The sequence below is a fragment of the Motilimonas cestriensis genome (assembly GCF_021295315.1).
Classification (GTDB): Bacteria; Pseudomonadota; Gammaproteobacteria; order Enterobacterales; family CBDFNC01; genus Motilimonas; species Motilimonas cestriensis.
This window is the reverse complement of record NZ_JAIMJA010000009.1, coordinates 1-57671: the sequence shown is the minus strand read 5'-3', so window position 1 is coordinate 57671 and position 57671 is coordinate 1. Positions and strand designations below refer to the sequence as shown.

31 protein-coding genes and 3 tRNA genes (1 of these 34 running past the window's edge) are annotated in these 57671 nt (G+C 42.9%); 26 read left to right on the top strand and 8 right to left on the bottom strand.

Features of this window, described 5'->3' with window-relative positions:
- The 5 genes from K6Y31_RS10385 to K6Y31_RS10365 form a co-directional block, all read left to right on the top strand.
- A protein-coding gene (locus tag K6Y31_RS10385) for a non-ribosomal peptide synthetase (protein WP_233052712.1) crosses the window boundary here: on the top strand, positions 1–6238 show its 3' portion. Its footprint begins 371 nt before the window's first position; only the last 6238 of its 6609 coding nucleotides appear in the window; its start codon lies off the left edge, out of view; it ends in the stop codon at positions 6236–6238.
- On the top strand, positions 6235–12567 hold the full coding sequence (locus K6Y31_RS10380) for an aminotransferase class V-fold PLP-dependent enzyme (protein ID WP_233052711.1): 6333 nt from the start codon (positions 6235–6237) through the stop codon (positions 12565–12567). Before K6Y31_RS10385 ends, K6Y31_RS10380 begins: the two co-directional genes overlap by 4 nt.
- A 98-nt stretch (positions 12568–12665) precedes the next feature.
- Positions 12666–14348 carry a carbohydrate-binding protein gene (locus tag K6Y31_RS10375; RefSeq protein WP_345790256.1) on the top strand — a complete coding sequence of 561 codons (1683 nt, stop codon included), beginning with the start codon at positions 12666–12668 and terminating at the stop codon, positions 14346–14348.
- 66 nt (positions 14349–14414) lie between these two features.
- Complete coding sequence (locus K6Y31_RS10370) at positions 14415–15749, top strand: MFS transporter (protein WP_233052709.1); 1335 nt, start codon at positions 14415–14417, stop codon at positions 15747–15749.
- 51 nt (positions 15750–15800) lie between these two features.
- Positions 15801–16568 carry a thioesterase II family protein gene (locus K6Y31_RS10365; protein WP_233052708.1) on the top strand — a complete coding sequence of 256 codons (768 nt, stop codon included), beginning with the start codon at positions 15801–15803 and terminating at the stop codon, positions 16566–16568.
- A 133-nt stretch (positions 16569–16701) separates the two neighbouring features.
- On the opposite strand, the gene K6Y31_RS10360 is transcribed toward K6Y31_RS10365, so the two are convergent.
- The gene (locus K6Y31_RS10360; protein ID WP_233052707.1) at positions 16702–19818 is read right to left on the bottom strand and encodes an ATP-binding protein; all 3117 of its coding nucleotides are present in this window, start codon (positions 19816–19818) and stop codon (positions 16702–16704) included.
- Between the two features lie 8 nt (positions 19819–19826).
- A complete protein-coding gene (locus K6Y31_RS10355) occupies positions 19827–22289 on the bottom strand; it encodes an EAL domain-containing protein (RefSeq protein ID WP_233052706.1) in 2463 nt (820 codons plus the stop codon).
- 208 nt (positions 22290–22497) lie between these two features.
- Between K6Y31_RS10355 and K6Y31_RS10350 the strand changes: the two genes are divergently transcribed.
- From K6Y31_RS10350 to K6Y31_RS10340, 3 genes are all read left to right on the top strand, one after another.
- Positions 22498–26946 carry a PAS domain-containing hybrid sensor histidine kinase/response regulator gene (locus K6Y31_RS10350; protein ID WP_233052705.1) on the top strand — a complete coding sequence of 1483 codons (4449 nt, stop codon included), beginning with the start codon at positions 22498–22500 and terminating at the stop codon, positions 26944–26946.
- Positions 26936–27925 carry a diguanylate cyclase gene (locus K6Y31_RS10345; RefSeq protein ID WP_233052704.1) on the top strand — a complete coding sequence of 330 codons (990 nt, stop codon included), beginning with the start codon at positions 26936–26938 and terminating at the stop codon, positions 27923–27925. The genes K6Y31_RS10350 and K6Y31_RS10345 overlap by 11 nt, the downstream gene beginning before the upstream one ends.
- A 334-nt stretch (positions 27926–28259) precedes the next feature.
- A complete protein-coding gene (locus K6Y31_RS10340; RefSeq protein ID WP_233052703.1) occupies positions 28260–29249 on the top strand; it encodes a multidrug resistance efflux transporter family protein in 990 nt (329 codons plus the stop codon).
- 306 nt (positions 29250–29555) lie between these two features.
- On the opposite strand, the gene K6Y31_RS10335 is transcribed toward K6Y31_RS10340, so the two are convergent.
- From K6Y31_RS10335 to K6Y31_RS10325, 3 genes are all read right to left on the bottom strand, one after another.
- Positions 29556–29632: transfer RNA gene (locus K6Y31_RS10335), tRNA-Met, on the bottom strand.
- A gap of 39 nt (positions 29633–29671) precedes the next feature.
- A tRNA-Met gene (locus tag K6Y31_RS10330) sits at positions 29672–29748 on the bottom strand.
- A 117-nt stretch (positions 29749–29865) separates the two neighbouring features.
- Positions 29866–29942: transfer RNA gene (locus K6Y31_RS10325), tRNA-Met, on the bottom strand.
- Between the two features lie 317 nt (positions 29943–30259).
- On the opposite strand from K6Y31_RS10325, the gene rlmKL reads away from it, so the two are divergent.
- The 5 genes from rlmKL to rmf all read left to right on the top strand — a co-directional run bounded on the left by rlmKL (position 30260) and on the right by rmf (position 36699).
- Entirely contained in the window at positions 30260–32380 is a 2121-nt protein-coding gene (gene rlmKL, locus K6Y31_RS10320; protein WP_251080816.1) for a bifunctional 23S rRNA (guanine(2069)-N(7))-methyltransferase RlmK/23S rRNA (guanine(2445)-N(2))-methyltransferase RlmL, read from the top strand.
- Positions 32374–32598, top strand: a complete 225-nt coding sequence (locus tag K6Y31_RS10315; RefSeq protein WP_233052702.1) for a glutaredoxin family protein — start codon at positions 32374–32376, stop codon at positions 32596–32598. Before rlmKL ends, K6Y31_RS10315 begins: the two co-directional genes overlap by 7 nt.
- A 3-nt stretch (positions 32599–32601) precedes the next feature.
- The gene (gene uup, locus K6Y31_RS10310) at positions 32602–34518 is read left to right on the top strand and encodes an ATP-binding cassette ATPase Uup (RefSeq protein ID WP_233052701.1); all 1917 of its coding nucleotides are present in this window, start codon (positions 32602–32604) and stop codon (positions 34516–34518) included.
- Positions 34519–34525: 7 nt separating this feature from the next.
- On the top strand, positions 34526–36358 hold the full coding sequence (locus tag K6Y31_RS10305) for a DUF3466 family protein (RefSeq protein WP_233052700.1): 1833 nt from the start codon (positions 34526–34528) through the stop codon (positions 36356–36358).
- A gap of 164 nt (positions 36359–36522) precedes the next feature.
- On the top strand, positions 36523–36699 hold the full coding sequence (gene rmf / locus K6Y31_RS10300; protein ID WP_233052699.1) for a ribosome modulation factor: 177 nt from the start codon (positions 36523–36525) through the stop codon (positions 36697–36699).
- A 50-nt stretch (positions 36700–36749) separates the two neighbouring features.
- On the opposite strand, the gene fabA is transcribed toward rmf, so the two are convergent.
- The 3 genes from fabA to K6Y31_RS10285 all read right to left on the bottom strand — a co-directional run bounded on the left by fabA (position 36750) and on the right by K6Y31_RS10285 (position 41409).
- Complete coding sequence (fabA, locus tag K6Y31_RS10295) at positions 36750–37280, bottom strand: bifunctional 3-hydroxydecanoyl-ACP dehydratase/trans-2-decenoyl-ACP isomerase (protein WP_233052698.1); 531 nt, start codon at positions 37278–37280, stop codon at positions 36750–36752.
- Positions 37281–37384: 104 nt separating this feature from the next.
- Positions 37385–39181, bottom strand: a complete 1797-nt coding sequence (locus K6Y31_RS10290; RefSeq protein WP_233052697.1) for a S16 family serine protease — start codon at positions 39179–39181, stop codon at positions 37385–37387.
- Positions 39182–39456: 275 nt separating this feature from the next.
- On the bottom strand, positions 39457–41409 hold the full coding sequence (locus tag K6Y31_RS10285; RefSeq protein WP_233052696.1) for an exoribonuclease II: 1953 nt from the start codon (positions 41407–41409) through the stop codon (positions 39457–39459).
- A gap of 149 nt (positions 41410–41558) precedes the next feature.
- On the opposite strand from K6Y31_RS10285, the gene K6Y31_RS10280 reads away from it, so the two are divergent.
- The 13 genes from K6Y31_RS10280 (at position 41559) to K6Y31_RS10220 (ending at position 57522) form a co-directional block, all read left to right on the top strand.
- The gene (locus K6Y31_RS10280) at positions 41559–42872 is read left to right on the top strand and encodes a DEAD/DEAH box helicase (RefSeq protein ID WP_233052695.1); all 1314 of its coding nucleotides are present in this window, start codon (positions 41559–41561) and stop codon (positions 42870–42872) included.
- 221 nt (positions 42873–43093) lie between these two features.
- Positions 43094–44755, top strand: coding sequence for a flagellar assembly protein A (locus K6Y31_RS10275; RefSeq protein WP_233052694.1), 1662 nt, complete (start codon positions 43094–43096; stop codon positions 44753–44755).
- 164 nt (positions 44756–44919) lie between these two features.
- A complete protein-coding gene (gene thrS, locus K6Y31_RS10270) occupies positions 44920–46845 on the top strand; it encodes a threonine--tRNA ligase (RefSeq protein WP_233052693.1) in 1926 nt (641 codons plus the stop codon).
- A gap of 3 nt (positions 46846–46848) precedes the next feature.
- Entirely contained in the window at positions 46849–47391 is a 543-nt protein-coding gene (infC, locus tag K6Y31_RS10265) for a translation initiation factor IF-3 (protein ID WP_233052799.1), read from the top strand.
- Between the two features lie 94 nt (positions 47392–47485).
- Entirely contained in the window at positions 47486–47683 is a 198-nt protein-coding gene (gene rpmI, locus K6Y31_RS10260; protein ID WP_232801215.1) for a 50S ribosomal protein L35, read from the top strand.
- A 14-nt stretch (positions 47684–47697) separates the two neighbouring features.
- Positions 47698–48057, top strand: a complete 360-nt coding sequence (rplT, locus tag K6Y31_RS10255; protein WP_232801214.1) for a 50S ribosomal protein L20 — start codon at positions 47698–47700, stop codon at positions 48055–48057.
- Positions 48058–48231: 174 nt separating this feature from the next.
- On the top strand, positions 48232–51132 hold the full coding sequence (locus K6Y31_RS10250) for an EAL domain-containing protein (protein WP_233052692.1): 2901 nt from the start codon (positions 48232–48234) through the stop codon (positions 51130–51132).
- A 178-nt stretch (positions 51133–51310) separates the two neighbouring features.
- Entirely contained in the window at positions 51311–52291 is a 981-nt protein-coding gene (gene pheS / locus K6Y31_RS10245; RefSeq protein WP_233052691.1) for a phenylalanine--tRNA ligase subunit alpha, read from the top strand.
- 17 nt (positions 52292–52308) lie between these two features.
- Positions 52309–54696 carry a phenylalanine--tRNA ligase subunit beta gene (gene pheT, locus K6Y31_RS10240; protein ID WP_233052690.1) on the top strand — a complete coding sequence of 796 codons (2388 nt, stop codon included), beginning with the start codon at positions 52309–52311 and terminating at the stop codon, positions 54694–54696.
- 3 nt (positions 54697–54699) lie between these two features.
- Positions 54700–54996, top strand: coding sequence for an integration host factor subunit alpha (gene ihfA, locus K6Y31_RS10235; protein ID WP_233052689.1), 297 nt, complete (start codon positions 54700–54702; stop codon positions 54994–54996).
- 190 nt (positions 54997–55186) lie between these two features.
- Positions 55187–55924 (top strand): Sir2 family NAD+-dependent deacetylase, encoded by a 738-nt coding sequence (cobB, locus tag K6Y31_RS10230; RefSeq protein WP_233052688.1) that lies wholly within the window; start codon positions 55187–55189, stop codon positions 55922–55924.
- 172 nt (positions 55925–56096) lie between these two features.
- Positions 56097–56882, top strand: coding sequence for a DUF2189 domain-containing protein (locus tag K6Y31_RS10225; protein ID WP_233052687.1), 786 nt, complete (start codon positions 56097–56099; stop codon positions 56880–56882).
- Positions 56875–57522: a DUF2987 domain-containing protein gene (locus tag K6Y31_RS10220; protein WP_233052686.1), complete on the top strand. Its 648-nt coding sequence runs from the start codon at positions 56875–56877 to the stop codon at positions 57520–57522. The genes K6Y31_RS10225 and K6Y31_RS10220 overlap by 8 nt, the downstream gene beginning before the upstream one ends.
- The last annotated feature ends 149 nt before the right edge of the window (positions 57523–57671 follow it).

Here is a 57671-nt window from a genome sequence, read left to right as displayed (position 1 = left end):
GCACCAGATCTTACGCACTGTTTATCGTGTTCATGAAGATGAAACGGTGCAGCAAGTGGTCAGTGATGACTGGGCATTTAAGCTAACACAAATTGACTTGACCGAGCTTGATCTGGCGACACGCAAGGAAGAAATAGCGACCCTTATTGAACAAGACGCCCAGCGCTCGTTTGATTTAAGCACTGAGCTGATGCTTAGGGCCACTTTAGTAAAGGAGCAAGAGCAGCAATTTGTGTTACTGCTTACCATGCATCATATCGCGTCTGATGGTTGGTCGCGTCACATTTTGTGTGACGAAATGTTTAGCCTGTATAACGATTTTAGTGCTGGCCGCGCGCCAGCACTGCCAGAGTTGCCGATTCAATACAGTGATTATGCAAGGTGGCAGCGTACCGAGTTATCGGGCGAAACACTTGAAAAATTAACTGGCTATTGGCGTGAAAAGTTAGCCGGACATTCCGGTCAGCATAGTCTGCCACTTGATAAAGCGCGGCCTAAGGCATCCTCGTTTAAAGGGCAGACCATTGTCAGGAAGCTTGATGTTAGCACCACGGCGCAGTGGAATCGCTTCGCACAACAATCGGGCGTCACCCTATTTATGTTGCTCCATGCAGGACTAGTATCATTATTGTCGCGCTACAGTAATGACACCGATATCGTGATTGGCACGCCGACGGCGAATCGAGATAATGATCAACTGGCGCCTTTAGTCGGCTTCTTCGTTAATAGCTTAGCGTTAAGAACAGAGCTAAAACAACAATGTAGCTTTAATGAACTGTTGCAACAATGTCGTGACTGTTTGTTAGATGCGTTTGAACATCAACAAGCGCCATTTGAATACTTAGTTGAGCAAATGCAGGTTGAGCGCCATCTAAACCTTAGCCCAATTTTTCAAGTGATGTTGGCATTGCAAAACAACGCGGCGGGGATCCCTCGCTTGGCGGGCATGGAAATAACCCCTGTTGAGCAACAAAGCCAAACTGCGAAATTTGATTTAAGTTTAGATGTGATTGAAACTGAGACTGGTCTTGAGCTTTCGTGGGAGTACGCCACTGATATATTTAATCATGACACCATTGCCAGCATGGCGGCGCATTTTGAGCACTTGTTACAGCAATGTATGGCTGCACCGACGCAGGATATTTTTACCCTCGCCATATTAACACCGCCAGAGCAAACCGCCCAATTAGCGCAATTGTTGGCTCCAAGTATGCCAGACAACTTACCCTGCATTCACCAATTGGTTGAACAACAGGCTGTTTCTGAACCTCATACCAAGGCCTTGGTTTGGCAGAATCGTTCATTGACTTACCTTGAATTGAACCAGCAAGCGAACCAATTAGCGCACTTACTAAATAAAGAGCATGGGGTTTGCCAAGGCCATCGTGTTGCTTTAATGGTTGAACGTTCAATAGAAAGTATTATTGGTCTGCTGGCAATCTTAAAACTAGGCGCGGCTTATTTACCCCTTGACCCAGCCACACCTGCGGCGCGATTGAGTCATATTTTGCAAGACAGTGGCGTTCAGCTTGCGCTGACGCAGCAATGCTTCAGTCAGGTTATAGCGCAATTGAAGCCAGATCTCGCTCGCGTAGAGCTTGATCTTGAAGCAACGTTACAGCAATGCTCAGAGCAGCCAAATGCAAACCTGCCGCAAACGGTGTCGGCGCAAGATGTGGCTTATGTTATTTATACCTCTGGCTCTACTGGGTTGCCAAAGGCGGTGTTACAAACTCATCAAACCATCACTAACCTAGTGGCTTCTACTGCCAAACATGACGGCTTATCAACGCCTTTACGTACGTTACAGTTCACGCCACTGACGTTTGATGTGTCGATACAAGAACTAGCCACCACTTGGTACACTGCCAGTGAATTAGTCTTAATCACTGAGGCTGAAAAAGCACAATTAGACAAATTAAGTGAACGGGTTGAGGCTTTGCAGATCCAGCGCTTATTTGTGCCGCCAGCAGTCATGCAATTGGTTGCTGAACAAGCCTTGTTACAGCACAAAAAACTACCTGAATTGCAGCAAGTGATCGTGGCTGGTGAAGCCTTATACATGAGCGTTGAGCTACGCCAGTTTTTTGATGGTCATCCATCCTGTGAGCTCTGGAACCATTACGGGCCAACGGAAACCCATGTTGCAACTACCTTCAATGCCACTCATTCGGCGACAGATTCTTGGCCCGCTATCGGCGTTGCAATAGAGGGGATTGACAGCTTGATCCTTGGCCCCAACCAACAATTGTTGCCTGCAGGTTGTGTTGGTGAGCTTTATATTGGTGGCGTTGGATTGGCGCAGGGCTATTTAAACCAAGACGAGCTGACGGCAGAAAAATTCATTCCGCATCCATATCGCCAACAAGATGATGCGCGTTTGTACAAAACAGGCGACCTCGTGAAACGTAGTCCAGACGGGCAATTGTTGTATATAGGCCGACGTGATAACCAAGTTAAATTGCGTGGATTCAGGATTGAACTGGGTGAAATAGAAGCAAAATTATCTAGTTGTGATGGAGTCGTTGCTGCGGCGGTGTTACTCAAACAAGATCCTCAGCTGCAAAAGCAACTGGTAGCCTACGTTAAACTGCTCAATCAGCAAGTAAAGCTTGAACAGATCAAAGTGCAACTCAGTGCTAACTTGCCAGACTACATGCAGCCCAGTCAATATATCGCGTTAGACGCTTTACCGTTAAATCGAAACGGTAAAATTGACCGCCACGCTTTACCAGAGCCTGATTGGCAAGCCAAGAGCCGTGATTATCAGGCGCCGAGCAGCGCAACAGAATTAGCCTTAAGTCAGATTTGGCAAGATGTGCTTGGCCATCGCCAAATCGGTTGTAGTGATAACTTTTTCCAACTAGGGGGCCACTCGTTATCGGCAACCCGTGTTATTGCGCGTGTCAATCACCAGTTTGGCATCAATTTAGCGGTGAAACAGTTATTTGAGCATCAAACGTTGGCACAACTGGCGCAAGCGATCAGCTTAGCCAATGTCAGTGATACAGAAAAATTCACTCCAGTCTCTCGTGATGAGCCTATATTGGCATCGTTTGCCCAGCAGCGCTTGTGGCTGCTGGACAACATACAAGGGGGCAGTGCGCAGTATAACATGCATGAAACATTGCAACTTGATGGCCACTTAGATTTGGATGCCCTTAACCGTGCATTTAGCTATATTTTAGCGCGCCATGAAAGTTTACGAACTTGCTTTCAAACCGATGAGCAAGGTGCGGTTTATCAGCTGATCCAACCCGCCAGTGCAATGACCATAGCAGTTACGGACCTCTCGTCACAGCCTATGGCACAACAAGGAGTTAACAGCCAACAGATCATTGAGCAAGAGGCCAGTCGTCTGTTTGATTTATCTCAAGATATGATGCTGCGCGCGCAACTGATCCGCTTGTCAGCGCAAAAACACCAGCTACTCGTGACCATGCACCACATTGCTGCTGATGGCTGGTCTATCTCCATTTTAATGAATGAGCTAAGTCAAGCTTACCGTGACTATGTGGCGGGAACGGAGGTTGCTCTTGCGCCATTAGCATTCCAGTATGCCGATTATGCGCACTGGCAACGGCGCTTACTCAGTGGCGAACGTTTAGAGCAGGACCTCAATTATTGGCAAGCTAAATTACAAAATTTACCCTTGGTTCACAGCTTACCACTTGATTATGCAAGACCTGATCAACAAAGCTATCGCGGCGCACAATTAGAGCAAAACCTAAATCTAAGGGCCAGTAATGCTTTTAAAGCACTTTGCCAAAATAATGATGCCACATTATTTATGGGGCTACACGGTGCGCTCGCGAGCTTGATTTCGGGTTACAGCAATGAAACTGATATTGTGATTGGCACCCCGATTGCCAATCGCGAACAAGCCGAAGTTGCGCCGATGATTGGATTTTTTATCAATAACTTAGTGTTACGCTCAGATTTAACTGGCAAACCCACATTTAAGCAGTTGCTGGGCCAAAGTAAAATCACCTTGCTGGATGCTTATGATCATCAACAAACGCCGTTTGAGCAAGTGATAGAGCGACTACAGCCTGAGCGCAGTACCAGCCATGCACCGTTATTTCAAATTTTATTGGTGCTACAAAACAATGAAACGGCCAACATTGATTTACCTGGCATTAGGGTTAACCCAATTGCCTTAAACGCGCAAATAGCGAAATACGATCTCAGTATTAATGTCAAAGATACCGCGCAAGGCTTGTCGTTTAGCTGGGAATACAACACCGATATATTTAAGCCAAGTTCGATTGCCGCGATGGCTGAGCACTTGACACAATTAATGGATGTTATTTGCTCGTCTCCCGACAGCCCTATAGCCAATTTAAATTGGATCTCAAAGTCTCAGCTACAGCAGCTCGTGGCCTGGAATGATACGCAGACACACTATCCGGATAATGTTTGCTTACAACAGGTGTTTGAACAAAAAGCAGTTGAATTTGCCGATCAGTTAGCTGTTGCCGATACCACTACACAATTAACTTACGCGCAATTAAATGCTAAAGCGAATCAGCTAGCGCATTATTTACGTGAGCAGTACCAAGTAGCGCCAGAGCAGTTAATTGGTGTGTCTTTAGCGCGCTCTGTCGACACCGTTGTCACGCTTTTGGCTATCTTAAAAGCGGGTGGCGCGTATCTGCCCCTTGATCCGCTTTATCCGCCAGAGCGCTTAGCCTTTATGCTTGACGACAGTCAGGCCAATTTGGTGATCACGCAGCAAGACATCGCCGACAAGATAGTTAACTTAGGCCGTCACGTTGACACCTTGGTGTTAGAGCAAGCCAATGATGCAATATCAAGTCAAAAGACGTCAGATCTTGAGATGAATGACCAGCACTGTCGTCAGTTGGCGTATGTGATTTACACCTCGGGCACCACGGGTAAGCCAAAAGGGACATTGCTTGAGCATCGCGGCGCGGTGAACTTGGCCTTTGGCCAGAAATCGGCATTTTCAGTCACAGCGCAAAGCAGAGTGCTGCAATTTGCCTCGTTTAGTTTTGATGCGGCCACGTTTGAGTGGCTGATGGCGTTAATGCATGGCGCATCGCTGCATATTTGCAGTGATGACAGCCGCACCAACCCTGCATTGCTGCAACAGATGCTGGTTGAGCAAAAAATCACTCATGCCACGTTACCGCCCTCCTTATTGCCCCACTTAGACATTGAGGCCAATTATGCCCTGCAATCACTCATTGTGGCAGGTGAGGCGTGCGACCCACTGCAAGCTCAGCGCTGGTCACAGCGTTACCGTTTAATCAATGCTTATGGTCCGAGTGAAACCACTGTTTGTGCCAGTGCGCAAGTGATTGAGCCCGGCGCGCTGCTAACCATTGGCCGCGGTATCGCCAATACTCAGTTGTATGTTCTAGGGGCCAATCTAAACTTGTTGCCTGTTGGCGCAGTAGGGGAGCTTTATATTGCGGGGGATGGTGTTGGCCGCGGCTACTTAAATCGTGATGATTTAACGGCACAGCGCTTTATTGAACACACATTAATCGCGGGCGAGCCGGCCACTCGATTATACAAAACCGGTGACTTAGTACGCTGGCAGTCAGATGGTCAGCTGGTCTTTTTAGGCCGAGCGGATGATCAGGTGAAAATACGTGGTTATCGCATTGAATTAGCCGAAGTAGAGCAACAAATACTTAACACCGACGGCGTTAAGCAGTGTGTGGCATTAGTGCGCGAAGATAAACCGGGCCAACCCTATTTAGCGGCCTATCTTGTTGCGAGCAAAACCTTGGTTGAGACTGAGCAAAAAGTGCTAATAGAGACGGTGCGCGCTCAGCTAGCTGCGCAATTGCCAGATTACATGATCCCAAGTGTCATCATGTGTCTTGAGCAGCTGCCACTCAATAGTAATGGCAAGATAGATCGTAAAGCCTTACCACAACCAGACTTAAACCAAGGGAAAATTTATGTTGCGCCAACGACGGACACAGAGTTGTGCTTAGCCCAGATTTGGCAGCAGGTGTTGGATCTTGAACAAGTTGGCACACAGGATAATTTTTTCCAACTAGGTGGGCATTCATTAACCGCCACTAAAGTGGTCACTAGAGTCAATCATGCATTCAAAATTAATCTCCCTTTAAGGGATTTTTTCAGAATTGAATCCTTAGCTCAACTGGCTGAAGAAGTGACAAGGCTAGAAACGCTAGCGAGCGTACAAATGGATCAGGACGATAATTTACTATTAGATGAAGTGGAATTGACTATATGAATACGGTAATGGATTTACTAAGCCAACTAAAGAAAAGTGGGATCAGGGTTGCGTTAGATAGTAAACAGGATTTAGTTATCCGCGGAAATAAATCTGCTTTGACTCCAGAATTAGTGACAGCTATTAAGGCATCTAAAAAAGACCTCGTGAATTATTTAGCAGCTAGTTCAGCTACGATATCGATACCGACCATCCCACCGCTTGAACATAGAGATGACCTTCCTCTGTCATTTACGCAGCAGCGACTTTGGTTACTTGACCAAATCGAAGGGCCCGGTGCGCATTACAATATGATGCAAGCACTAAAAATGACGGGTCAACTAGATGTAGCTTTGCTCAAACAAACCTTTTCTTTATTGGTAGAGCGCCACCACAGTCTACGAACCGGTTTTTATGCAGCAGAAAGTGGTGAGCCAACGTTATACCTTAAGCCGGCGGATGAGTTTTCCCTTGCGCTATATGACTTGTCTAATACTGAAGATCAACAAACATCATTGAATCACATAGAGCAAGAACAAGCTTACGAGAAGTTTGATTTAAGCCGTGATTTTATGCTGCGAGGTGCGCTGGTTACCCTATCTGATCAACAGTATATCTTGTACGTCACCTTGCATCACATTGCCAGTGATGGCTGGTCAATGACCGTATTAGTGAAAGAGTTTATCAGCTTATATACAGCGCTCTCAAAAGGACTTGATAACGCTTTACCTGAATTACCCATTCAATATGCAGATTATGCAGCATGGCAAAGGCAATGGTTGCAAGGTGAACGGTTAGAGCAGCAGTTAGATTACTGGCAGCAGCAACTGGCTGGGTTACCACTGGTTCACAATTTACCTTTGGATAGACCTCGCGGCTCCACCCAAACATTTTCAGGCAGTGTTTATGATCAACAGCTTAGCCTTGCGATAAAAGACAAGCTTAGCCGCGCTTGTCAGCAAAATGAAGCAACGCTCTTTATGGGGTTACACGCGACATTTTCAACGCTCATTGCTAGGTACAGTAATGAGACTGATATTGTTATTGGGACCCCCATTGCCAATAGAGAGCAAGCAGAAGTTGCTAATATTATTGGCTTTTTCGCAAATACTTTGGTGCTGAGAGCGGACTTGTCTGAACGTCCCAGTTTTAATCAACTGTTGCAACAAAGTAGGGATAACTTGCATCAGGCTTATGTACACCAGCAAGCGCCTTTTGAGCAAGTAGTTGAACGTTTAAACCCTGAACGTAGCGCGAACTACAGTCCGTTATTTCAAGTGATGTTGGTACTGCAAAACAACGAACAGGCAACCTTTGCATTAGAAGGCATGGTGTTAGAGCCCGTAGTCTTGGAGACTAAAGCTGCCAAGTATGATCTCACTTTATATGTCACTGAAAACCAGCAAGGGCTTTCATTACGCTGGGAATACAACTCGGATTTATTTAACGCTCAAACAATCGAGCGAATGGGAACTCACTTTGAGTTGTTGCTAAAACAGTTGACGACGCAACCAGAGGTTAGTGTGTTTCAGGCGGACTTCTTAAGTGATCGAGAGCGCTATCAGCAATTAGTCGAGTGGAACCAAACGGCGGCGCCTTATCAACGTGAATTATTGCTACACCAAATGGTGGAGCACCATGCTGCGGAATCGCCAGAAAGCGTCGCGGTGATTTTTGCTGAGCAGAGCATTAACTATGGACAGTTGAATGCCAGTGCTAACCAATTGGCGCAGTATTTATGCCAACATCGCCAAGTAACAGCGGGAGATTTAGTCGGAATTTGTTTGCCCCGCGGCGTTGATTCATTAGTAAGCATGCTGGCCATTTTGAAATTGGGTGCCGCTTACGTGCCGTTAGCGGCTAATTATCCTGCTAATCGCCTTGCTTATATGCTTGAAGATGCGCAGTTAAAAACCGTAGTAACATACACCGCAATCATGGCTGCGACACCGATTTCGCCAGCACAGGCAGTGTGTCTTGATGAGAATGGTGTGGTCGACGCATTAGGTCTTTGTGCAGACCAGTTTCAGTGCACAGCAGTGGTTGACTCAGAAAGTGTGGCTTATGTGATTTATACCTCTGGCTCCACTGGTAAGCCAAAAGGGGTGCGCGGCAGTCACCGCGCGATGGTTAATCGCATCGAGTGGATGAACCAATATATCCCTGTGGTTGCTCAAGATGTTTTTTGCCATAAAACATCGCTGGCTTTTGTCGATCATGTTGCGGAAATTTTCCAACCATTCTCGCAGGGTAAGCAGCTTGTCGTGCTGAGTGATGATCAAGTTCAAGACATACCGAGTTTGATACAAGAAATTAACCAGCATCGTATTTCTCGGATCACCTTAGTCCCTTCATTATTGCGAGTATTATTGGATAGTTTAACTAAGCCAAATGCACTTCCTTCATTGCGCGGTGTGGTTTCCAGTGGTGAAGCGTTAACCATGGATGTGGCTAAGATGTTTCAGCAGAAACTCCCTGATGTGAGCTTATACAATATTTATGGCTCAACCGAGGTAGGAGCAGATGTACTGGCTTATGAGCTTCGCCATGCTGATTTCGATTTAAGTTTACTGCAGCACTTTATTGACCAAGAGGTCGCGTTCAACACTGCGCCGAATGCGACGCAACCAGCTGCACCTGAACCCCGATTAGGCGCTGATGTTGCCGGCATAAGCCAACAATTTAGTGGTACCGATATGCCCTTAGTGGCGACGTCATTAGATCAATATCTTGCTGAGCTAAAAACCAATGTGCTACCGGGCATAGTGGATGTGACCGCGGATACTTTTGTTGGACATATGACATCAAAATTGCCCAATTTTATGCCTGAAATAAGCAAGCTTATTGCGCAGTTAAACCAAAATTTAGTGAAGATTGAAACATCGGGTAGCATGAGTTTAATTGAGCGCCAAGTGATTTCGACCTTACATAAGTTATTCTATAACTTTGATAATCGCTATTATGATCAGCATAGCCAAGACCCGCGGCATGTGTTCGGTTTAGTCACCAGTGGTGGCAGTTTATCTAACGTGACCGCGCTACTTTACGCCAGAAACAATGGTTTAATCAAAGCGGGTATAGAGAAAGATGCCCTTGATAGACATGGCTTAAATTGGGCCCTTGAGCAAAAAGGTTACCAGCGCATGGTGATCTTGGGCAGTCGTTTACTGCACTATTCAATGAAGAAAACGGTTTCATTGTTTGGTATCGGTCAAGCCAATTTACTGGCGATTGAACAAGATGATCAACAACGTATGTCGATTCAGCATCTTGAACAAACCATCAAATACTGCCAAGAAAATAATATCTATATTGCGGCGGTTATCGGTATTGCCGGCGCGACAGAAACCGGCACGGTAGACCCATTAGAAGATATTGCTGCGGTGACGCGTCGTCATAAATTGCATTTTCATGTTGATGCCGCGTGGGGCGGCGCTTTTCAGTTTTCTAACAAGTATCAATATAAATTAAGAGGCATTGAGCATGCCGACACCATTACCCTTTGCCCCCATAAGCAATTATATTTACCACAAGGGATTAGCTTGTGTTTATTCAAGGATACCAGTAGCTTACACGCGATTACTACCCATGCCCACTACCAAGCGCAGCAAGGCAGTTTTGATATGGGGCAATACACTTTAGAGGGGTCTCGACCCGCTAATGCGTTGTTGTTACATGCCAGTTTACATTTGATCTCAAAACCGGGCTATGGCCGATTAGTTGAACAAAGTATGGAAAAAACGGCTTACTTTGTTAAGTTGATTCAAGCTTCAAACTGCTTTGAAATTGTTGGCGCGACGCCAGACCTTAATATCATCAATTACCGCTACGTGCCCTGTGATTTACGAGCCCTTGAACAGCCCTACACCTTGGCGGATCTTGATCGCCTAAATGATGCAGTAGAGGTTATTCAACAAGAGCAATTTAGGGCTGGCCGCACATTTGTATCTAAAACCACCTTGTTCTTAGACCCTCATGGAGTGAGCGGAAGCCGCGTATTTAGGGTGGTGTTAAGTAACCCTCTTACGGAGTTCAGCAGTCTACAAGCGGTATTGCTCGATCAAATGCGGATTGCTGAGGAGTTTGTTGAGTCTAACGGTTACCAAGGTATTAACCGCTTTAATCAACTGGCAAGCCCTGATGATCGTGCCCTTGATAAATGGCTTATTCCGGTTGGTAAGCCCCTTGCCAACGCTAAAGTATATGTACTTGATCCTGAGCTGAATCTATTGCCCGTTGGGGTGACGGGTGAGCTTTATGTTAGTGGCGATTGTTTAGCGATTGATTACTTAGGGCAAGCCGAATTGACCGCTAAGGCCTTTATAAATAGCCCATTTGAAGCCAATCAACGTTTGTACAAAACCGGCGATCAGATGCGCTGGCGCGCAGATGGCACGTTAGAGTTTGTCGGCCGTGATGATCACCAAGTAAAAATACGAGGTTGCCGTATTGAGCTAGGCGAAATAGAGCAGACATTACTGGCACATGAGCGTGTTAGCCAAGTGCATGTTATCGCCAAAAATAATCCTGATCGTATCGTTGCTTATTTGATCTCCAGTGAGGTTGAACAAGATGGCACTCAAAACCTATTAATCGAGCAAGCAAAACAACTTGTCGCCACAAACTTGCCGGATTATATGATGCCGTCGATTTTTATTGTGTTAGCCGCTTTACCGCTTAACCCAAATGGCAAAATAGATCGCAATGCACTGCCAGAAGGAGAAGTGGGCCAAACACAAAACGAAATGGTCGCGCCATCAACACCACTCGAGACACAACTTTGCCAAGTTTGGCAAGAAACACTTGGCTTAGAGGCCATAGGAATAAAAGATAACTTCTTTGAACTAGGTGGAGACTCTTTAACCTTAATTAAACTGGCTTCGACATTATCTAATCTAGGCTTTAATGTTAAAGCGCAAGATATACATCGTCAGCAAACCATTGAGAAACTCGCTAAGGTGATCCAGCAACAAGCTCAAGTTGATCTTCACCAACTTAGTGGTAGCGAGATAAAAAATATTCCTTTACTGCCCAGTATTCATGAAATGTTTGAATTTTCACAAGGTGAGGGCTGTGAAGGGGACATTAACCACTGGAATGGCAATATTATTCTTGAGTTTAAAACGGGGCAGCTGAATATTGGTCGCGTTAACGAAACGATTAACTTATTAATGAAATACCACAGTGTATTAAGAGCAAGGATTAATACTCAGCCTTCAGATTTAAAGCAGTTGCATATTATTGCCCACCAAGAATATACCTTATCAACCTTTGATTTGAGCTCGTTTCAATCCGTTAAGGCTGCAAAACTAAAAGAAGTCGTGGCGAAGCTTCAATTATCTATTAATTTGGCAAGTAACCCGTTCCAAGTGTGTTTGTTAAATTTTGGTGAAGGCGATCATTCTTACTTAGCCATAACCATACATCATGCCCTAATAGATGGTTTTTCATGTGGTGTGTTAAAAAATGATTTCCTATCCATATACCAGCAACTCGAGCAGGGCGGCAAAGTGACGCTACCGGAGCGAGATATTAGCTACGCTGCTTATGCTCAAGCGTTATCAAATTATGTGCAATCTGATCAGATGCAGTCTGAGTTAGCTGTTATTCAGAATATTGATTGGCAACAAGCTAAAGCGTTGCCGACTGATTACCCAGGTACGAACTTAGTTTCCAGTAACCAAGGCCTTGAAGTTGAGTTATCGGTGCAAGATACCCATGCACTTCGAGCTGCTCTGGCGAAGTTAAATAAGGTCAGTGTGCGTTCGGCTATGGTGACGGCGTTGGTTAAATCCATCGTTCATTTCACACAAAGCCAGTATGTAAACTTGGATATTCAACGACATGGAAGGCGTGACGAAGAAGTTGGTCAGAACCTAAGTCGACTAGTTGGCTACTTTTCCGATGTATATACCACGCCATTTCATTGCGCTTCTGGTGACTCTGTCGTAGATGAATTAACGAACATTTCGCAGCAGTTCTTTTTTGCATCTAAAGAATTAAAGTCTTTTCCATTGTTACGTTATTTAAGTCAAGACTCCGCAGTTAAGCAGCTAATGGACGGCATTCCTCGTGCCGATATCGCTCTGAATTTACTGGATGATGTAGAGTCATTGGAGCCTGAGGCGTCGGGGGCGATTCGCTTGGTTTCTTATGATGAGGTCGACCATCACAATATTTGGCGCGATAAAAAGCTAACCCGGAAATGGAAAATATATGTGTTAGCACATGTCGTAGCAGGACAGGTTAAAGTGACTTTTTCATACAGTGATACCTTGTATAAAAAGGAGACAATTGACGCGTTAGCGGATTACTTTTTAAATGAACTGACTCGTTTAATAAAAGAATAATGATGTTAACTGGCTAGCAATAGCCTAATGGAAACAATCAGGGTAATAAGTGATTGACTTGCTCATTACCTTTATTAATTAAGGATGAAACAGTGAAGATGACATTTAAACCATTAGCATTATCGCTATTAATAACCAGCAGCTTGGTTTCAGGTCAAGTATTGGCAAACACAGATAATGAAGCGCCTTTGGCAATCATTAACCAATTGCAACAAAATGGTGCAGATATTAGTGTGTCGAGTGAAACACTCGCGTTGTTTGCTAATCACCCCAAGCTAAGCGGACTAGCCCTTAACACTGAAGTAGAGTTAAATTACGCGCGTTTAGCCGATGAAATTTCAGACTATACCACGCCACTCCCACGAGGCAGTCAACTTGAAATGTCTGATTTTGAACGTCAAACGTTGACAGCATATTTGGATAATCCTGCTGACGCTGTTTTGGCTAAATTTCTCGCCTTATATTATTTAAATCGTTCCCTCGTTAATGAATGGCTAGTACCAAGTAAAGGGCAAGCACTAAAAAACAGTATTCTGGTTGATTACTTTTTTAATCGGGTTGATGAATTAAATGAAAGTGAGCGTTGGACCAAACGCTTAAAGAAAATGAACAGTGCTAAATTGGAACCATATTTTTCTTCAGTAAATTTAACTAATAATGAAGACAAGGCTGTACACCAACAGTTTTATGAAGCTTTTAACTATGATGAGTCCAGTCGTTTTGAAACTGCAGCTGCATTATTGGATGATTTTGCGCAGGATCCAAGTAATGTATTTACGGCATTTTTAAATAAAGCCGTTAACACTTGGATTGGCGGTGAAGCAGACTTTGATGATCCAAGTGCATTACATAACTTTCTGATTGCCAGTTATTTTTCTGACTATACCTTAAAAATGGCCAAGCGTATGGAATCCGCTTGGCAGCAAGACGACAGTAATGAACGCTTTAGGCTTGCCCCTATTCTTGGTGGTTTGTCAGTTATGGACAGAGGTTGGCTTGCTCAACTTCATCAAGATGATAATGCACAACTAGCACTTAATGATGAGCATCGTCAATGGTTTAACTTACACCCCATGTTTCACTCTTTTACTGTGGGCGCCAGCTTCTTTACTAGCACTGAAAACTTTATGGAAGGTTTTTTTGCTTGGGGAAGTGTCTTAACGACCACTTGTCCTGAAGTAAGAACTTGTTTAGACCGGCCGCGTTTCTCATTTAATTTGTTAGGCATGATTGTGGGCTATACCGATTATTTGGTGAAACTGGGTGCCATTGAAGACGCAAGAACCTTGCTCACTTATCGTTATAACCCAGCATTTGAATTTGAGAATTGGACTATCGGTCAAGAGGCTTGGCTGCACCGAGAAAACAACTTAGAGGCCATTGCTGAACGTTATCATAATGATGACCCTACCGATGACCCTAATTTTTTCTTCCTTGCTGATCGTAAATGGGGCGGCCAAACCTCAACCTGTCAAAGCTGTCATCAGGCACAAAATCGGCATTGGACAGAAGAAGAAAAAGCCCAAGTGATGCCCCATACTGATGATATTTTAACCATTGGTACTTGGCCTGAAATTTCAACGACTTGGTACGGGATGAGTAAAAATACTTGTGGCGGTGCACCTACTTGGGAACACGGCGATGTTTATACTGCAGGAGATGTTGTTCAGCTTAATGGCATGAAGTACCAAGCCAAGTGGTGGACCAATGCACAGTGGCCTGAAAGTTCAGGTCAGTGGGATGTTTGGGCACCATTAGAGTCTTGTACTGTCGCGCTCTAATTATTGTAAGTGCAATAGAAAGGGGCACTGGCCCCTTTATCTTTTTCCATAGCCTAAGTTGATCAGATGTCTTTATTGCAAAACAAAAATTTTATGTTGCATTGGCTCAGCGCTTCGTTAGCGCAATTGGGGGCTTATTTCACTATGGTTGCATTACCTTGGTTGGTACTAAGTCAAACCAATAATGATGCCTTTTTAATGTCAATTGTGATGGCGTGTTTTAGTTTGCCCCATGGCTTCTTCATTTTATTTGGTGGGGCATTGGCTGACCGTTGGTCTCCTTTACTGGTGTTACTGCGCTCCCGACAATTTGGCATCGGCGTGATGCTGTGTTTAGCGGCGTGTGTCTATCTGCAAATTACGCCGATCCCTTTGTTATGTCTGTTTGGCTTGATTTTGGGGACATTAGGGGCGTTTGGCATTCCCGCTAGCCAATCTATTTTGCCATCGATTTGTAAAGACGAAGAGTTAGGATTAGCGAATGGTATTGTGATGGGGACGTCGCAATTAGCGCAAATTGTTGGGCCGTTGCTGGCCGGCTGGTTGATTTGGTTAATGCGTTACCTTAATCAAGTTGATCCACAACAGTATGACTCCACAAGTTTGGCATTAGCGTTTGTAGTTGATGCTGCATTGGTATTGGTGTCTATATGTTTACTTTACTGTATCAAGGTTAAACGGGTTACTAGCGAGCCCAAGGGGCTTTTTACTCTGGTATCTCAAGGTATACAATTTTGTTGGCTTGATCGGGGAATAAGATTGGTTTTAGCTTACTTGATTTTAATCTCCTTCTTTATGCATGGCCCATTACTTGCCGTTTTACCCTTGATTGCAAAGGTTAATTTATCCTTAACAGAAGCTGGTTACGGTACTTTATATGCGATGATTGGCGTGGGCACGTTAATGGGGGCCGGAGTGGCTATTTGGCTGCAACCAGCGCCAAGTCAATTAGGCCTATTTGTTTTGATGGGTGATTTGACGTCTGGTGTCAGTTTATTTTTGCTTGGCTTTATTAACACTAGTTTAGTCTTGGTCGTGATTTGTTTGATAGTAATGGGGGTAGCAACAGGGTTTATTATGATTGCTGGTACTACTTGGTTTCAGCGCCGTACGCCGAGTGAATACATGGGACGAGTGATGTCGGTACTGATGTTTTGTATTTTAGGGTTGATGCCTATTTCTGGTGCGATAGCGGGTTATTTCAATAAAATCTATGGCAACCAATGGGTAGTGATGTATGCAGGCGCGTTAATTATATCATGCGCATTACTTGGCCTCATGTTACCTAAAGTCAGGCGGATGGGGGAGGCGCCAGTATTGGATGAAGCATCAATTTCAGCTCTACCACCCAATAAGCAAGTTCAATACGAGTTAGAGTCAGTGGCAAGAAACAATGTTTAACACAGCAAATAATATATTGCTGACCGTTTTTACCAAAGGATACCCTTTATTATGAATCAACTATGGTTTCATGTGCCTAAACCTAAGGTTAACCCGAAACTTAGACTGTTTTGTTTGTCTTATGCTGGTGGCAGCAGTGCCACATATTCACCGTTTGCAGATCAGCTACCCAATGAAGTGGAGCTGGTTGCGGTTCAGTTACCGGGCAGAGGAATACGCTTAAGTGAAGCGCCTTATACTAACCTATCGCAGTTAGTAGTGGATTTATCCAAGCAAATGCAACCTTTATTGGAGGTGCCTTATGTGGTCATGGGGCACAGCTTTGGCAGTCGTTTAGGCTATGAATTAGTTCAACATTTTAGAATGCTGCAATGGCCCTTACCGCTGCACTTTATTGCCTCTGGCTCAAAGGCGCCGCATTATAAAAATACCGACTCGCCGATACATCAACTACCCGAAGCGGCGTTTATTGAGAAGCTAAGATCGTTTGGTGGTACGCCAGATGAAATTTTGAACAACGCCGATTTTATGGAAATGTTATTGCCTATGCTGCGCGCTGACTTTGCCATGGTAGAAACCCATCAGAGCGAAATTAGACCTGCCCTTGATTGTGATTTATCGATGTTTGGTGGGGTTAATGATGAAGGTGTACCGCAAGATAAGTTGCTAGACTGGCAGTTGCACTTCTCAGGGCATATTAGCGAGACCCTATTTGAGGGTGGACATTTTTTTATTGAAACCCATAAAGCGTTGGTTATTAAGTCAGTCAAAGAAAAAGTACAAGCACTACTGGCGGGGCAAGGACTGAACGCTGCATAGGGTAATGTCCTAAGGTTTATCTAAGAATTCAGCAGTGTAATACCTAATCAGCCAGGGTATTACTAACACCCTTGTATCCATTCCAATCAATTGGTGCTAACAGAGGGCGTGCTACTTGACCGTGTAGGGAGCATTAAAATGGAGTTGGTGCATCTGTCATGTTGAGCCAATGTTTTATTTTTTTCTCAAATATGGCGGGGTCGATAGGTTTGGCAATAAAGTCATTCATTCCTGCTTGTAAACAAGCGTCTTTATCGCCAGACATCGCGCCAGCTGTCATCGCAATGATAGGAACATCTTTGATAATGCTGCCGGTTTCACCGTTTCGGATATGTTTTGTGGCATCAAATCCATTCATAATAGGCATTTGGCAATCCATTAAAATAAGCTGTATGCCATTTTTACCTTGCATGGTTTTGAGCAATTCTAACGCTTCTTTACCATTTTTGGCATTGTACAACGTGATGGGGAACGTCTCTAGCAGGCCCTTGGCAACAAAGCGATTTATTTCATTATCATCAACGACTAAGACATTGTAGTTTTGTTGTGCGGCGGCTTCTGTTTTGGAGTCTTCTAAACATGTTAAAGTTGTGGACTTTAACGCTGGGTTAATCAATTGCCGATAAGACAGCAAAAATTGCTCTGGTAATATCGGTCTAGTTAGGTAAATGCAGTTTTCGTCCTCTTCAATTTTACGGTTGCTCTCATTTTTACCATCACTAATCGTTAATAATTTACCTCGGCGATTAGACGGTTGATTCATGTACCAATAGACAAAATCTTCATCAATAAGATCGTTTTCTATGATTAATAAATCTGGCAACCTGTCATGATTTAGTTTTAATAGGGTTGCTGTTGTGTCATCAACAGTAACCTCCGCTTTCCATCGCTTTAGCTGTTTAGTAAGAATGCTTTTTTCTTTTTCGTCCGATAGCACCAAAGCACATTTTACTCCTAACAAATATGGGGTTAAGCCTCCGGAATCATTATCCAGATCAACTTCAGCTGGTATGGACAAGGTAAAATTACTCCCTTGGTTTAGGGCACTAGAAACACTAATATCACCCCCAAGCAGATGAGCCAACTGCTTTGAGATAGACAAGCCAAGCCCAGTCCCACCGAAATTTTTTTCTATCGTTGTGTTAGCTTGGGTAAAGGGTTTAAACAGTTTTAGTTGCTGCTCTTGAGTGATACCAATACCTGAGTCAACCACCGATATGATGATATTCACTTTGTCTTTTTGGCTTAGCTGCTGAGTTGACACATTGACTGTGACATGTCCATGGGAGGTAAATTTAATGGCATTGCCGAGTAAATTAGTTAGGATTTGTTTAATGCGATAGGCATCGGATATCAGTTGTTCAGCGTCTACTTCAGTACAATCGAGGTAAAGTGATATTCCCTTTTCGTTGCCTTTAAGCGCCATTGTTGCTACTACCGCGCTGACGGTTTCAATTAGGTTGAGTGGCGCACGTTCAATGTCTAACTTGCCTGATTCAATCTTGGTTAAATCAAGTAAATCATTAATAAGAATACTTAACGTTGAAATACTACTTTTTGCCATACTGAGATAATGGTGTTGTTTTACACTCAGATTACTGCGCCCCAGTAGCTCAAGCATCCCCGCAATACCATTTAGAGGTGTCCTGATTTCATGGCTAATGTTGGCTACAAATGCACTTTTAGTTCGGTTAGCAGCCATGGCTTCCTGACTGGCTAGTACCAATTGTTTGGTGCGCTCGGCAACCTGCTTTTCCAATGAGTTATTGATGGCTTGGATCTTTTTTTGGTAAATTTTGGATTCAGATATATCCCTAATGAGTGCCGCAACAGTGGGTTCAATCGCTCTGTTCGCGGTCACAACTGGAGAAAGGTTAATACTCAATGTTTGTGGATAATTCCCTTGTTTAGCGGTCTCTAGCTCCAGGGTTATAGGAGTGTTTCGTTCAATGACTCTACTCAATAGCTGCTCAGAAAGTTGTTTACTTGGTTGAGTCGGCATAATAATGTCGTTTATGGTTGTTTGTTTTGCTTGTTGCTCACTCATGCCAAACATGAAAGAGGCTGAATCGTTCCAGTTTAGGATGTTGCCGCGTTGATCTATACCGATAATGGCATCTGATGAACCTGAAATGATTGCTTCATAACGAGACTGATCGTGGTAAAGGTTCAAAAGCTTACTTAAATAGCGCTGGTAACCAAATATGATGGTTATCGCCACCGTGAAAATAACAATAATAAGGAAAATGATGCTATTTCTTTGCTGTTTCCAAATTGCTTTTAATGCCGATTCTGATTGTGCAGCAATCAAGTACAAAGAACGATTTTCACGTGTCGATAGCATCATTTTACTGCCAACCATTAAGTGATTGTTATTCTCGAATATGACACTGACAGCTTCTTCAGAGGTGGGAATAGCCGCTCCTTGAGCCAGCACATCCCACTTCATTTTAGGCTTATCAAGATCAAAACCGAACAGTAAGCTATTTTTTGGGGCCGAGAGAAAGTAACCTTCTGAATTAATTAAATAAAATTCCATGCCTGAATGATTGAAGTCCTGCTGCAAAAGACGCAATAGCGGAGACACATCAATATTAATGATAATAAATCCAAAAAAAGCATACTCTTGATCAAAAATAGGCTGAGCGATGCGAATAGTTGGCCAAATAGGTGTTTCTATGGCGTTGTACTCACGATTAAGGTTAATGTTTGAAATATAGTCTTCGTTGGGATGTAATTTGGCTATAGCTGAGAAATAATCAGACTTCCCCTTCTGTTGAAGTAATTCATCGGGTGTTGCGATGACTTTACCCGCTCGGCGATCTACGCGGACAATTTCTTGACCATTGTTGCTTTTTCCAATCAGCCGAATTTGTCGAATTTCAGGATTATTTTGAACAAAGGCAATAAATATTGTCTGCAACCTTATTTTCCATTGCTCGGTTGTCGTGCCATCATATGGATCAACTCCATTATGAGACATAGCACGGCTAATACCACTGATTGGTGGAGTCGCATGTAAAAATTGTACTTTATTTCTGTTATCCGCTATCCGACGCTCTAAGGTATTGAAACTGGTAATATTTGCTTGTTGTAACTTTGCTGATTGTTGAGCAACAATGTTACGTTCAGCATAAAAAGCAAAGATAAAATAGAGCCCAAAGCACACTATCAGCATCACTATGAGACCGCCCACAGGCGGGGCATAATGATTTATTGTTGGGCTTTGATGCTCGTTTGGGCTCATCATTATCTTAATTATTGCTCTGATTTAATTAGGGATAAAAATTGTTCGGCTGTAACAGGAGGGCTATAAAGGTATCCTTGCGCGGTAGGGCACCCTAACTTAATCAGTGCTCTGCGCTGGTCTCGAGTTTCAACACCTTCAGCAACAAGGTGTAGCCCCATTGATTGGCCTAAGCTAATGATAGTCTTGACAATTTCATAGTCATGTTTATTACTTAACATATCTTTAATAAATGACATGTCTATTTTCATGATATCGACATTGTATGTTTTAAGATAAGAAAGGCTTGAGTAGCCAGTGCCGAAATCGTCGATTGAAATACTTATCCCTAAGCTTTTGAGTTTATCCAACTTTTTTTTGGTGAGCTGAGGGTCAATCATCAAGGCGGTTTCAGTAATTTCTAATTCCAACATAAAAGAAGGTAAGCCATATTCTGACAACGCTTTTTGTACATGTTGTTCGAGCTCTGGCGAGTTAAACTGTGCTGCAGCAACGTTAACCGAGATTGGAATATTTGCGCCATTATAAAGTAATCTTTTCGCTTCGCTACAGGCTTTGTAAAGTACCTGCTCACCTAGTTCAAGAATCAACCCAGACTCTTCCGCCAGAGGGATAAATTGAGCGGGTGAAATGATTTCACCATCTTCTCCTTGTAGCCTTGCTAACGCTTCGGCGCCAACAATACGTTCACTGACTAAATCGTATTTAGGTTGATAATAAACCAGTATATTATTGTCTTTTAAAGCCGCTCTAAGGGTCTTTTCTTGTTGGTGACGCTGCAGCAGGGCAGCCTCAAGGTCATCAGAAAAAAAGCTATATCTGTTACGCCCTTCTTGTTTTGCTCGATACATGGCAACATCGGCATGGCGCATCAGCTGTTCTGTATCTTCGGCATCATCAGGAAAGATACTGACCCCAACACTGACTGAAACGCTGTAAAACTGCTCGGCGAGTTTAAACTGTTCATGCATGTTTTCCACTATCTTATCGGCAAGTCCAGAGATTGATTCGTGTGAGTTAATTCCGGTCATTAAAATGACAAACTCGTCCCCACCTAAACGAGCTAAGGTATAGGACTCAGGGAGTAAGGCCTTAAGCCGTTTGGCCATTAGACAAATGAGCTCATCGCCAAAATGATGACCAAGAGAATCATTTAAATATTTGAAATGATCGATGTCGATTAACAGCAAACCGACTTTTTCATTGGTAGCAAAAGCCGCCGAGCAAGCAACTGATAAACGATCCTGTAACAAAATTCGATTAGGCAAGTTGGTAAGCTGATCATGATTTGCTAAGTGGCTCATTTTTGACGCCATTGCCATCGCGGTTGCAATCGCTTCGCTGACATCATGGAAGACCATGATCGCGCCAATTACTTCGCCATCTAGGTTTCTAATCGGAGCGGCTGAATCATCAACAGCAATAGTGGCTCCACTTCTTGCTACTAACTCACAGTTTAGCGCCATGGTTAAAATGCGCTGCTCTTTTAATGCTAAATATAAAGGGTTTATTAAAGGGCGCTTCGTATTGGCATCTTGCAGTGGCATGATGCTGTCGATTTTCTGATTATTTGCCTCACAAAAACGCCAACCTGTAAGACGTTCAGCGATCGGGTTCATAAATGTAATACAGCCTTGTTCATCTGTGGCTATAACAGCATCACCGATTGAGTTTAACGTGATCCTTAGCCGTTCTTTCTCCGAATAAAGCGCTATTTTGGCTTCTTTTTCTTCGGATACATCAATAAGAGTGACTAAATAACGGCCTGTATTCCCTGTTTGTTGGAAAGGGGATTGGAATACTTGATAGTGTCTGGTACGGCCATTAACTTTTGCTTCGACAATGAAATTAACCTCATCATTGTTGGTGGCTTGGCTTTGAATCGCTTGACATAGCTCGTGAGGAAGGATGGTTGTCATTCCTATATTATCTTCAGGTTTGTGCGGTACGCCAAACCAAGTACCCAGGTAGTCATTACTAAACAAATTTCGCCAATCCACATCCCAATAAGTGATTAACACTGGTACTTGTTTAACCATTTTTTGTAGTTGCTCACGCCCTTGTGCAATAAGTTTTGTTTGGTAGTGTAACTTTAGGTGGTTTTGCACCCTTAGTTTGCAGATTTTTGGATTGAAAGGCTTATTGATAAAATCGATACCGCCTAGCTCGAGCGATAGCTTCTCAAACTCTTGTTCATCATGTCCGGTAATAAAGATAATTGGAATTTCTGCATACCTCACATCATTCTTCAGGTATTCACACATTGCCCACCCATCCATCTCTGGCATCACGATATCGAGTAAAATAATATCTGGTAGTAAGTTAGGTAACCGTTCGATGGCTTCTTTAGCTGATTCTGCGAAAAATAGTTGCCCACAACCATGGAGAATGTCTTTTAGCATCAGTACATTACTAAGTGTGTCGTCAATAACGAGTATTTTGCTATCGCTCAAGTCTGGATGATTTAGGAACAAGGTGCCCTCCTTACCGACGTTTTCATCTGTTGTAATTGATAAATAAAAAATTCTAATTTGATTTTTTTATAGTAGGACACTAACTTTGTAAATGAATAGTATTTGAAAAAAAAATTAGTTTTCAGTGTCTTTAGTCCCGACTGTTTCAACGTTATCAGACTAACTTAATCACAGCCAACAGGGGCAGTAGATATAAATGAAGAGCAAATTGACTTGGCGTTTTTCAACTCCCGTTGTCATTTTTTTAGCCGGAATAATATTTACTTTTAACATATACAATAGGATAGAAGAGACAAATAAGCGGGCGATTGAACTAGCGGTTGACGCTAAGCTTAGTCAAGTCAATATTAATGTCGTTAGTGCTATTAACCTTTACTATGACGGGCTGCGTGGATTACTCGCAGCGATAGAGGCTACAGGCTTAGAAAATTTTAGTTATCAAAGTCAACTTCGTTATTCGCTTAGTCGAAATTATGAAGTTGAGTTTCCTGGTAGTCTCGGCTTTGGCGTAATCAAAAAGGTGGCTCAGAAAAATTTAGCTACTTTTTTAACATCGGCTGAGCAGGACCGACAGGGGCCTTTCACGCTAAAACAGTTAGATGAACCAACAGATCCGTTGTTTATTATTCAATATATTGAGCCAGAAATGAATAATGCTGGTGCCGTAGGGTTGGATATTGGCTCTGAGCGGCAACGGCGAGAAGCAGCCCTTCAAGCGGCCGCTTCAAGATCTGCACAACTTACCGCGCCAATCACCTTAGTGCAGGAAAACCAAAAAATAGGGCATGGTTTTTTGCTTCTTTACCCTATCTATCGAGGAGCTTCAGCGCAGCCATTTGAAGAGTTATTTGGCTGGGTATATACACCTTTGTTGATCGGCGACATTCTTGATTCCCTCACATTAGGTGAAGGTGTTGATATACACATCACGGATGTTACTTCTCAGAAACCCATTCATTTTTATAGCTCTGTCTCTGATAAAAATACTTATTTTAATGCTTTTAAGTCTTCACAAATTGTCAGTGTTTTTGGTCGGCAATGGTCTATTAGTTTGCTGCCAGACCCTTTATTTATAGACAGCTTAGCGCTTGAAAATCCAAACGTAGTTTTTTGGCAGAGCATGGCAGTCACGTTTTTGCTAACGTTATTGGCTTTCTTTTTACTCAACTATATTTATCAACGACTGCTTGAAATGCGACAAAAAGCTGAGTTGGCAACGGTGGTTAATAATGCGACCGATGGTATTGTTGGAGTGGATAAGCATTTTGCCATCGCTCATTGGAATAACACAGCGGGTAATTTATTTGGCTTTACGAAACAAAATGCGCAGCAAAAACCTTTAGCCAATTGGCTTTCAATCTGTTTGCCCTCGGCACAGTTGATCAACATGTTTAAGCAAGTCGCAAATGGCGAAGTGATAAGGCAGGTTGAGATCAAATACAAATCGGATTTTTTTCCTGAAGAACGCTTATTGTCAATTAATTTTGCACCGATTATTGAAAGACATGGATTTATCGGTGCAACGGTAGGAATTCATGACGTTACAGAATTGAAGGGATTGCAAAAAGAATTAATTACAACTAATCAAAAGCTTGAAAATAATTCCTCAACATTCACCGCAGAGCGTGAACGGCGACTGATGTTTGAACACAGCATTATAAACAACATTCAGGCAGCAGTAATTGCTTGCGATAAATCAGGAAAAATTCTATTTGTTAATAACATGGCCACATCTTTATTTGGTTACAGTGCTGATGAAGTAACGGATAGGCAAAACATATTAACATTACTCGATCCAGCAAGTCTTAACCTAGAAAGTAAGAGCCAACAACTACCGGATAATTTTATGGTGTTGATGGCACGGCAATCATCTTCCACTAATCAAGTTGTTATTGATTGTTACTGTAAAATCAATTCTGGTGAACGTCTTCCACTACAATTGGTCGTTGCGCCAATAATTGTTAATGAAGAGGTACAAGGGTTTGTTTTCTCCACTAGTAATTTAAGTGAATCACGTTCAGTTAAGCGAAAATTAACCTTGGCTGAAACTGCGGTTGAAAACTCTCATGATGTTCTGCTTTGGCTCAGCATAGATGGCAATATATTTGACTATAACCCTTATGCGAATGTGGCTTTGGGGGTTAAAGGGACACCGTTAAAGCAATTTAATATTAGAGACTTTATTATCAGCAAAGAGCCTGAGCAGTGGGAGGTGATTTGTGATCGTATTATGACTGAGCAGCGGCTCACTTTTGAAGCTAATTACCGCACTTTAGATAATGTGTCTGTGCCAATGCTTGTATCTGGTTGTGTCATCGATGTTAATCAAGAGCCTTGTATTTATCTTGCAGCGAAAAATATATCAGAGCGGCTCGAAAAACAAAAGTTGATTGAGCTCGCTTTTGAAAAGGCGGATTTAGCTAATAAAGTAAAGACGGAATTTATTGCTAATATGAGCCATGAACTGCGAACGCCTTTAAACGCAGTTAGTGGCTATTTACAATTGCTCGAACAGTCACAATTAGATGATATTCAGCGTAAGTATGTCGTTGATGGTCAATTATCCGTGTCTGTCTTAACTCAAATAGTCGAAGATATTTTAGACGTGACTAATTTAGAAAGAAATGGTATTGAACTGGACCAGGAGGATTTTGAGCTTGATGATGTCCTCAGTGAAGTAGGGGCTCAACTGAGTGTAATGGTTGGGTCTAAGCCTGTCGAAATACATTTTAATGTTGCCGCTAATGTTCCATATTTTCTTTACGGCGATCGTAATAAGTTAACGCGAATTTTAATTAATATTGCTGGTAATGCCGTCAAATTTACATTCCAAGGAGAGATCGTACTCAGTATTAGTCGTGAAACATTAGAACAAACTAACGATATTAGGCTCAATGTGGCTATAAAGGACACTGGTATAGGGATTAAGCCCGAACAGTTGACACAGATTTTCAATGTATTTACCCAAGCGGATAACTCTAACACACGTATGTACGGCGGCTTGGGTATTGGGCTCACTATATCAAGTCAATATGTTAAGCTGATGCAGGGCAATATACAGGTTGAAAGTCAGGTCGGGGAGGGGTCTGAATTTACCTTTGATGTGCAACTAAAACCTGCTCAAGCGATAGAGTGCCGTCAATTTCAAAAAAGGTTTGATCATCCGATAAATGTACTGATTGTTGATGACAATCGAACCAGTCTTAACATCTTAGAAAGTATGATCAAACACTTAGGTTGGCGAAGTACCGCAAAAGCAACGGCTAGTGAGGCGTTAGCTTTGCTGCAAACCGCTTTAAATGAACAGCAGCAGTTTGATTTAGCGCTAATTGATTGGCAGATGCCAACGATGGATGGCTGGGAGTTAGCAAAAGCAATTAAACAGAGCTCACCAAATGGAAAAATGCCTTTGCTTATCATGGTGACAGCGCATAGCCAGCAAATGATGGCTGAGCAATATGAACATCATCCTAATTTACTAAATGGGTTTTTGACCAAGCCTGTCACACGAACTCAAATGGTGGATGCCTTTTTAGACGCAGCAACCGCTTCTCAGCATTCTGCACTTAAAGGTAGCAGTAAACCGAAGAATGGTTCGTTGCTAAATCAACGTATTTTGATTGTGGAAGATAATCCAACAAACCAACAAATTGTTACTGGGTTGCTAGAAAGTCAGGGGGCGAATACAACGGTTGTTGGAGGAGGTCAGCAGGCGCTGAAAGTTCTCACCAATAGTATACTGCCCTTTAATGTAGTGTTAATGGATATTCAAATGCCGGGAATAGATGGCTATGAAACGACGCGCCGGATCAGAGCGATAGATAAGTTCAAGACACTGCCAATCATTGCCATGACTGCTAATGTGATGGCAGCTGATAAAGCAAAGTGTTTAGCGGTTGGAATGAATGGACATATAGGTAAGCCATTTAGTTTAGTAGAACTAGTGCAACAGATATTAACCATTGCTGATAATGATAAACCAGCCCATAAATTGGTAACGGGTCACACAAACGAAGTAATCCAGTTAAATGATGATGTCGTTGCATACTGTCATAAAGAAAGCATCGATATTAATGATGCTTTAGAGCGATTTAATTATTTGGGTAGCGTTTATTTACGTTCATTAAGCCTATTCTACTCCGACTTACAGAATGATCTAGAACAAATAGCTAGTCCAGAAAAGCAGCCAGAAGAGCTAAGGGCCTTGTTCCATACCCTGAAGAGCAGCGCGAGCTCATTAGGTTTCAAACCTCTGGCTAACTTAGCAAAATTGGCAGAGCAGGCGTTAAAAGAGACATCTGAAATAAGCAAAGACACGTATAAGGAACAAGAAATCATAGCAGCAATGGAAAGGGGACTTCTGCAAATTAAGGCGTTAAGTATAAAGTTAGCCTTTTTTGACGAGGAGAAAATCGAAACCATCGCTAGCGAAGCCGAGTTTTTACCTATTTTTGATCGTTTAGTGGTAGAGGTAAACACCTTTAATATGCATGCCATTGATACGTATCAAGAAATATCAATACAACTAAAGTCATTATCACCTGATTTAGCAGATAAATTAATTAATACATTAAATGTACTAAAGTTTAAAGAAGCAGCCGCAATTCTCAAACAATTTGAACAATTAACTCGAACCGGTGAAAACAATGCCACTTAGTCAATTGAATGACAATGCTGAGCTTGATCTTAGTCAATCTAAGATTCTTGTTGTTGATGATCAGCCAATAAACATTCAGACGATTTATAATATTCTGTCTGAAGAATACGTGGTGCTTGCTGCTACTTCCGGTGAAGAAGCGATAGAAGTGTTAAAAGACAACTTGCCGGATCTGATTTTGTTAGATGTATTTTTACCTAATAAGGCGCGAAATGAATTGTGTCAGTGTGTCAAACAGCGCTTAGAGTTAGGTAATATTCCAATCATCTTTGTTATATCAATGCACCAACCAGAAGAGGAAGATGCTTGTTGGCAAGGTGGTGGTATTGATTTTATTACTAAACCCATCAGTCCGTTAACATTGAAAAACCGTGTAAAATCACACCTAACCTTAAAATTTCAAACCGACATGTTACAAAAATTGGTTTTTATTGATGGATTAACAGGGGTATTTAATCGTCGTTATTTTGATATCCATTTAAATAAGCAGGAAAATAAATCGATACGATGTCGCAATGACACGGCTATTTTGATGATAGATATTGATTATTTTAAGCTATTTAATGATCACTATAGCCATATCAAAGGCGATGAAGCTCTTAAAACTGTTGCTGAGTTAATCCGTTCCGCCCTATTACGGCCACTTGATTTTGTCTGCCGTTACGGCGGAGAAGAATTTGTGGTTGTTTTGCCTGACACCAACATTTTTGGTGCTCTAAAGGTAGCCGAGCGGATCCGAAAAAGTATTTATAACAAGAAAATCGTTCATGTTTGTTCGCCTCACCATTTTGTAACTGTTAGCATTGGCGCATCTACATTTCTCGAAAGCATTGATGAAAAGCATCACCCAGTAGAAGAGGCTGACCGTTATTTGTATGAAGCAAAAAAGGCTGGGCGGAATCAGGTCTATTGCCCAGTAGAACATTTTTATAAAACGTCCAGAAAGCAAGATGAAACAAATACAATCAAATCTATATAAAGCAATAAATATCCTGTTTCTCATCAGAGCTAGCGACAATTTAACAGTGTTTTACCAAACATAATTTTTCAGAGGTCTTTACCCGAGCAACCTAATTTGGCATTAATCCTGAAATATGCTTTATCATTGAAAGCGAAACTTTCTGAAAAACAGGATTTATGTTATCGCAATGGGCTAAAACAAAATTGAAGTAACATGACTGTAATATTTTGTAATCATTGGGTCATAGGTAATTGATATCATCCTAGCTCCGAAACAAGTCCTCTCTATTACAGAGAGACGAAAAACATATACATTTTTAGCTCATCACAAACTGTACAGAGTAGTTATAACAATGACTCAGGAAAATAGGTCTATAAGCGTTTTTACATTAGTTGTCATTGGTTTATTGTCTGCCGCTTTGTTTAGCTTGACGTTTGTCATTAATTACAGCATTGCACTCGGTAGTGGAAGTTGGGTATGGACTGCCGTACTTCGCTATTTATTCACTATTATCATTTTGTTTATGGTTATTTTGGTAACAAAAAGCTGGCAGTACCTGTTCCACTTACTCACTTTATTAAGGGAGCATTTGGGTTTTTGGGTGATTATGGGTACTTTTTCATGTGGTTTTTTCTATGCTGGAATTTCATTCTCCTCTGAATACTTACGAGGGTGGGCCGTCGCGGCGACTTTTCAGCTTACAATAATATTTTCACCATTTATTTTATTGTTTATGGGATATCGATTCCCGATTTGGATCCTGCCTTTTTCCGTTATTGTTTTAGGTGGAGCTGTTTTAATCAACTGGCCAGTTGAATTTTCTGGCTTTACTATGGAAATGCTTACGTTTGGTGTTTTTCCAATAATCGTTTCAGCTATTGCTTACCCATTTGGTAATCAATTGGTAAATGCCGCTAAAAATGGCAGTTTTTCCTACATTCCAACTATCCGTTCGCCTATCTTAGATAATGCATTTTCTTCAGTTCTACTCATGTGCATTGGCTCTATACCATTTTGGGTCGATCTACTGTTATATGTACAACCAAGTGCACCCAGTGATGAGCAATATTTGAGCACCTTTATCGTTGCTTTGTTCTCAGGTGTACTGGCGACCTCATTATTTATTTATGCACGAAACCTCACTTCTGACCCGCTTAAAATTGTTGCTGTTGATAGTACACAATCAGCAGAAGTTCTTTTTGCATTGATGTTAGAGCTGTTGTTCGTTAATCACCATTTACCATCGATAAATCAAATAGCTGGGTTAATCATGCTGTTGATTGGCTTACTAGGTATAGCATTTCGGTGGGACAATCTTGCTCTTAGGTATTTTCATCAATGATGAGTGTCGTGATCAGTAGCATTCATTTAAGCCTGTTAACGAAAGCCGCCATTAAATAGTCCAAATTAATGGTATTAGGCAGAATGTATGTGGAAAATGAAAATGTGCTTGGATAGGGGCTAATTCTGCGGGCGCTTTACTTGCCTACAGCCAAATATAGAATATATTTGTTTAGGTATGTGTAGGGAAAGTAAAAATCGTAACGGGGACTAAAATGCTTGCGGAAGCTGGGTTTTAACCAACGACCTTCGCTGAGTTTATAAGAGTTGAGCCGACGAGCTTTTTTCTTATTCACTTTGACGAAATTGGTTGCGGGAGCCGGATTTGAACCAACGACCTTCGGGTTATGAGCCCGACGAGCTACCAGACTGCTCCATCCCGCGACTGGATTTCTAACACTTTTACACATTTATCTTAAAAATTGGTTGCGGGAGCCGGATTTGAACCAACGACCTTCGGGTTATGAGCCCGACGAGCTACCAGACTGCTCCATCCCGCGACTAAATTTGTATTGTTCCTTAGATTGGTTGCGGGAGCTGGATTTTAACCAACGACCTTTGCTGAGTTTATAAGAGCTGAGCCCGACGAGCTTTTTTCTTATTCACTTTTACCAAATTGGTTGCGGGAGCTGGATTTGAACCAACGACCTTCGGGTTATGAGCCCGACGAGCTACCAGACTGCTCCATCCCGCGTCCGTCTAAGTGCGGCGAATACTATAGAGATGAATGGCGTTATGCAAGGGGAAAACGTAATTTTATTACTGTTTGACCATTTGTTAATCAATGCGGTGGGGAAGTGGGCATTTTGCTGTTATTTAAACCAGATCACACTCTTTGGTTATCTATTGTTAATTGGTTGAGGACATTAGAGAAGGTGAGAGAAATTCTCCCTTGTATAGCAATTCACATTTGTTTATGCGTAAAACTCCCGCTTACGTTATAATGCAGCACTTATTTATCAGAGTGCCCAGCGGCATTCTGCAGTGGTATCTTTAACCTCGGAAAATTTAATGTCAACTAGCACTATATATGAATACTTTGTTACCACAGCCCAAGGCCTTGAGTCTTTGGTTGAAGAAGAATTGCAATCCTTTGGTATAGAAGGGGCAAAAGCGGTTCGCTCAGGTGTGAGCTTTTCCGGTAGCTTAGAACAAGGCTATAAAGTGTGTTTGTGGTCGCGATTTGCTTCGCGCGTACTGATGCGTTTGAACGAATTTAAAGTCAATGATGTGATGGACCTGTATCTAGGTTGTAGTTACATCCCATGGGAAGACACGTTTGCGGTTGATAAAACCTTCGCCATTGATTTTTCTGGCACTAACGATGAAATTCGCAATACACAGTTTGGTGCGCTTAAAGTAAAAGATGCCATTGTTGACCGTTTCCGTAAAAAATTGGATCAGCGTCCTAATGTTGAGCGCTCTGATGCGCAGGTGCGTATTAATGTGCGCTTGTTTAAAGACAAAGCTCATGTTTATTTAGATATGGCGGGCAGCCCACTGCATCATCGTGGTTATAAAACTGAAACCGGTGCTGCGCCGTTAAAAGAAAACTTAGCCGCCGCGATTGTGAAACGCAGTGGTTGGCAACTGGACCAAGCGTTAGTTGATCCCATGTGTGGCTCGGGCACCATTATCATAGAAGCGGCATTAATGGCGACCAATCGTGCACCGGGTTTGTTGCGCACCGGCTATGCTTTTGAACATTGGTCTGGTCATGATGCAGAGCTATGGCAGAGTATGTTAGCGCAAGCCAGCGTGATGAATAAGCGTAATGAAAATAAATGTGACACCCGCTTTTTCGCGTCAGATAAAAGCCGCCGTTTAATCGAGATTGCTCGTGGTAATGCGCAGCGTGCGGGTGTGGCCGACTTGATCACCTTCAGCGTTAAAGATGCAACCGAGTTTGGTAATCCGCTCGATGGCCAAACCGGGATGATTATTACGAACCCGCCTTATGGTGAGCGTATGGGTGACATGAGCGGCGCCATTGATTTGTACTCAAAACTGGGTAATCAGTTTAAAAAAGCATTCCCAGGTTGGCAATGTTCGTTGTTCTCAACCGACACTGAATTATTAAGTTGTATTGGTCTGCGCGCGAGTAAAACCTATAAGTTGTTCAATGGCCCGTTAGAGTGTGTGCTGAAAAACTACCAAATCAGTGACCGCGGTTTAAGCAGTGATAAGCCTGCTATCTACTCGGAAGACTTTGCCAACCGCTTAAAGAAAAACTTACAGCAGCGCAACAAGTGGGCGAAACGTGAGGGCATTGAATGTTATCGCGTTTACGATGCCGACTTGCCTGAGTACAATGTGGCGATTGATGTGTATGCCGATAATGTGGTGATCCAAGAATATGCGGCGCCCAAGAAAATTGACCCTGCGAAAGCGCGCCGACGTGTGCTTGATATCGTCGCGACAGCGCGTTACGTGATGCAAATTCCTGAGAATAAGCTGTTTCTCAAAGTACGTGAAGTTCAAAAAGGCAAAAGCCAATATCAGGCCTTAACGAAAAGACAAACACTGCTTAATGTCGTTGAAAACGGTGCCATGTTTGAAGTTAACTTGAGCGATTACTTAGACACAGGGTTGTTTCTCGATCATCGTCCAATGCGTAAACGTTTAGGTGAAATGGCTAAAGGTAAGCATTTCTTAAACTTATTCTGCTACACCGCTAGCGCATCAGTGCATGCGGCCCTTGGCGGCGCTGCATCTACTACCAGTGTCGATATGTCGAACACGTATCTTGATTGGGGTAAACGAAACTTTGCCTTAAACAAAATCAAAGGTGCGCATCAATTTGAACAGGCTGATGTATTGAAATGGTTGGATGAATGTAAGCATCAATATGATTTGATCTTTCTAGACCCGCCGACATTTTCAAACTCAAAACGCATGGACGGTACGTTTGATGTGCAACGTGATCATGTTGCCTTATTGACCAATGCCAGTAAAAATCTTACTGACGGTGGTGTATTGGTTTTTTCTAATAACAAACGTGGCTTTAAATTAGATGAAACAGGCGTGAAGGAAGCTGGTTTTTCAATTGAAGATGTTAGTAAGGCATCGATTCCTGAAGACTTCAAGCGTAACGACAAAATTCATCAGTGTTGGATCTTAACAAAATGTTAGGGGTCACACTGTATTCAGCTGATGGCTGCCATTTATGTGAGTTAGCCAAAGCTATTTTAGACGATTTAGCGGTGACGTATACCGTCATCGATATTGCACTTGATGATGAATTAGTCGAACGCTTCGGCGTGCGCATTCCCGTTTTAGTGAAAGACTCAAGTGACAATGATTTAGGCTGGCCGTTTGATGCGGCTGCCGTAACCTTATTTTTGGAATAAACTGTGGCATTAATTACATTGCAACAAGCGGATTTAGCCTTTGGCGATACGCCGTTATTAGATAACGCTGAATTGGTGATAGAGCCGAAAGAGCGTGTGTGTTTAGTTGGCCGAAATGGCGCCGGTAAATCCACACTATTAAAAGTATTGTGTGGTGAAATTCAGCTTGATGATGGCCGAATTGTTAAAACCAACGATTTAAAAATAGCGCGCTTAGAACAAGATCCTCCCCAAGTTGAAGGCGTGACAGCTTATGAATACGTGGCCAGTGGCATGGCTGAAGTGGGCAAAGCGGTCACGGAATACCATAAGCTTTCTCATGAGTTAGGCAATAATCCAACAGACAAGCAGTTAAATCGGTTACAGGCGCTACAAGAGCAATTGGATTTACACAATGGTTGGCTGTTGGACTCGAAAATCAACCAAACGCTAGAGTTACTCGAAATTGATCCTGATATTTCCCTCGACCAATTGTCGGGTGGTTGGCAGCGTAAAGTGGCACTGGCCAAGGCCATGGTCAGCGAGCCGGATTTGTTGTTTCTTGATGAGCCGACCAACCACTTAGACGTGGCGACTATTGAATGGCTTGAACAGTTTTTGATGAACTTTGCTGGTAGCATTGTTTTTATCAGTCACGATAGGGCGTTTATTCGCCGCTTAGCGACGCGTATTGTTGATATAGACCGTGGTAATTTGACCTCATGGCCTGGCGATTACGAGTTGTATTTAGAGCGAAAAGAAGAAGCGTTACGTGTTGAAGAAGAGCAAAACGCAGAATTTGACCGCAAACTTGCCTTAGAAGAAGTATGGATAAGACAGGGGATTAAAGCACGTCGTACCCGCAATGAAGGCCGCGTTCGCGCCCTTAAATCCATGCGTCAAGAGCGTAACGAGCGCATTAATGTGATGGGCAAAGCGAAAATTAATGTGGATGAAGCGGTACGCTCTGGCAAAATTGTCTTTGAAGCCGAACACTTGGCTTATGCGTTTGAAGATCAAAAAATCGTTAATGACTTTAGTTTTATGATCCAGCGCGGCGATAAAGTTGCATTAATAGGCCCTAATGGCTGCGGTAAAAGTACCTTGTTAAAAATCATGCTCGGCGAGCTTGACGTTCAGGGTGGAAAGCTTAAATGCGGAACTAAGTTAGAAGTGGCGTATTTTGATCAGTATCGCGATAAGCTCGATCCTGAAAAAACGGTAATGGATAATTTAGCCGAAGGAAAGCAAGAGGTTGAAGTTAATGGTAAGATGCGCCACGTGTTGGGCTACTTGCAAGACTTCTTGTTTCATCCTAAGCGTGCACGGACACCTGTTAAGGCATTATCGGGTGGGGAGAAAAACCGTTTATTATTGGCTAAAATTTTCTTGAAACCAAGTAACTTACTGATTCTCGATGAGCCAACCAATGATTTAGATGTTGAAACATTGGAACTTTTAGAAGAATTACTGGCCAACTACAAGGGCACTTTGTTGTTAGTGAGTCACGACCGTCATTTTGTTGATAATACAGCGACACATAGTTGGGTATTTAAAGGCGATGGTGAAGTTGAAGCATTTGTGGGTGGCTACGCAGACGCACGTGCAATATTAGACGCTAGATCTGCACAAGTTAAGGCAAATAAGCCCGAAATAACGGCCGAAAAAGTCGCTAGTTCAGTGGTAAGTAAACCGGCGGTAGTGAAAAAGAATAAACTGTCTTACAAGTTAAAATTAGAGCTGGAACAATTGCCTAGCTTACTTGAAACCATCGAATCAGACATGGAAGCATTGCAAAGTGAAGTAAATGATCCAGAATTTTTCAATCGTCCCAGTGATGAAACCAAAGCAAAATTATTAAAGCTAACGGAGCTAGAGCAACAACTTGAAACAGCTTTAGAGCGTTGGGAAGAATTAGAAGCATTACAAACAGGGGAATAACGCCTTAATGAACGTAAAATTATCAGCATTATCTATCGCATTAGGTTTAGCTTATGCAACTACAACGGCCGCGGCTCCGGTTAACCCTGGCGCATATTACGAAATTGAAGAAGTTGCAATTAATAAAGCCGGCGATTTTGAACAAGCTAATTTTGGCCCTTACGCGGTGGCAATTTCACCCGATGGCAGACAAGCTGCGGGTTTAACAACACGCTCTTCGATTGGTGCAATTGACTATGGCCTACACTTTACTTACGAGCGTGAATGCTATTATTCAACCACCATTTGTGAAGTGATTTATCAAGGTAGTAATAATGCTGCGCAAAGCACTTATGAAAATGCCATTCGTAAGTGGCGTTTAGATGAAACTAATGCAGCAAGTAGTTATTACAGAAGTCAATTTATTCCTTTTACTTTAGGGGCGGATTTGAATCCTAGCCGCATTGAGGTATTCGACAATGCAAATACTGGCTCAACTGATCAGGTAGTAACCGATATTTCTGATAGTGGTGAAACGGTGGGATATGGTTCGGCCAGTTATTCTACAGGTGTACCCTTTAGCCGCGATTTTACTCGCCATGCTTTTTATAAATCGGCAACGGGAGAAGTGTGTCAGTTAAAGCCAACAACAGATGTCACTCGGGGTGGTTATAGTGCCGCATACAACATCAGTGAAGTAACACTTGCAAGTGGCGAAACACGCAAATTAGTGTTTGGTCACGCCAGTGTTAACCGTCCTAATAATGAAAATGTTTATCTTGACCGCTGTTTTGCCAGTACAGCTGATGACAATAGCAGGGATTATAATGAACTGACTTATTGTCCAGGCTTCAACACCCAGCCTTGGGTGTGGGATGTGACTAACGGTTGTGAAACGGGTGAGCTTACAGGTAATGCCATGGTTGCAAACCCAACTGAGCAATGGCTAGACAAGCGCGGCGGCGATCGCAGTACGATTTATAGCGCAGCGGCATTTAATAGCGACGACAAAGGGGTGGTTGTTGGTTTTTCAACGCAAAGAATCAATAATACCGAGCGAGGCGATCGCGCTCGTGCTACTTATATCGTCCCTTCAGACACCGGTGAGTATGCTTCTAACCCAGTAGAAATTACCCAAGTAGAGCAAGGTGTTGGTGATCCAAATGATAACCTACGCCACACTTGGGCCGTTGATATTAACAATAACGGTTTGATCGTTGGCAATAGAGTGTTTGAATTAGTTAAAGGGCGTAACCGACCGACAGAGTTTTTTGTTTTTGATAAGTCAACTCAATCTGCAATTTTACCTTTAGTCGACAAAAATATCCGCACTAAACAAGATCGCGTAGGAGCAACTGATAACAACAAACCGGGTGCCAACAGTCAAGCCAGTGCAATCAATGATGCAGGTATTGTTGTCGGTTGGGCGGATGCACCGGGCGAGACACAGCCTGTTGAGTCTGGTAACCCGCGTCGCCAAGCGGCGTTTGTTTATGATGTTACAACTCAAGATGCTTGGTATCTAAACGATCTCGTTTGTACTAAAGATGCACAAGGTGTTGTTAAACAACCTTACTACCGCTTGGAAAAAGCGAAAGATATTAGCGATGATGGCACCATATTAGCAACGGGGTATCGTTATGATAATAAAGATGACTTTATCAACATGCTCAATGCCCACCCGGTAATGCTTAAGTTGAATCGTAACTTAGAAGCGGGTGATATTAACAGTCAGCCTAATTGTTATGATTCTAAAGAAGCTGAAGAGGTCGATAAACCTTTCCAACGCTCTGGTGGTAATGCATTTTGGTTACTACTACTTGGCTTGCCTTTACTTGTGATGCGTAAGTTCACAAAATAAGCAAATGGCTATCTAATAAATGAAAATGGTTTCAGCGAGTTATTAAAAACTCGCTTAAATCGATTGAAACTGGCATTGACGTACCAACAAAACTCATCTAATTCTAAATAACAAGGTATCAATTGCTTTGTGTTTTTTAAATTAGTCATAAGAGGTCGTACTCAATGAAAAGACAAAAAAGAGATCGTTTAGCGCGTGCTCATGCCAAAGGCTATCATGCTGGTGTGCTAGGCCGAGCAAAAGAAGTTTGTCCGTTTCAGCAGGTGGATGCCAGAAGCTCTTGGTTAGGAGGGTGGCGTGATGCTTATGAAGAAAGGAGTTACGGTCTCTTTATGAAATAAAAAAAGCCCCGGTTGGGGCTTTCTTATTCTGGCTGTTATAACTATCTAATTTAGAAGCTATCCGTGTCTTTGAATAAGCCCACTTTCAAATCTTTCGCAGTGTAAATAACACGGCCATCAACAGATACTTCACCATCTGCAATACCCATTACTAATTTACGCATGATGACGCGCTTCATGGTGATTTTGTATGTTACTTTTTTCGATGTTGGTAAGATTTGACCGGTGAATTTGACTTCACCTACACCAAGCGCACGTCCTTTACCTGGACCACCGCTCCAACCTAGGAAGAAGCCAACCAATTGCCACATTGCATCTAAGCCAAGACAACCCGGCATCACTGGGTCGCCAGGAAAGTGGCAGTCAAAAAACCAAAGGTCGCGATTAATGTCTAGCTCAGCGATGATTTCGCCTTTGCCGTGCTCACCGTCAGTCTCATTAATCTTTAGGATACGATCCATCATTAACATGTTATCGACTGGTAATTGGCAATTACTTTCGCCAAATAATTCGCCGCGGCCACATGCTTGTAGCTCTTCTTTAGTGTAAGCGTTCTTACCTAAATCTTTTTGAGAAGTCATAATCTCACTCATTGGTAGTTTGATATAAAAACAAAGGGGCACACTTTATATAAAAGCCTGCCGCCATGCAAGTTAGTGTCTGTGATGGTGTGCAAGAACCTGCTTTAACGGAAAATTTGTAAGCATTTTGATAGCCAAGACTCATCATCGTCATCGCGGTTACCCAGCTCTTTAATTCGGTGACGAATGGCATCATAAACAGTATCAACTTCATCAATGGCAATGCTAATGGCTTGATCAACATGGCCAATGGCGTAGATCGTTAAGCGTTTTTCCTTGACGGCCTCTAACACATCATGATCTAAACTCAGGTTGATCAAATTTGATGCTGGGATCAGCACTGTGACTGGGCTGTTTAATTTTTTTAATTGAGCGGTGCGGCAAATCGCGGCAATTTTTTCATTAATGCCGCCGACAGCCATGACATTGCCGGCTTGATCCATGGCGCCCGTCATGGCGAGATCTTGACGTGCGGGTTGTTGTGATAAAGCGGACATTAGCGCGACATAAGTGGCAACTGCTGCGCTATCGCCATCGGTATGGCTATAGCTTTGTTCAAATACAATATTAGCCGAAAAGGGGACGTGCTCTTCTTTACCAAAGACTTGGCTTAAATAGCTCTCTACTATCATCATGGCTTTGGAGTGGATATTGCCCGCCATTTCCGCTTTACGTTCAACGTCAATCACTTCTCCATCACCTAAAAATTCGGCGGCGGTGACACGAAACACTTCACCAAATTCGATGGGGTGACCATCAAGTTCAACCACTGAGAGCCCATTTATTTGGCCAACGGCGTGCCCTTGAAGTTGGATGGGGATTTGTTGCTCAACGATCGACTCGTCACTGTAACTTTGCGGTAAAATCATCGCATTTTTTTGTTGGGCAATGTATTCCGTTAGTACTGCAGGCGTAAAGTTGGCATCAATGAGCCGGCAACGGCTAAATAATTTGCTTAAGTAGCTTACGTTAAGCTGAACATAATGGCGATGTTCACGACGCGAACTGAGGTGTTGCAGCAATGCGTTAAGCGCGGCATTATCTAATGGTGCTAATTGATTATGCTCTGCTTGTAAGTTGATAAATTCACGCACCAAATGAATATTGCTAGGGGTAACTTTAACTTCGTCGGCTACTTCGGCAAATTGCTGGTTCAGGCTTGCAAACTCTGGGTCAAGCTGAGCTAATTCAGCTAACTGGCTACGACTGCCTGTCATGATTATTTTGCAATTTATATTGACTGAAGCGGGCAGTTTAGCGCCCCTAAGTTTGTCAGCTCCACGTGCATTTTGCCAATGCTGTTGTCCGGTCAACAAATAACTCTTAACTTGATACCAAAGTAATGGATTTTCCAGTAAAGGCGGCACATTTATCACTAAGTAGCCATTACGCTGTGTTAGTAATGCACCGGGGCTTAACATCAATTGTTGAGCGCCATTGAGGTAAATCTCACCGAACAAATCAGCGTCGTTAAAAGCAGTTAAAAATGTTAAATGCTGTTCAGGAATTGGACGAAGCTTACCTTCTTCAACGGAACCAAATTGATTTGTAAGCAAGGCTTTCGTCATTTCGTCGAGTTGCTTGATGTCAGCATATTCAAGTTGCTGGGGGCTTACAATCACGCCAGCCTGTTCGCCTTGATCAAATATGGCGCAGTAGGACTCTGTCTGCGGCGCTGCTGATTGAGGTAATAGCTGACGGAGGTATTCTTTGGCGGTGTTCCAATCACTGATGCAAAAAGTTAGCAACTTGTTGGGGAGCTGCTGAAAATCAGTTATTTCTCGTTGTGCAAAAGGAAATAAAGCGGTCCAGTCTGATGGTTCGTGATGAGACTCGTGTGTTATCAGGGCTGTGAAGTCAGGTTGCAACAGATCGAGTGATAAAGGATTTAACTTAGGCAAGTGGGCGTTCCGTTAAGAATAAAGCAGTCATTATAACCCGTTTAGCAAGGATAAATCGACCGCCACCTTAATCGGCTGGTATTGTTGTTAACCATAAGGATGCGGGCATTGGCGTTACTTAGCATTAATCATGATGGATTCATACCTGCAGGCTAAATTTGATGGTAGATTTTTTTATGGCGTTGTCGCTTAAAACGATGGGGTGACCATCTCAACGCTACGGGGGAAGCATTACAGGGCTATCCCATTTTGAGATAGCCCTGTGAGCGGGTTAATTAAACATCAGATAACAGTGTCTTATGAGGGCGAGCGATAAAGTTTTTAGTCTCTATATTTACCTCGTGAATTTCGACTTCCAAGGTTTGCCCTTGGGTAATCACGACCTGATCATTAATTAAAACGTGCCCCGTTTCCATGCGACATTGCAATTGATCTTTGTCTTTGTGAAGAAAGCTTGACGGAATAAATACAAATGCACCAATGTCCAGTAGCTTAACTCTGACGCCGGCACGCACAACATCGATCACTTGGCCATTAAAGACTTCGCCATTATTGGCTTTAGTGGCGAGGTACTGAGCGTATAACCATGCATTGGCGCCGTTTTCAGCCATACGCTGTTTTTTGCGTTTTTCATTAATTTGATTACCGAGATTTTCATCGAGTTCAGCTGCTGGTTGCTGGGTCAAGATACTTTTGATCTGATAGTGATTGACTAGATCGCTGTATTTACGGATTGGCGAGGTCCACGTTGCGTAAAGTGGCAGACCCATCGCAAAATGAGGCTCGCCAGCTGGCTTAAATTCGCTGTAAGCAAACATTCGGCGCAATCTGAAATCTAAGTATTGATTACCTTGGCTGCGAATTTGTCGACGAATTTGACAATATTGCTGTAAATCCGCTAACTGCTCTGCGGTCGCTTCAAAGCCTTGTTCGGCCAGTAATGCCACGGCTTCTTTGGTGCGCTCGGCTTGCAGGCCAGATTGGCAATTAAATACCCCCTGAACTTGATGCTTGGCTAATAATTGTGCTCCGCAAACATTGGCCAGTACCATGGCTTCTTCTACCATGCGATGTGCGATGCGCCTTGGCAGCGCAAGAATTTCTTCTAGCTCACCTGTGTCAGATAACACAAATTTATAATCGGGATTGTCGTCAAAGGTGAGGGCGTTTGCTTCTCGCCATGCTAGGCGCTTGGCACTACATTGTTCGAGTAATTTGAGTTGCTCGGCGATGGCTTGTTCTGGTTGCCAATCGGTGCTTGCTTGTTCAATAAAATCGGACACTTGGTTATAGCTTAACTTTGCCACAGATTGAATAATGGCCAGTTCAAATTGTGCCTCATCAGTGACATGCCCCTGACTATCAATGTTCACCTTACACACGATAGCGACCCGCTCAACCCCGGCTTTTAGTGAACATAAATCATCACTTAGCTCGCGAGGCAGCATCGGCACGTTAAAATTTGGCATGTAAATAGTAAAACCACGCTCAGCTGCAATACGCTCAAGCTGGCTTTGCTGAGGGATGAAGGCGGTTGGGTCGGCAATGGCGATAGTGAGCTGCCAACCGTTGTCACGCGTTTCAATATGAAGCGCGTCATCCATATCTTGGGTGGTTTCATTATCAATAGTAAAAAACGGTAAATGGCGGTAATCGACACGATTTGATGTGTCAACGTCAGACCAGTTTTCCGGCGGCGCCGGCGGCGTGGTGGCTAAATCAAGTTTTGCTAGTGTTACCCAGCGGCCAACATAAGGATCATCGGCCGCAGCGATTTTTTCATTCACTTGTACCGCAAAGCGCTTTTCATCTTTGAGAGGATGCTGTGTCAAACTCGCTTTTACCCAATCGCCTTCTTTTAGCCCTGTGCTTTTTAATGTTGCATGAAGCTTGGCGTTAAATGGATGTTTAAAAAGCGGATTTTCAGCAATAAATTGTAATTTACCTTTGAAATGTTTGAGCTTGCCCACAAACTCAGTGTGCTGCTGGCTGACTAATGATTCTGGCTCTGCCGTAGGCTTGTCACCATTTTCTCTAATAATGGCGCAGATTCTATCGCCATGTAACACCTTTCTCATTTCATTGGGGGGAATGAAATAGCTTTCTTTATCATCGGTTTCTAAAAAACCAAAACCACGTTCGGTGGCTTTAATGGTGCCTTCTTTTTTAGGCAGCTCTGATTGCATTTGCTGTTTTAACTGCGCGAGCAGTGGGTTATCTTGAAACATATATTTATCTACCGACGTTGAGATGAGGGCAATATAAGTGCTGAGCAGATGAAATCCAAGTGTTATCGGTTTTGTTGGTCGCCCCTGTTGCGACAACAAGGTATAATACCCCAGTTATTTTTTAAGTATTAGTTTGCGGAGCATGCCCCTTGGATTTTGAAGAATTCTCATTAGATCGTCGATTATTAACCCCGTTATCTCATCAAGGCCTCACTACGGCCACTGATATACAACGCCAAGCCATTCCGGTGGCGATGCAAGGCAAAGATATGATTGCCTCTTCAAAAACGGGGTCGGGTAAAACCTTGGCATTTTTATTGCCAGCGATGCAACGAGTTCTTAAACAACGCGCGTTAAGTAAGCGTGATGCGCGGGTGTTGATCCTGACACCTACCCGTGAGCTGGCTAAACAGGTATACGGACAACTGCGGTTATTGGTTGCGGGTACGGGCGTAAAAGCCAGTTTAATCGTGGGTGGCGAGAACTTTAATGATCAAGCTAAGCAATTATTAAAAGACCCGCAATTTATCGTTGGGACGCCTGGGCGAATTGCTGATCACCTTACCCAACGTCAGATCCACCTTAATGGGCTTGAAATGCTGATATTGGACGAAGCTGACCGGATGTTAGATCTCGGTTTCGCTGACCAGTTATTGCAAATCAACCGCGCGGCCGATCACCGTTTGCGCCAAACATTATTGTTCTCGGCTACCTTAGATAACACTGATGTCAGCAGTATTGCACAGCAATTGCTTAAAGCGCCGGTTAGGGTGTCGATAGGTGGTGCTAATGATGAGCATACTGATATTACCCAACGCTTCTATCTTTCGGATAATCTGGATCATAAAAAAGCGCTGTTAAAAGCATTACTCAGTGAAGAAAACATTACTCAAATGATAGTGTTTACTGCTACTCGTGCGGATACGCAAACATTAGCTGATTTTATTACTCAGCTTGGATTAAGCAGTGTTGCTTTGAGCGGGGATATGAATCAAGGTAACCGTAATAAAATCATGGATGGTTTTGCTCGCGGTCAGCAACAGGTGCTTGTGACCACAGATATTGCTTCCCGTGGCTTAGATTTAATCAATGTGTCACATGTGGTTAATTTTGACATGCCGAAACATGCTGAAGAGTATGTGCACCGAATTGGCCGTACAGGCAGAGCTGGCTCAAAAGGCAGTGCTATTTCTTTAGTTGGACCAAAAGATTGGGAAAACTTCCAAGCCGTCGAAGCTTATCTTAATCAGCCCATCAGTTTTGATACTGTTGCAGAACTAAAGGCCAAGTTTAGCGGCCTAAAAGTGGCTAAAAAAATCAACCAAAAAGGCGTGAGTGAGAAAAACCAACAAACACGAGCCACTAAAGTAAAAGCAAGCAGACCAAAATCAGTTAATAAGACTTATCTTAAAGGCGTTGATGTCGGTGATGCACCGATGCGGCGCAAACCAAAAGCGGAATAAGCAACCCGTATTATTAGCAGCATATATTGCTGCTTTTTTTATGCCTGTCATTCACAGTGAAGTGTAATAGTCTAAGGTTGATATATAGAAAATTAATAATAGGTTTAAGAGCTTGATCTCTATCTCGGTTCTCGCCTTATTTAGCGAAAATGATTGAGCAACTAGCCGCTTCACGTTAGGGTCATTATTCTAGCCTCTGCGCCAGTAAGGAGCCTTATTTCATGATCTCACCAGAATTCTTTAAACTACATGAAAATAATGTGGATTTATTGCTCACTATTGAGCCAGTTGCTGACATAGTCAAAGAAGAACATTTGTTAATGGCATTAGCAGCCAGCCCATATGAAAAGTTTAAGCCTAGCGCTGTTGGGTTGGCAGAAGCCGTGAAGCGATTTGCTAAACAAATGAAAAATGAAGAGAAAACGGGTGATGACAATAAGCCCGTTATCATAGCTCAACGCCTCGATGCGGTTATATCAATTGAGTTAGATAAAGAAAAAATGACGGCCTTCGCCAACGCTACAGCAGCTTGGGGTGGCAATCGATTAGATGAAGATACAGTAAAAGAAGCCCTCAGTTCGGCTGGTGTTACCTACGGTATTCGCATTAATAATATTGTTGCGCTTATCTCTACTTTAAATAAAGCACAACCCGGAAAAGTGATCCGAGCGCCGGTAGCCAAGGGATTAGCAGCTAAAAATGGCACAGACACACGGTTTGAACGCTTGGTTGAAACCTTGAAAGAGCGAATTCGTAAGCCTAAAAAGCTACAAGGTGGCAAGGTGGATATGCGCGATTTAGGCGCCCTCATCTCTGTGAGTAAAGGTAAACCTTTAATGCGTAAACATCCGCACACACTTGGCGAAGACGGCTTTAAAGTAACCGGTGATGTGATAGCCCACAAAGAGGGCAAACCTCTTGAATTTGACGTGGGAAAAAACACCGAGATAAGTAGCAAAAATCCTAATTACCTAGTGGCAACGCAAACGGGGATCCCCATTGAAATAGATCGTGGGATGATTGTCGATGATGTATTAATGATCCCCAATGTGGATGTCGGGTTTGGTCACGTTGACTTTGATGGCAGTATATTAATCAAAGGTAATATCTGTGAAGGAATGAAGGTGAGAGCCTCCGGAGATATTAATGTTGGCGGGATTGTTGAATCTGCTGATGTTGAAGCGGGCGGCGATCTGATTATCGAAAAAGGTGTAATAGGTCACCATACCGACGACGGTGATCACTACAGTTGTCACTTGACGGCTCATGGTTCGATTGAAGGTGTTTTTGCCCAATATACTAAAATCACCTGCAATGGAACGTTGCACTTTAATCATCAACTTATTCATTGTGATGTAACTTGCTTTGATAAAGTGGAAGTGTTTGATGCTGGCGGGCGCAAAGGCAGTATTCTCGGAGGTACAGTACGCGCTTTAAAAGGTGTTACCGCTGTGAATGTCGGGGCCGATGCTGGCACGCGTACGGAAATAAAAATGCTGGGGGATTTGGCAGCGAAATACTTGGAGCGAAAAGTACTTCTGCAAGAAGTTGAAGATGAAGAACAGAAGTTATTAGAAATTGGCCAGGCTGCCGCTAAAGTTGACCAATTACCTGATTCAGATAAAAAGACGACCTTAATCCACCGCTTAAGTCTCAGCAAACAGCATGAAGAAACGCGTATTCAGGATGTTAAACAGCGGATAGAAACAATAGAGACCTACATTGAAGATTACCTAACACAAGCGCGCTTAACTTGCCAAGGGCACTTATATAGTGGTGTCGTCTTCTCATTGGATGAGCACTCGTTAACAGTAGAGCGTGAGCGGCAAGCTGCGTTTGTTGCGTTACTAGATAATAAGTTACAAATATCTCCCATTAACTAAAAATTATTTGCGACTGGGGAAGAGCGAGATATCTCCCCAGTATCATTGATTTGCGTAAGGCTTTTCTCTACTATTACCTCCCAACTATTTTATCGACTGTTACCAGTCAAATTAGACACACATGTGGCGCTTGGTATGCGTCACCACTGTAACAAGGAAAGCTCATGCCTTTAATTACTCTTCCTGATGGCAGCCAACGCCAATTTGAAAATACAACCAGCGTGATGGAAATTGCACAAGATATTGGCCCCGGCCTTGCCAAAGCCTGTATTGCGGGTCGTGTTGACGGCGTATTGGTAGACGCCTGCGACCCCATTGATAAAGACGTTAATGTTTCTATTATCACCGCGAAAGACGAAGAAGGTTTAGAAATCCTTCGCCACTCTTGTGCTCACTTATTAGGTCATGCGATTAAGCAATTATGGCCAAATACCAAGATGGCAATCGGTCCGACCATTGATAATGGCTTTTATTATGACGTTGATATGGAAGAGCCGCTTAGTGAAGATGATTTAGCTAAACTTGAAAAGCGCATGCTTGAATTGGCCAAAACCAACTATGACGTGGTTAAAAAGAAAGTACCACTAGAAGAAGCGGCCGCTGTTTTTAAAGCGCGTGGTGAAGATTATAAACTCGAGATCATTGCAGGCATAGAGTCTGATGCGAAACCGGGTTTGTACCATCATGAAGAATACGTTGATATGTGTCGTGGTCCCCATGTACCGAACATGAAATTCTGTCATCACTTTAAAATTATGAAAGTGGCGGGGGCATATTGGCGTGGTAACTCTGATAATAAGATGCTGCAACGTATTTACGGTACGGCATGGGCGGATAAGAAGCAGCTAAATAGCTACTTAAAACGTTTAGAGGAAGCGGCAAAACGTGACCATCGTAAAATTGGAAAGCAATTAGATCTGTACCATATGCAAGAAGAAGCGCCAGGCATGGTGTTTTGGCACCATAACGGTTGGACCATTTTCCGCGAGCTTGAAACCTTTGTGCGTGAAAAGTTAGTTAAGTACCAATACCAAGAAGTTAAAGCGCCGCAAATTCTTGACCGTTCATTATGGGAAAAGTCAGGCCACTGGGACAAATATGCTGATGCGATGTTCTGTACCTGCAGTGAAAACCGCGAATATGCTGTTAAACCAATGAACTGTCCGGGTCATGTGCAAATTTTTAACCAAGGTTTGAAATCGTATCGTGACCTGCCGCTACGTATGGCTGAATTTGGCTCTTGTCATCGTAATGAACCGTCTGGCTCACTTCATGGCTTAATGCGTGTGCGTGGCTTCACCCAAGATGATGCACATGTGTTCTGTACTGAAGACCAAATTCTAGCGGAAGTTTCTAGTTGTATCGACATGGTGTTCGAAACCTACAAGACATTTGGTTTTACTGACATTGAAATTAAATTGTCAACGCGCCCTGAACAGCGTGTGGGTGATGATGCAGTTTGGGATAAAGCAGAGCAGGCCCTAGCCGATGCATTAAATTCTAAAAATTTAGAATTTAAGTATTTACCGGGTGAAGGGGCGTTCTATGGTCCTAAAATTGAATTCACTCTTTATGACTGTTTAGATCGTGCATGGCAATGTGGTACGGTGCAATTAGACTTCTCGATGCCGGGTCGTTTAGGTGCGTCTTATGTGGGTGAAGACAATGAACGTCATGTCCCTGTGATGATCCACCGTGCAATTTTAGGTTCACTGGAGCGTTTCATAGGGATCATTACTGAAGATTGTGCAGGCTTCTTCCCAACTTGGTTATCTCCTGTTCAAGCGGTTGTAATGAATATTACTGATAAACAAGCTGATTTTGCCCATGAAATTGTCGAAAAATTGCAAAAATCAGGCATTAGAGTGAATGCGGACTTGAGAAATGAGAAGATAGGCTTTAAAATCCGCGAGCATACATTAAAGCGTGTACCTTACATGTTGGTTATCGGCGATAAGGAAGTCGAAGCTGGCGAAGTAGCAGTAAGAACACGTAAAGGTGAGGATCTAGGTAAATTCAAACTTGACGCTATTGTTGACAAACTCAGTCAAGAGATCCGAAACCGAACTCAAATCAATTTGGAGGAATAAGCTATAAAAGGTGGAAGAAAGCCCCAACAGGCGGGCAAACTAAATCGTATTAATGACGAGATCACAGGTCTTAATGAAGTTCGTTTAGCTAATGCAGATGGCGAACCAATAGGTATTGTTTCATTCACTGAAGCACTGGCTCAAGCTGCTGAGCAGCAACTGGACCTGGTTGAGATCAGCCCTAATGCTGAGCCACCTGTCTGTCGTCTTATGGACTACGGTAAGTTTATTTACGAAAAAAGCAAATCCGCTAAAGACCAGCGGAAGAAGCAGAAACAGATCCAAGTGAAGGAAATAAAATTCCGTCCTGGAACTGACATAGGCGATTATCAGGTAAAACTGCGCAACCTGACTCGCTTCTTAGAAGAGGGTAACAAGGCCAAAATTACACTGCGTTTTCGTGGTCGTGAAATGGCACACCAAGAACTGGGCGTCGATCTACTAAACCGTATCAAAGCGGATTTAGAAGAATTGTCGGTCGTGGAGTCTTTCCCGAAAATGGAAGGTCGCCAAATGGTCATGGTACTTGGCCCTAAAAAGCGGTAATAAAGGCTCAGCAAGTAATTGAATGAGCTTGCCTAGGCAGGCTCTATTAATTCGCCTCTATTATTTTTATTCATTGAACAATGCGGAGTTCGCAATGCCAAAAATGAAAACCAACAAAGGTGCTGCAAAGCGCTTTAAGAAAACTGCTTCTGGCGGTTTCAAATGTAAACAGTCTCACCTACGTCATATCCTGACTAAGAAGAGCACCAAGCGTAAACGTCACTTACGTGCTAAAAGCATGGTAGCAGCATCTGATGTTGCTTCAGTACGTCGCATGATGCCATTCGCATAAGGGGAGATTAGAAAATGCCAAGAGTAAAACGTGGTGTCGTAGCTCGCGCTCGTCACAAGAAGGTTCTAAAACAAGCTAAAGGTTATTACGGTGCTCGTTCACGCGTATTTCGCGTAGCAGTACAAGCAGTAACTAAAGCGGGTCAATATGCTTACCGTGACCGTCGTCAACGTAAGCGTCAGTTCCGTCAACTGTGGATTGCACGTATTAACGCTGCATCTCGTCAAAACGGCCTATCTTACAGCCGTTTCATTGATGGTCTGAAAAAAGCATCTGTTGAAATCGATCGTAAGATCCTTGCCGACATCGCAGTATTTGACAAAAACACATTCGCTGTTTTAGTTGATACCGCTAAAGGTGCACTAGCTAAGTAATATTAGCTTGATAAAAAAGGAGGCCTTGCCTCCTTTTTTTGATCCCGCCAAAGCACAAATAAATAATCCCTAAAGCGACTAAAGATGAGATCTCCATCTGTATTATGATATGCTCAGAAAAAGCGCAGTTAGTCTTACTTGCTTGTCGTTGTTAGAACATGGATGTAGATTGTCTTGTTTAGATTATTAATATTAATTTGTTGGTTATTTTCGACTATTGCTGCCGCAAAAGTCCCTTCACATTCCCAAGCTATCTCACCAGCATTTAAACAGCTCAACCTCGGTACTGGTGTGCTATTTCAAGCAGACTCAGCCAGCCGGATCAATATTAAAGATTTGTTAACCGGGGAGTATCAAGATACTTGGCAAGTGAGTGACCAAGAAATTTTGAGTTTTGGCTTAGTTTCTCATCCTTATTGGTTCAAATTTGACCTTGATAATCACTCCATTACTGATGTATCAACTTTACTAGAAGTCGGGTACTCACTCACCAATATATTAGATATCTACATCGTTGAGAATAATCTACTGGCTTTTCAGTATAATCTCGGAACAGACCGTCCATTTGAGAATAAACCTTTTCCAAGTCGCGCATTTAGTGTTCCTGTAGAGATCCCTGCTGGTCGCACCATTACTGTCTATATAAAAGCAGAGAACAGTGGCTTTTTGCAGCTGCCAATGACACTTTGGGAAATGAAATGGTTTTTTAGTGAGCAACTCAATAATAAACTTCTGACCGGTATTTTAACCGGTATTTTTCTATTAATGTGCTGTTATAGCCTATTTCTGTTTATCATGCTCAAGGAAGCTAGGTTCTTCTTTTATAGTGCATTTTGTCTATGTTTTGTGACTACGCTGTGGATATTAAAAGGCTATGCCAGTATTTTCTTCTTCTCTAGCCTAAACTATTGGCACGATAACTTATTGATTATGTCGGTCGGATTATTGTGTCTCATTTTAAGTATGCTTGGCGAAGGCCTCAAACACTTCAAGCGTAACCGCGCGATCAGCTTACTTAACAAGAGCCTTTTTGGCGCGTGTGTTGCTTTAATCATTTCGCCACTCGTAGTAAATTTTCAATTTGCTTTGTATTTCTTGGCGGTAGTGGTGTCATTTATGGCGCTGAGCTCTTTAATTGAGGCTGGCTATTACTGGATCCGGGGCAATAATTTAGCCCGACTATTTGCAACGTCTTGGTTGCTGTTTATTTTAGGAATGGGCTTATTATTGCTAAACCGCTTCGCCGTCATTCCTCGAAATGATTTTACCGAGCAATTTGTCGCGGGCTCTGCTTTTCTTGGCTTGATTTTCTTAGCGTTGGCTTTAGCTCATCGTACCTCTCAAGAGAAGCAACAAAAGAATGATGCACAAGCACAAGCAGATATTAGTAACGCACGTTATTTTGATATTTTCCAAAATGCCCCCGAAGGCTTATTTACCAGTACCTTGTCAGGTGAGGCCTTATCGGCTAACGCGGCACTTTGTGCCAGTTTTGGCTATAAAGATTTTGAAGATTTGCAAGCCAACTATGGCGGCGACATGTCGCGATTTTATCATCATGAGAATAGTCGCGATAACCTGATCACTGAAATGCTGGAAACCGGCTTTGTCAATAATGTAGAAATCAAAGTCGTACGAGTCGATGGCAGCATTTTCTGGGCGCTATTAAACCTACGCTTATCTAACTTTTATCATAATGAAGACCGTATTATAGACGGCTCTATTGTCGATATCACGCAGCGAAAGAAGCAGGAGTTGCGATTGCGCTATATGGCGCAGCATGACCAATTAACCGGTTTATTTAATCGCCGTAAATTTGAAGAATGTGTCACCCAGGTGATCGCCGGCGAGCAGGATGGACACGGGAAAAACATCATTTTCTATCTAGACTTAGACCAGTTTAAGGTGGTTAATGATACTTGTGGTCACAGTGTGGGTGATAAATTATTACAAAGTTTAACTCGTCTATTAGTTGCAGAGATTCCCAAAGACCAAGTTTTAGCGCGTTTGGGAGGGGATGAGTTTGGCGTTATGCTTACAAATGCCTTTATCAACGATGCTATTGAGCTAGCAGAGCGACTTCGCTGCGTGGTACAAGATTATCGCTTTGTATGGGGAGACCAAGTATTTAGCTTAGGCATAAGCATTGGTATTGTTGCCATCGAGCCCAATATGAAGTCGTTTGCTGAAGTGCTAAGCCTTGCCGATACAGCTTGTTATACGGCTAAAGAGCAGGGCCGTAACCGCATTTACTTTTACTCTGAAACCAACAGTATGGTTAGTCGCTATCAGCAAGAAATGGGTTGGGTATCAAAACTAAATGATGCATTGGCCCATGATTTATTCGAACTTGCATTCCAAACTATTAAGCCATTAACGACAAAATCAACTGGCGATCATTTTGAAGTATTACTCCGGTTACGTGACGAGCACGGCGATCTGATTGCTCCGGGTGAGTTCTTACCCGCTGCTGAGACATATAACTTGATTGCCGCAATTGATAAATGGGTGGTTGAACACTTCTTTATTTGGTTGAATAAACATCCCGAGGTTTATCAGGATATTGAAAAAGCCAGTATCAATCTATGTGGCCAATCCATGGCCGATCGTGATGTTAAAAATCATATTCTGCACTGTTTTGACAAATACCAAATTGCGCCTGAAAAAATTTGCTTTGAAGTCACCGAAGGCCAAGCCATTCGTGACATCGATCGAACCTTATCTTTTATGGAAACTTTCAGAGAGTTAGGTTGCAGTTTTGCACTTGACGATTTTGGTGTCGGCTTTTGTTCATACTCCTACCTTAAACGTTTGCCGATAGATTATTTGAAGATTGATGGCTCATTTGTGCGTGATATTTTAGCCGATGAAACGGATTTCGCGATGGTACGCTCTTTCTCAGAATTGGCTAAAGCCGTTGGGGTTAAGACTATTGCTGAATATGTAGAAAGCGACTCGATTGAAGAAAAGCTGAGCTTAATTGGCATTGACTATGTACAGGGGTTTGGTATCGCTAAGCCGCGTTTATTGGAAGAGAAAACATGGACTAAAACTCATTTAAAACTCAATGGATAAAAGCGAAAATGTTAAATCTTATTAAGCCAAAGGTTAAAAGGCTGAAAATCTGACACATCCTCCCCCCATTGTCTGTGCTTTACGGTTAAGAAAGTCGATCATTACTAGCTATATCAAGCAGTTTTCAGTAGTATTTCCCCCCTATAATCCATAAGCAGCTTAGGGTGACGAGGGACAAATGCAACACCTTGATGAACTGATAGCAACCGCTATAAAAGCGATTGAAACCGTAACTGATGCGGCAGAATTAGACCAGATCCGCGTAGAATATTTGGGTAAAAAAGGCATCATGACCGAGCAAATGAAATTGCTAGGATCACTGCCTAATGACCAAAAGCCTGCAGCAGGCCAAGCCATTAATCAGGCCAAACAAGCCATTCAGCAAGCCCTCAGTCAACGTAAAAGTAGTATTGAGCTGGCAGCATTAAATGAAAAACTAGCCGCTGAGAAAATCGATGTAAGCCTGCCTGGTCGTGCTAATTTGCCAGGTAATATTCATCCCGTGACGCGCACCATCGATCGCATTTGTGAATTTTTCGGTGAGCTTGGCTTTGAAGTTAAAACAGGCCCTGAGGTAGAAGATGACTACCACAACTTTGATGCGCTAAATATTCCGGCACATCATCCCGCGCGTGCAGATCATGACACATTTTACTTCAACCCGAAGTTGGTACTGCGTACGCAAACTTCAGGTGTGCAAATTCGCACCATGGAAGTTGAAAAACCGCCAATCCGTATTATTTCGCCCGGACGCGTGTACCGTAATGATTACGACCAAACGCACACGCCAATGTTTCACCAAGTTGAAGGTCTCTTAGTGACTGAAAATGCAAGCTTTGCTGAATTGAAAGGCATTTTGCATGATTTTTTACGTAACTTTTTTGAAGAAGACCTACAAGTGCGCTTCCGTCCTTCTTATTTCCCATTCACAGAGCCTTCTGCAGAAGTAGATGTACTCGGTAAAAATGGTTGGTTAGAAATTTTAGGCTGCGGCATGGTACATCCAAATGTACTTAAATCTGTTGGCATTGATCCAGAAGTTTACTCTGGCTTTGCTTTTGGTATCGGGGTTGAGCGACTAACCATGTTGCGCTATGGCGTGAACGATTTACGTTCATTCTTTGAAAACGACCTGCGTTTTTTGAAACAGTTTAAGTAACAGATAAAGGGAAAATCATGAAATTCAGTGAATCCTGGTTAAGAGAGTGGGTAAACCCAGCCATCGATACCGACGCGCTTTCAGAGCAAATTACCATGGCAGGCCTAGAAGTAGACGGCGTTGAGCCGGTGGCCAAATCTTTTACTAATGTCGTTGTTGGCCACGTGGTTGAATGTGGTAAACACCCAGAGGCAGATAAACTGCAAGTCACTAAAATTGATGTTGGTGACGCAGAGCTTATTGATATCGTATGTGGCGCAGCAAATTGCCGTCAAGGACTTAAGGTAGCAGTAGCCAAAGTAGGTGCGGTATTACCGGGCGATTTTAAAATTAAGAAAGCTAAGCTTCGTGGTCAACCATCAATGGGCATGCTTTGCTCGTTGTCTGAGTTAGGCATGGCAGAGTCAGCTGATGGCATTCTTGAGCTTCCTAGCGATGCGCCAATCGGCACGTGTGTACGTGAGTACCTCGCTCTTGAAGATGTGACAATTGATGTTGATTTGACGCCTAACCGCGCCGATTGTTTAGGCATTAAAGGCCTTGCTCGCGAAGTAGGGGTGTTAAATAACCTAGATGTGACAGTGCCGAGTTGGCAAGAAGCTCCCGTCACCATTGAAGATAGTCGCGATGTTGAACTGGTTAATCCTGAAGCTTGTCCGCGTTACCTAGGACGTGTCATTAAAGGTATTAACTTAGCGGCAGAAACGCCACTTTGGATGGTGGAAAAATTACGTCGTTGTGGTGTACGCAGTATCGACCCTGTGGTTGATATTACCAACTTCGTCCTACTTGAATTTGGTCACCCGATGCATGCGTTTGATCTGGCAAAGATTGACGGCGGTATTAAAGTACGCCTTGCCAACGAAGGTGAATCGCTGACTCTACTCGATGGCAACGAAGTTGAGCTTAACAATGAAACCTTAGTCATTGCTGACAACAGTAAAGCGTTGGCCATGGCCGGTATCTTTGGTGGACTCGATTCTGGTGTGACCAGCGAAACGGCTGACATCTTTTTAGAAAGTGCATTTTTTGCACCACTGGCCATTACCGGTCGAGCGCGTCACTATGGTTTGCACACCGATGCATCGCACCGTTATGAACGTGGGGTTGATCCTGAACTACAAGCTCAAGCTATGTCCCGAGCGACAGCACTAATAGCTGATATCTGCGGCGGTGAAGTCGGTCCAGTAGTGGAAGCGGTAAGTGAAGCGCACTTGCCTAAGCCAACACAAATTACACTGCGCCGGGCAAAATTAGACAAAATCATTGGTATTCATATTAATGATCAAACGGTTGGTGAAATACTCGGACGCCTAGGCTTTAGTGTGGAAGAGCAAGGTTCTGATTGGTTAGTTTCGACGCCGACATACCGCTTTGATATGGCCATTGAAGAAGACCTAATTGAAGAAGTTGCGCGTGTTTTCGGTTACAACAGTATTCCGAACAAGGCGCCAATCGGCGATTTGTCAATGGCAACTCATCACGAAGCTAAGCTACCACTCGCACGCTTGCGCGATACTTTAGTTGGTTTAGATTACCAAGAAGCGATTACTTATAGCTTTGTTGACCCAAGCCGCCAAGCGCTACTATTTCCTGAGTCAGATCCGTTAATCCTGCCTAATCCGATCTCGACAGAGATGTCGGCGATGCGTGTTAGCTTGTGGACGGGGTTACTGGATGCAGTGGCATATAACCAAAGTCGTCAACAAAACCGGGTTCGCTTATTTGAATCTGGCTTGCGTTTTACTAAAGACGAGAGCGCAGAAAATGGTGTGTTACAACAGCCTATGCTTGCTGGTGTGATCACGGGGAAAGCCCATGACGAGCACTGGGATCTGCCATCACGTCCGGCAGACTTCTTTGACCTTAAAGGTGACTTAGAAGCAATACTGGAACTAACAGTCGATCGTGACCGTTTTAGTTTTGAGCCTACCGAGCACAGTGCGCTGCATCCTGGTCAAGCGGCTGCGATATATCGCGATGGCGTTTTAGTCGGTTTCATCGGCGCTATTCACCCACAATTTGAGAAAAAATTGGGCCTAAATGGTAGAACGATAGTTTTTGAACTAGAGTTAGATAAAGTTGTTAATCGTCAACTACCTGCGGCTAAGCCTGTTTCTAAGTATCCTGCGAACAGCCGAGATATCGCTTTAGTGGTAGAAGAAACAGTCGAATCGGGTAAAATTATAAAATTTATCCAAAAAATTGGCGGGAATCAGTTAGTTGGCGTAAACTTATTCGATGTGTACCAGGGTAAGGGTATCGAGGAGGGCTTTAAGAGCCTAGCCATTAATTTGGTACTTCAAGATACTGCGCGCACTCTGGAGGAGAAAGAGATAGCCGACGCGGTTGAGTCAATCGTTGTTGCGGTTAAATCAGAGTTTAACGCTTCCTTGAGGGATTAATCTATGGCGCTAACAAAAGCCGAGATTGCAGAACGTCTTTTTACTGACGTAGGTCTAAGTAAACGCGGTTCAAAAGAGATGGTTGAATCATTCTTTGAAGAAATCCGTAAATCACTTGAATCGGGCGAACAAGTTAAAATATCCGGTTTTGGTAATTTTGACCTTCGCGACAAAAATGAACGACCAGGGAGAAACCCAAAAACGGGCGAAGATATACCAATATCAGCACGCCGTGTGGTAACTTTCAGACCTGGACAAAAGTTAAAATCTCGAGTTGAAGATAGTCAGTCAGAGAATTAATAAACAAAACCGCCTTCGGGCGGTTTTGTTTTTCTAGTTTGATTTCTTGATTGACGGCGCGTGGTGCTAATTTACATTGAGTACAGTGCCAAAGTGCAACCGTTTGATCACACTACGACCATAGTGTGATGTTAATTTTGAATTTTTGTTGCTAATTTGTGGCCAATTGAATAAACATGGTATTCCTTACATGCCGCAAGCTGATCTGAAAAACTGTCAAAATATTGTGATTTTAACCGGAGCGGGTATTTCCGCTGAGTCAGGCATAAGAACGTTTCGTGCCAAAGATGGCTTATGGGAAAACCATGATCTAAATGATGTGGCAACGCCTGAAGGATTTAAACGCAACCCGCAATTAGTAAACGATTTTTACAACCAACGCCGGGCACAATTACAACAACCCTATATCCAACCTAATCCTGCCCATCTTGCTTTGGCTAAGCTCGCTGACGAGTTTAACGGCGAGGTCACATTAGTGACGCAAAATATCGATGATTTACATGAGCGAGCGGGCGCCTATCAGGTAATTCATATGCATGGTGAGCTACTTAAAGTGCGCTGCCCTAATACGAACCAAACCCTAGAATGGAAAGGTGACTTATCCGTTGATGATATGTGCACTTGTTGTCAGTTCCCTGAGCCAATGCGTCCACATGTAGTTTGGTTTGGTGAAATGCCACTGTATCTCGACCGTATTTACAGTCAGCTATCGCAAACTGACTTGTTTATTTCTATTGGCACTTCAGGCAGTGTTTATCCCGCGGCAGGTTTTGTCCATGAAGCCGCCAGTCAAGGTGCTCACACCATTGAGATTAATCTTGAACCTAGTGAAATTAGTACTCAATTCAAAGAGCTTCGTCAAGGTACTGCTGGAGTATTAGTACCGCAGCTGGTTGAGGAGATTTTAACGGCGGTTAGAATAACCTAAGTGAGTTCAGCCTAGTAAAGGGCTTGAAAACCTTTTACTGGGCAATATTGCTTCATTTTAGTCATTGCTATCAACAGTAATACAATAATATCCCTCAATAATGCGATTTCCCTTTCACATCTTCAGCACAACCTCTTAAAATGTCTACTCATGCATTAATAGTGGTTAGGTAATGAGCGAACAAGATAAACCAACACAGCTGCAAATCGGCGGTAATTTAACGAACTCTTTAACGCAAGGCTTTAAGTTAGATCTTAAAAGTGTCTTTGCTGAATCTTTTCAATTAACGTTAAAAAACTTTTCAACACTACTGTTGGCAGGATTAGCTGCTGTAGGTTTCATGATGCTAGTCGCCAGTGTACTGGTTCATGGCGGTGAATTACTTGGCTTCATTAAAGAAGTTGTCGATGAAGAGGGCAATCCAGTTATTTTTACGAAAGAAATGGTCACGATTGCGCTTTTAATGTCCGTTTTTGTTATCCCATCGCTGATTGCTGGCTTTACGATGATGAGTATTAATCACGTCGTCGGTCTTAAAAGTAAACCTTTGATGGTGTTTGATTTCTTTAAGTATTTTGGTCCCTTAGCGATTGCTTTTGCCGTGCCCAATATGCTTTCGATGTTATTTATGAACTTGGGGCTTGGTTTATTTGCCTATTTCCCATCAATTTATATCAGCGCGATTTTTTCACTGGTTATTCCGTTAATGATAGAGCGCAAGATATCGGTGCTTCAAGCTGTTCCTTTATCTATTAGAGTGGTCCATAAGGGACTGATGCAATTATTTATCATTCATGCTGTCATCAACTTACTAATGGTCGTGGCAGTGATGACGGTGGTTGGCTTAGCCTTTGTGATCCCATTCGCGTTTACGCTGCAGGCATTAATCTATCGTGAGGTTTGTGGTATCCGCTTGAGTATTGAGGTTGCAAAAGATAAGGGAGAGTTCAGTGCGTAAATTATTGGTCGTGAGCACTTTATTGTTGCTATCTCAGGCCGCGCTTGCGGCTGAATCAAAAATACCCTACGGCGACTTTTACAAGCGCTTAGCTGTGGTAGAAAAACAAGGCTTAACACAAGTATCACCGGCATTTTTTTTGCTTAAACCCGATGGCAGTGGCCCTTGTATTTTACACAATGCTTATTTAGAAACTAATTCGCAAACAATAGCGGTAGAGCAGACCAGTAATGGCGAGTTAATGTTGCCGTTGGACGCACAGTTAAAACAAAACAAGGCAGAGTTGGTGATGGATTTTGATGGTGAGCCAAACTGCGCTATGTCGATTCAAACTAAGCTGGTTAAGCCAACAGCTCAAATAAGCAATATTGCAGATCTATTGGCGGTTGCGAACGAACTCGATAGCTTAATGAAGGGCCATGCTGGCTTTTGGGGCAAACTGTTCTTACCTGATTTTAATGGTATTAGCTTACAATTGCGTAAGGATTTAAATATTAACTCAGTGGTTATCGCTGGGAATAAATTTAACGTTGTGAATCATCAAGTCAACTTGAGTAACGAATGGCTACGCGGGCAGGGTGAGAAGCCGCTCGATCTCACATTTCAAGTCATCGACATTAAGCCTTGGTTGGCCAATTAACCTAATCTACAAACTGGAACTTTGACCTGGTCAACTGAATTCGGTCACCCTAGTTAAGTTCGTTAAGCTACTTCTTTTACCGACTTATCCATACGTTCAAATTCATTAGGACTTTGATAATTTAGGTATGAATGCATCCGCTGGCTGTT

Excerpts from the sequence above, each read along its gene's own strand:
- K6Y31_RS10380 (WP_233052711.1), top strand. The coding sequence starts at position 6,235 with ATGAATACGGTAATGGATTTACTAAGCCAACTAAAGAAAAGTGGGATC.
- K6Y31_RS10375 (WP_345790256.1), top strand. The coding sequence starts at position 12,666 with ATGACATTTAAACCATTAGCATTATCGCTATTAATAACCAGCAGCTTG.
- K6Y31_RS10370 (WP_233052709.1), top strand. The coding sequence starts at position 14,415 with ATGTCTTTATTGCAAAACAAAAATTTTATGTTGCATTGGCTCAGCGCT.
- K6Y31_RS10365 (WP_233052708.1), top strand. The coding sequence starts at position 15,801 with ATGAATCAACTATGGTTTCATGTGCCTAAACCTAAGGTTAACCCGAAA.
- K6Y31_RS10360 (WP_233052707.1), bottom strand. The coding sequence starts at position 19,818 with ATGATGAGCCCAAACGAGCATCAAAGCCCAACAATAAATCATTATGCC.
- K6Y31_RS10345 (WP_233052704.1), top strand. The coding sequence starts at position 26,936 with ATGCCACTTAGTCAATTGAATGACAATGCTGAGCTTGATCTTAGTCAA.
- K6Y31_RS10340 (WP_233052703.1), top strand. The coding sequence starts at position 28,260 with ATGACTCAGGAAAATAGGTCTATAAGCGTTTTTACATTAGTTGTCATT.
- rlmKL (WP_251080816.1), top strand. The coding sequence starts at position 30,260 with ATGTCAACTAGCACTATATATGAATACTTTGTTACCACAGCCCAAGGC.
- K6Y31_RS10315 (WP_233052702.1), top strand. The coding sequence starts at position 32,374 with ATGTTAGGGGTCACACTGTATTCAGCTGATGGCTGCCATTTATGTGAG.
- K6Y31_RS10305 (WP_233052700.1), top strand. The coding sequence starts at position 34,526 with ATGAACGTAAAATTATCAGCATTATCTATCGCATTAGGTTTAGCTTAT.
- rmf (WP_233052699.1), top strand. The coding sequence starts at position 36,523 with ATGAAAAGACAAAAAAGAGATCGTTTAGCGCGTGCTCATGCCAAAGGC.
- fabA (WP_233052698.1), bottom strand. The coding sequence starts at position 37,280 with ATGACTTCTCAAAAAGATTTAGGTAAGAACGCTTACACTAAAGAAGAG.
- K6Y31_RS10285 (WP_233052696.1), bottom strand. The coding sequence starts at position 41,409 with ATGTTTCAAGATAACCCACTGCTCGCGCAGTTAAAACAGCAAATGCAA.
- K6Y31_RS10275 (WP_233052694.1), top strand. The coding sequence starts at position 43,094 with ATGATCTCACCAGAATTCTTTAAACTACATGAAAATAATGTGGATTTA.
- thrS (WP_233052693.1), top strand. The coding sequence starts at position 44,920 with ATGCCTTTAATTACTCTTCCTGATGGCAGCCAACGCCAATTTGAAAAT.
- rpmI (WP_232801215.1), top strand. The coding sequence starts at position 47,486 with ATGCCAAAAATGAAAACCAACAAAGGTGCTGCAAAGCGCTTTAAGAAA.
- rplT (WP_232801214.1), top strand. The coding sequence starts at position 47,698 with ATGCCAAGAGTAAAACGTGGTGTCGTAGCTCGCGCTCGTCACAAGAAG.
- pheS (WP_233052691.1), top strand. The coding sequence starts at position 51,311 with ATGCAACACCTTGATGAACTGATAGCAACCGCTATAAAAGCGATTGAA.
- pheT (WP_233052690.1), top strand. The coding sequence starts at position 52,309 with ATGAAATTCAGTGAATCCTGGTTAAGAGAGTGGGTAAACCCAGCCATC.
- ihfA (WP_233052689.1), top strand. The coding sequence starts at position 54,700 with ATGGCGCTAACAAAAGCCGAGATTGCAGAACGTCTTTTTACTGACGTA.
- cobB (WP_233052688.1), top strand. The coding sequence starts at position 55,187 with ATGCCGCAAGCTGATCTGAAAAACTGTCAAAATATTGTGATTTTAACC.
- K6Y31_RS10225 (WP_233052687.1), top strand. The coding sequence starts at position 56,097 with ATGAGCGAACAAGATAAACCAACACAGCTGCAAATCGGCGGTAATTTA.